The organism is Aminobacter niigataensis, assembly GCF_014200015.1.
In the GTDB taxonomy this organism is placed as follows: Bacteria; Pseudomonadota; Alphaproteobacteria; order Rhizobiales; family Rhizobiaceae; genus Aminobacter; species Aminobacter niigataensis.
Window position 1 is genome coordinate 444744 of record NZ_JACHOT010000002.1, and the last position, 56059, is coordinate 500802.

Consider the following 56059-nt stretch of genomic DNA (forward strand, 5'->3'; position numbering starts at 1 on the left):
CGATGCTTCATTCCTGCAAGCGCCCGACAATGACGCAGCATGTTACGCCCTGCGCATCCTGGTCGCGGTCGCCGGCGGCGTGCCCCACCTGCCCGATGAGGCCCGTACCCAGGACCTACTGGCGCGGCTGGCGAACGGTATTGCAGACGAAAAACCGGCCCGCGCCACATTGTCGCGCGCCCTGGTCGACGCACGCCGAACCGGGATCTTTGTCCTGCGCGAAGGCCGCGGCCTGCCGGCTCCGGCAACGCTGGCTGGCGGTATCTGGGACGGCCGCTACAGGCTCATGCCGGCGGGGCAAGGAACAGGATCGGCCGTCGCACCAGTCGGTCCGCTCGCGGCGAGGACGATATCGATCGAAACAACGGCGCCGGAAAGTCTTGTCAGGAACGCACTTGCGGCCGAGCCTGGGTCGTGGCGCGGGGGAACGTTCGCCGGCTTGCTGTCGGAGGCGGGTGCCACCCCGGTTGCCGCGCCCTGGGCACGGTTCCTGCCGGCCTTCGATCTCGCCCCTGCATGGGCTCTCCAAAAATTGATCGGCACGGCACATGTGCCGGACCCGCCATGCCGTGGCCACATTGGCGTTGGAGCTTAACCGAGACTTAGGGACGCGCTTGGCAATGTGGCAGCCCGTGCCTATGTTAGGGGCAAGCTTACTCACACCATGCGCGTTCCCCGCGAACGCCAACGGGACACTCGATGAATCCGAACTATCGCAACTTCGCGCTGTGGGCGATCATAGCCGTTCTACTCATCGCCTTGTTCAACCTGTTCCAGACCCCGCAGACCCGCGGCGCGTCGAGCGAAGTGGCCTATTCGCAGTTCCTCCAGGACCTGAATTCGGGCCGCGTCAAGACGGTGACGATTGCCGGCGACCGCATCAGCGGCACCTATATCGACAACTCGACCGGCTTCCAGACCTACTCGCCTGGCGACCCGACGCTGGTGTCGCGGCTTGAGGAAAAGAGCGTCACCATCAACGCCCGCCCCGAAAATGACGGCTCCGGCTCGATCTTCTCCGTGCTGTTGTCCTGGCTGCCGATGATCCTGATCCTCGGCGTGTGGATTTTCTTCATGCGCCAGATGCAGTCGGGCTCCGGCCGCGCCATGGGTTTTGGCAAGTCCAAGGCCAAGCTTCTGACCGAAGCGCATGGCCGCGTCACCTTTGGCGACGTCGCCGGTGTCGACGAAGCCAAGGAAGACCTCGAGGAGATCGTCGAATTCCTGCGCGACCCGCAGAAGTTCCAGCGCCTCGGCGGCAAGATCCCGCGCGGCGTGCTGCTCGTTGGCCCTCCCGGCACAGGCAAGACCCTGCTTGCCCGTTCGGTCGCCGGTGAAGCCAACGTGCCGTTCTTCACCATCTCCGGCTCGGACTTCGTCGAAATGTTCGTCGGCGTCGGCGCAAGCCGTGTCCGCGACATGTTCGAGCAGGCCAAGAAGAACGCGCCCTGCATCATCTTCATCGACGAAATCGACGCCGTCGGCCGCCATCGTGGCGCCGGCCTCGGCGGCGGCAACGACGAGCGCGAGCAGACGCTGAACCAGTTGCTGGTCGAGATGGACGGCTTCGAGGCCAACGAGTCGATCATCCTGATCGCCGCGACCAACCGTCCCGACGTTCTCGATCCCGCGCTGCTGCGTCCGGGCCGCTTCGACCGCCAGGTCGTGGTGCCGAACCCCGACATCGTCGGCCGCGAGAAGATCCTCAAGGTCCATGTCCGCAACGTTCCGCTGGCGCCCAACGTCGACCTCAAGGTCGTGGCGCGCGGCACGCCCGGCTTCTCGGGTGCCGACTTGATGAACCTCGTCAACGAATCCGCCCTGATGGCAGCGCGCCGCAACAAGCGCCTCGTCACCATGCAGGAATTCGAGGACGCCAAGGACAAGATCATGATGGGCGCCGAGCGCCGCTCCTCGGCCATGACCCAGGCCGAGAAGGAGCTGACCGCCTATCACGAATCCGGCCACGCCATCCTGGCGCTCAACGTGCCGGCCGCCGACCCACTGCACAAGGCGACCATCATCCCGCGCGGCCGCGCGCTCGGCATGGTCATGCAGCTGCCGGAAGGCGACCGTTACTCGATGAGCTACAAGTACATGATCTCGCGCCTGGCGATCATGATGGGCGGCCGCGTCGCCGAGGAGTTCAAGTTCGGCAAGGAAAACATCACCTCGGGTGCGTCCTCCGACATCGAGCAGGCGACCAAGCTGGCGCGCGCCATGGTGACCCGCTGGGGCTTCTCCGACAAGCTTGGCCATGTCGCTTATGGCGACAACCAGGAAGAGGTCTTCCTCGGTCATTCGGTGGCCCGCACCCAGAACGTCTCGGAAGAGACCGCACAGATCATCGACGCCGAAGTGCGCCGCCTGATCGACGAGGCCTACAACGAAGCCCGCAAGATCCTGACCAAGAAGAAGAAGGACTGGATCGCCCTCGCTGAAGGCCTGCTCGAATACGAGACGCTGTCGGGCGAGGAGATCAAGCAACTGATCGCCGGCAACAAGCCTGCGCGCGACATGGGCGACGACACCCCGACCTCGCGCGGCTCGGCCGTGCCCAAGGCCGGCTCGACCCGCGGCAAGAAGAAGGGCTCCGAGCCCGAAGGCGGCATGGAGCCTCAGCCTTCGAACTGAGGGCTGCTAGGCAGTATGTGAACGAAAGACGCCGCCGAGGAAACTCAGCGGCGTTTTTGCATTTAGGATGTCGAAATGACTGAGTCTGACATCAGTGTGATCACCCGCTTAGGATGCTAGAGATGCCCTATATCAAGGGTCGATTTCTACTGGTGGCAGCGTATGGATCATGTTGAGCGAGAGAAGTTCGAGCTAGCAATAGGCAAGCTGACTGTGGCATGGGCCGTTGCCGAACACGGCCTCGATCAATGCATATCGGTAATTTACCACCTTAAGGGTGGTCATTCGATCTCCAAGAGCTTGCCGCTGAACGCACGTGACAAAATCAAATTCTTCCGCAAGTCAGTGCGTTCACTCCCAGAGCTAAGTAAGGCATCTCACCACGCAGACTATATGGCCGATATGGCTTTTCGCATCCTTGATGATCGGAATTGGTGCGTGCACGGGGTTGCGCTTCAAGTTGGCGCTACATTGATACCTCACCCAATCGAACTGACCCGACTCCAACGCCCTCATATGATCTCGCTTGAGAGAAAGGACGTTACCCTCGATTCAATCAACAAGGTCATGCTCGATTGTATGCCATTGCTATTAGGCTTCGCTTTCTTTCTGCATGATCCCTTGGACATCATCCCTACCGAACATGTTCAGCAAACGCTCGGGCGCTTCAGAGTTGACTGGCCAGTATGACAACGTTCAAAAACCCCAACCCTTTTCTAAGGTTTTGTGACATAAAATCACCAAATGTGATGCGTTGGTCGCCCCAGGTTGTGGCAAAGCAATCGCGGGTGGACTTCACGGGGACAGGCTAATCATGGCTGGACGCTATTTCGGCACCGACGGCATTCGCGGACGGGCCAACAAATTTCCGATGACGGCAGAGATCGCGATGAAGGTCGGCATGGCCGCCGGCCTGTCGTTCCAGCGCGGCAACCACAGGCATCGCGTGGTGCTGGGCAAGGACACGCGCCTGTCGGGCTACATGATCGAGAACGCGCTGGTCGCCGGCCTTTGCGCCGCCGGCATGGACGTCTTCCTGCTCGGCCCGATCCCGACGCCGGCTGTCGCCATGCTGGTGCGCTCGCTGCGCGCCGACATCGGCGTGATGATCTCGGCCTCGCACAATCCCTATTACGACAACGGCATCAAGCTGTTCGGCCCCGACAGCTACAAGCTGTCCGACGAGATCGAGGAACGCATCGAGGCGATGCTCGACCAGGACGTCGAGGCGCTGCTGGCCGATTCCGACGGCCTCGGCCGGGCCAAGCGCGTCGACGGCGTGCATGACCGCTACATCGAATTCGCCAAGCGCACCCTGCCCCGCTCGATGTCGCTGTCGGGCCTGCGCATCGTCGTCGACTGCGCCAACGGCGCGGCCTACAAGGTGGCGCCGGCAGCACTGTGGGAACTCGGGGCGGAAGTGATCGCGATCAATGTCGAGCCCAACGGCTTCAACATCAACCAGGAGTGCGGCTCGACCCATCCGGCCGGCCTGCAGAAGAAGATTCACGAAGTCCGCGCCGACATTGGCATCGCGCTCGACGGCGACGCCGACCGCGTTGTCATCGTCGACGAGAACGGCACCATCGTCGACGGCGACCAGATCATGGCGCTGATCGCGCAATCCTGGCAGCAGAGCGGCCGCCTTGCCGGCGGCGGCGTGGTCGCGACCGTGATGTCGAACCTCGGGCTCGAGCGCTATCTCGGCGACCTCAACCTCGAACTGCACCGCACCAAGGTCGGCGACCGCTATGTCGTCGAGCACATGCGCGCGCACGGCCTCAACATCGGCGGCGAACAGTCCGGCCACATCGTGCTGTCGGATTTCTCGACCACCGGCGACGGGCTGGTGGCAGCCCTCCAGGTGCTGGCCTGCATCAAGCGCTCCAACAAGCCGATGAGCGAGTTGAGCCGTACCTTCGAGCCGGTGCCGCAGCTGCTCAAGAACGTGCGCTTCTCCGGCGGCAAGCCGCTCGAGGAGGCACTCGTCAAGGCGGCGATCGAGGACGGCCGCAGCAGGCTCGGCAAGACCGGCCGCCTGGTGATCCGCCCTTCGGGCACCGAACCGCTGATCCGCGTCATGGCCGAGGGCGACGACCCGCAGCTGGTCGAAACCGTAGTCAACGACATCGTCGGCGTCATTTCCGAGAGCCGCTCGGCCGCCTGATCCTTTCAAGAACTTAGCCGATCAAGCAAAGCCCGCCTCGCGCGGGCTTTTTTGCTTGCAGCAGAAGCCGCTCGCACAGTCCGGCAACCATGAAGCGCAAGAAAACGTGGTTAATCGTCAGGGTTAAGCAGCCCTTAACCTATACCAAGCATTATCCATGGCGGTTAGTCATGGTCGGGCGCGTAGCGGGTCCGCAGGTATGGGGTTTTTATCATGCGCAATTTTGGAAAGAAGGCGTTCGCCGCCGCGCTGCTTGCCAGCGTCACTGCCCCGGCATTCGCCGCGGACATGCCCGAGCCGATCATCGAGGTAGAACAGCCATCTTACGGCGGCTGGTACCTGCGTGGCCACATCGGCATGAGCAACCAGCGTATCAAGCGGCTGGAGTCGGAGCTGTTCGCATTCCCGGATGCTCATGGCTGGTACGACGAGGGCAGCTTCGGCTCCGCCCCGACATTCGGTGCCGGCGTCGGCTACCAGTTCAACGATTTCCTCCGCGGCGACCTGACGGTCGAATACCGCGGCAATTCCGAGTTCAACGCCCTGGACTGGCAGGATAATGGCGGTGTCATCACCACCAATGACTACCGCGGCAAGAAGTCGGAGTGGCTGTTCCTGGCCAACGCCTATGCAGACCTCGGCGACTTCTACGGCGTAACGCCCTATCTCGGCGCCGGTATCGGCGCATCGCGGAACACGATCTCCAGTTTCCGCGACATCAACATCATCAACAATGGCGGCGCCTATGCCGACGACAAGTCGCGCTGGGATCTCGCCTGGGCACTGCACGCCGGTGTCGGCATCAAAGCGACCGAGCGCATGACTATCGACCTCGGCTACAGCTTCCTCTCGCTTGGCGATGGCCAGACCGGGGAACTCAAGAACGACGATCCGGCCGAGCCGTTCCCGCCAGCCGGAAACAGCGGCATCCGCTTCAAGGACATCACCTCGCACGACTTCAAGCTTGGCGTCCGCTATTCGTTGAACTGATCGCCCTGGCGTCATCGCGACGCATGGAGCGCCAATCTGCAAAACCGCCCGGCAAGCCGGGCGGTTTTTCGTTGTCCGGTTGCCGACGGAGCCACCCACGCTAACCAACCGTTATCCTTAACCGCGACTTAACCTCTATGGTTAACAATGACTCGAACGGCTGCTGGATTCTCGGGCAACACCCTGGCGCCATTTCGGGAGAATGCGATCATGACATTGAAGTCTCGCATAGCGCTGGCGCTGACGGCGACCATGCTGTGGCCGCTGGCGGCAAGCGCTGCCGACTACGATCCGCCTGTCGTCATCGAAGAGGCGCCGGAGTATGTGCCCGTCGAGGTCGGCTCGGGCTGGTACCTGCGCGGCGATCTCGGCTACAATTTCAGCGACACGCCCTACCAGTTCACGCTGCTGGGCGAGGAAACGCGCAACATCCACGTCAACGGCAGCATCGGCGCCGGCTACCACTTCAACGACTTCCTGCGCGGCGAACTGAATTTCGGCTTCGTTTCCTATGACAAGCTGGATGCATCGCTCGGGCCCGACACGATGCAGTTTGAGAACAACGTCTGGAACGGCATGGCCAATGTCTATGCCGACCTTGGCACCATCGCCGGCTTCACGCCCTATGTCGGCGCCGGCGTCGGCCTGATCTATTCGAGCACGACGGTCAACTACAACGCGCCCTCGATTCCCGCGACGTTCAACCTCGACGACACTCAGTACAAGGTCGCCTATTCGGTCGGTGCCGGCATCAATTACCAGCTGGCGCAGAACACCTCGGTCGACGTCGGCTACCAGTACCTCACCGCTCCCGACCTCGAATATGTCGACATCGACACGCTGACGGTCAAGAAGGGCGTCGACTACCATCAGGTCAAGGTCGGCCTGCGCTACGATCTCTGGTAGCCGGCCTTTTCGACCAAGCCATTCAAAAGGCGGCGGGTTTTGGCCCGCCGCCTTTGCATTTGGAAAACTGTTCCAGATGCGACGCGCACTTTCCTCTTGACGCCGGAGGCCGCTCCTAATATCGCCGTCCGTGGGCCACCCCTCCCCAACGAGGGGCCAACTATCTGGAAGGATAGAACCACGATGACGATCGTCGCCAAGCCCGGACTCCGTCCGGCAAACCCCAATTTCTCCTCAGGTCCCTGCGCAAAACGTCCCGGCTGGTCGCTCCAGGCCCTCGCCGACGCCCCGCTTGGCCGTTCGCACCGCGCCAAGATCGGCAAGACCAAGCTCGAGCAGGCGATCGAGCTGACGCGCGAAATCCTCAAGGTTCCCGCCGGCTATCGCATCGGCATCGTTCCAGCCTCCGACACGGGCGCTGTCGAGATGGCGCTGTGGTCGCTGCTCGGCGAGCGCGGCGTCGACATGGTCGCCTGGGAGTCGTTCGGCGCCGGCTGGATTACCGACGTAGTCAAGCAGTTGAAGCTTGAGGACGTGCGCAAGTTCGAGGCGCCCTACGGCGAGCTGCCGGACCTGACCAAGGTCGATTTCGACCGCGACGTGGTCTTCACCTGGAACGGCACGACCTCGGGCGTGCGCATCGCCAACGGCGACTTCATCCCGGCCGACCGCAAGGGCCTGACCATCTGCGACGCCACCTCGGCAGCATTCGCCCAGCGCCTCGACTACGCCAAGCTCGATGTCGTCACCTTCTCCTGGCAGAAGGTGCTCGGCGGCGAAGGCGCGCATGGCATGCTGATCCTCAGCCCCCGCGCCGTCGAGCGGCTCGAAACCTACAAGCCGGCCTGGCCGCTGCCCAAGATTTTCCGCATGACCTCGGGTGGCAAGCTGATCGAAGGCATCTTCAAGGGCGAGACCATCAACACACCGTCGATGCTGTGCGTCGAGGACTATGTCGATGCGCTGAACTGGGCCAAGTCGGTCGGTGGGCTTGACGGGCTGGTCGCCCGCGCTGACGCCAATTTCGCCGCCATCGACGCCTTCGTGAACGAAGCCGGCTGGCTCGGCCATCTCGCCGTCGTGCCGGAAACGCGCTCGAACACTTCGGTCTGCTTGTCTATCGTCGATCCTGAGGTGGCAAACCTCGACAAGGACGGCCAGGCGGCATTCGCCAAGGGCATGGTCTCGGCACTCGAAAAGGAAGGCGTCGCCTTCGACATCGGCGCCTATCGCGACGCCCCTCCCGGCCTGCGCATCTGGGCCGGCGCCACCGTCGAGACGTCGGATCTTGTGGCGCTGATGCCGTGGCTCGACTGGGCCTTCGCCAATCAGAAAGCCGCACTCAAGGCCGCGGCCTGAAGGTCTTACCCTCCCCCTCGTGGGGAGGGTCGATCCGCAAAGCGGATCGGGGTGGGGGTGCATCCGTTAGACTTTGCTCCCATCCCTGCGTTCACCCATTTGCCCCCAACCCGGTCGCTGCGCGACCGACCTCCCCACAAGGGGGAGGTAGGCCAATCGCAAGAGGATTTGCCCATGCCCCGCGTTCTCGTTTCCGACAAACTCTCCCCCACCGCCGTCCAGATCTTCAGGGATCGTGGCGTCGAGGTCGACTATCTTCCCGATCTCGGCAAGGACAAGGAAAAGCTGCTCGAAGTCATCGGCCAGTATGACGGCCTTGCCATCCGCTCGGCGACCAAGGTCACCGAAAAGCTGATCGCGGCCGCGACCAATCTCAAGGTCATCGGCCGCGCCGGCATCGGCGTCGACAATGTCGACATTCCCGCCGCCTCGCGGCGCGGCATCATCGTCATGAACACGCCCTTCGGCAACTCGATCACCACCGCCGAGCACGCCATCGCGCTGATGTTCGCGGTTGCGCGCCAGATCCCCGAAGCCAGCGTGTCGACGCATGCCGGCAAGTGGGAGAAGAACCGCTTTATGGGCGTCGAGATCACCGGCAAGACGCTCGGCCTGATCGGCTGCGGCAATATCGGCTCGATCGTCGCCACCCGCGCCGTTGGTCTCAAGATGCATGTCGTCGCCTTCGACCCGTTCCTCTCCGAGCATCGCGCCGAGGAACTGGGCGTCGAGAAGGTCGAGCTCGACGAGTTGCTTGCCCGCGCCGACTTCATCACCCTGCACACGCCGCTGACCGACAAGACGCGCAACATCATCAATGCCGATTCCATCGCCAGGATGAAGACCGGCGTGCGCATCATCAACTGCGCCCGCGGCGGCCTGATCGTCGAGAAGGACCTGATCGCCGGGCTGAAGAGCGGCAAGGTGGCGGGTGCCGGCATCGACGTGTTCGAGGTCGAGCCGGCCGAGCACAACGAGCTGTTCGGCATGGACAACGTGGTCTGCACGCCACATCTCGGCGCCTCGACATCGGAAGCGCAGGAGAACGTGGCACTGCAAGTCGCCGAGCAGATGGCCGATTATCTGGTCAAGGGTGCGGTCACCAACGCCATCAACATGCCCTCGATCACGGCGGAAGAAGCCCCACGGCTGAAGCCCTTCGTCAAGCTCGCCGAAGTTCTGGGCGCCTTTGTCGGCCAGGTGACGGAAGACCCGATCACCGAGGTCGAGATACTGTTCGACGGCCAGACCGCGCAGATGAACACCAAGGCGCTGATCAGCGCTGCCCTTGCCGGCCTGATCCGCCCGCAGCTCTCCGACGTCAACATGGTGTCGGCGCCGATCATGGTGAAGGAGCGCGGCATCATCGTCGCCGAGGTCAAGCGCGACAAGTCGGGCGTCTTCGACGGCTACATCAAGCTGACGGTCAAGACCGAGCACATGACCCGTTCGATCGCCGGCACCTGCTTCTCCGACGGCAAGCCGCGGTTCATCCAGATCAAGGGCATCAATCTCGATGCCGAGGTCGGCCAGCACATGCTCTACACCACCAATGCCGATGCGCCCGGCATCATCGGCCTGCTCGGCACCGTCTGCGGCGAGAACGGCGTCAACATCGCCAACTTCCAGCTTGGCCGCGACCGCCCGGGCGGGGACGCCATCGCGCTGCTCTATCTCGACGCGCCCTTCCCGGAGGACGTGCTTGCCAAGGTGCGCGACCACAAGTCGATCGACTCGGCCAAGCGCCTGCAGTTCGACGTCAACGGCTTCTGATCGGCCGGCTGGACAGCATTGCCTCCCAAGGCTGAAGAGGGCGCGGCTTGGTCCGCGCCTTTTTCTTTTGCCTCTTCCGCAGTAGGATATTTCCTATTTTGGAGACGTTCGCATGAAACTGATTGTGGATGTGCGCTGGGATGACGAAGCCTCGGTCTGGTACGCGATTTCGCGTGGTCATACCGGGCTGGCTACAGAGAGCGAATCCCTCGACGGCTTGCGCGAGCGGATACTGGCGGTTCTGCCTGATTTATTTGAATTGCCGCTGACGCAAATCGACGTGGAACTTGTCGTCCACGACATCTCCGCAAAGCCCAACCCGATTGCCGCTGAATAGACCTGAAAAATCTACACCCAAGCAGCCAAGCTTACACTGGCCCCTGACCCACGGTGACCGGCGACAGATTGATGCAGAATTTTGCCAAGCCTCTGAAGAAGCTGCTCACTGAAGCCGGGTGGCAATTGCTGAGGCAAGGCAAAGGCGATCACGAAGTCTGGCACAACCCGGCTACCGGGCAAAAAGTAACAGTAGTGACCTTCCTGAAGTCGCGCCATCTCGCGAATGCCATTCTGAAAGATGCCGGGCTGCCGAAAACGTTCTAAGCGCTTTCCGAGCCACTTCAGTCAGGCACGTATCTCGGCTCCTCCTGCTCCCTGGCAGCCATCTTGCGTCCGCTGTGCTCGGCCAGCCAGATGCCGCCGAACACCAGGGCGATGGCCAGCGCATGGTAGAGCTGGAAATCCTCGCCGAGGATCAGGACCGAGAGCAGCGTCCCGAAGATAGGGACCATATTGATGAACAAGCCGGCCCGATTGGCGCCGATGAGTTCGACACCGCGGATGTAGAACATCTGCGCCATGATCGACGGGAATACCACGACATAGGCGGTCAGCGCCCAGCCATAGAGATCGGGCGCAATCACCCGATCGGTGGCGATCTCCCACGCCGTGAACGGGATCGAGGTGACGAAGGCCGACGCCGCCAGCATGATCATCAGGCTTTGCCAGTGGATGTCGGGCTTGAAGCGAAGCGCCACCGTATAGGCGCTGTAGACGAGCACAGCGACCAGCATCAGGGCGTCGCCGAAATTCAGGTCCAGCACCACCAGGTTCGAGAGGTTGCCATGGCTCGCCGTCAGCGCGACGCCAAGCAGCGAAAGCAGGAAGCCGAGGATCTGGCCGGGAGCGACGCGCATCCGGAACAGCAGGAAGTTGGCGGCGAAGATCAGCATCGGCATGCCCGCCTGCTCGATGCTGGTGTTGATCGCCGTAGTGAAATTCAGCGCGGTGTAGAGCGCTGCGTTGAACACGGTGAAGCCGAGCGCGCCCAGGCTGGCGAGCACCCAGATATGCTTGCGAACCACGGGCCAGTCGGCACGCAGCCGCGGCCAGCCGATGGCAACGAGCAGGGCGGCAGCGAAGGCCCAGCGCATGGTGGTGAACAGCATCGGCGACACGTGGCCGACCGCGAGCTTGCCCGCCACCGAGTTGCCGCCCCAGAACAGGGTTGTCAGCAACAGCAGGACATAGGCATTTCGGAACATCCGGACGAACTTTCGCGGGCGACAGGCTATACCCCGGGCCTAAGTGGCCGATCCCGGCAAGTAAATGCCTCCAAAGGCAGAATTTGTTGTGCCTGAGGCGGCAAAGAAAGGTCGCGCTTGCAATTGCTTGGCGTTATAGAGGCCTGTCATTTTGCACTGTTCGCGGCCCGGCCCGCGATGTCGGAAGGAAAATATCATGGCCAATGTGGTGGTCGTCGGTTCCCAGTGGGGCGACGAAGGCAAGGGCAAGATCGTGGACTGGCTGTCCGAGCGCGCCGATGTGGTGGTGCGGTTCCAGGGCGGGCATAACGCCGGTCACACGCTGGTGGTCGACGGCGTTGTCTACAAGCTTTCGCTCCTGCCCTCCGGCGTCGTCCGCGAGGGCAAGCTGTCGATCATCGGCAACGGCGTGGTCTTCGATCCGCACGCCTTCGTCGCGGAATTGGAGAAGATCCGCGCCCAGGGCGTCGAGATCGGCCCCGACCGCCTGAAAATAGCCGAAAACACTGCGCTTATCCTGTCCTTGCATCGCGAATTGGACGGCTTCCGCGAGGATGCCGCCTCCAATTCGGGCACGAAGATTGGCACGACCCGTCGCGGCATCGGCCCCGCCTACGAGGACAAGGTGGGACGCCGTGCTGTCAGGGTGATGGACTTGGCGGATTTGGACACACTGCCCCACAAGGTCGACAGGTTGCTCACGCACCACAATGCGCTGCGCCGCGGCCTCGGCCATGCGGAAGTGACGCATGACGCCATCATGGCCGAGCTGACCTCGATCGCCGACCAGATCCTGCCTTACATGGACCGCGTCTGGAAGGTACTCGACGACAAGCGCCGTGCCGGCGAACGCATCCTGTTCGAGGGCGCGCAGGGTACCCTGCTCGACATCGACCACGGCACCTATCCGTTCGTCACCTCGTCGAACACGGTTGCCGGCCAGGCAGCCGCCGGATCGGGTGTCGGCCCGGGCGCGATCAACTATGTCCTCGGCATCACCAAGGCCTATACGACGCGCGTCGGCGAAGGCCCGTTCCCGACCGAGCAACAGAACGAGATCGGCGAATTCCTCGGCACCCGTGGCCACGAGTTCGGCGTGGTGACGGGGCGTAAGCGCCGCTGCGGCTGGTTCGACGCCGTACTCGTGCGCCAGGCGGTTGCCGTCAACGGCATCAAGGGCATCGCGCTGACCAAGCTCGACGTGCTCGACGGCCTCGACGAGATCAAGGTCTGCACCGGCTACATGCTCGACGGCGAGCTGATCGACTACCTGCCCGCGAGCCAGGGCGCGCAGGCGCGCGTCGAGCCGGTCTACGAGACGCTCGAAGGCTGGAAAGGCACCACCGCCGGCGCCCGCAGTTGGAACGCCCTGCCGGCCCAGGCGGTGAAGTACGTGCGTTATATCGAAGAGCTGATCGGCGCACCCGTGGCGATGCTTTCCACCAGCCCGGAGCGGGACGACACGATACTTGTGACCGACCCGTTTGAAGACTAGTTTTGGCAGCTTTCCGGCGGCGCCAGCTGCCGGACGCGGCGCGGCCCAGAAGAAAAGATAGGTCGACGAGAGAATGGCAGACTTCGTAGCGGTCCTGAAGAAGACGCTGGATGGCATGGGCGACACCACGCCGGCAATGCGCGCGCGGGTATATGACAAGGCCCGCAGCACGATCGCTGCCAAGCTTGCCGCCCTCGACCCGCAGCCGCCTGCCGCCGTCGCCGAACGGCAGACGAAGTCGCTCGAGGACGCCATCGCCACCGTCGAGGCGTCGTTCACCGCAAAGCCGGTCGAAGACGACCCGCTGGCCGAGCTCGAAAACGTCTTTACTTCTATCGCCCGCAACAAGGACCAGCCGGCCTACAGCCGGCCCGCGCCCGAGCCGGAGATTCGGCGCCCTGCGACTCCCGTTGCGCCCGTGCCGCCGTCGCCCGCAGCCGTCCCTGCGCCGACCTATGCACCGCAGGCACGTGAGCCACTGCCCGACTTCTCGCCCAGCCACGATTTCGGCAACGGGGCGCCAGAAGCGGAGGGCGACAACCGTTTCGGCGATGAGGCGCCTGAGGACGTCGATCCATTCCAGAACACCCGGCAAAGACCACGCAAGCGCGTCAGCGGCGGCCTGATTGCCGCTGCCCTTGCAGTCGTGGTGATTGGCGGTGGCGGCTATGCACTGTGGTCGAACGGCGACGCGTTCGTCGGCTCCAGCGACGACAAGCCGGCGGCCACCGCGCCCGCGAAGGAAGCGGCGACACCCCCGCCAGCCAATGGCGGCCAGAACGCCCAGGCCCCGGCCGGTGGCGAACCGGGCAAGTTCACCCAGCGCATGACGGCGGACGGCAACGAAGTCGACCCGGGTCCGGCAAGCGGCAGCAACGGCGTCGGCGAAGGCACCTCCGTCGCCGCCTTGACCCAGCAGCCGCCAGCAGCACCGGCGACCACGCCCGAACCGGACCAGCCCGCGCCAGAGACACCGGCGACGACGCCCGCCCAGGGCACGGCTCCGACGCCGCCTGCGGCGAGCGAAAACGCACCCGTCGCCGTCGGACAGAAGGCGATCTTCTACGAAGAACGTACCAACGTAGCGCAGGGGTCGGCCGAGCCCGGTGCAGTCGTCTGGACGGTGGTGCAGGAATCTCCCGGCGGCGACCTGCCGCCCGAACCGGCGATCCGCGCCGAGGCGACGATCCCGGGCAAGGATATCCAACTGCGCATGACCATCCGCCGCAACGCCGACAAGACGCTGCCGGCGAGCCATATCCTCGAAATGATCTTCCTGACGCCTGACGGTTTCGAAGGCGGCGGCATCGAGAATATCCTGCGTGTGGCGATGAAGAGTTCCGAACAGGACGCCGGCAACTCCCTGCTCGGCATTCCGGCCAAGATTGCCGACGGCTTCTTCCTCGTCGCGCTCAACGATACCAAGGCCGAAGTCGACGCCAACCTGAACCTTCTGCGTCGCCAGAGCTGGATCGACGTGCCCGTCGTCTACAAGTCCGGTCGCCGCGCCTTGTTCACGCTGGAAAAGGGCATCCCCGGCGACAAGGTGTTCGAAGACGCGATGAAGGCCTGGCAGGCCAAGGCTGCGGGATAAGGCCGGCGCACCGTAGCGTGCGCATAATTCTGACGCGGGCCGTCCCGCGTCAGAAGCCCTGGAACAGCATATCGAGGGCGTCGGTAATTTTGTCGTGTTGTTTCGATAGATTTTCAACTGCCGCAGGCAACTCGGAAGCCATCACGGCCGATATGAATTGCGTCACCATGACGTAGTCCTTGCCGCCAATCGCGAATATCGGATTCAATCTGTGCGCCGGCTTGGGCGCTATGTTCGGCGGCAAGATTGGAACCACCACGCGGGTGTTTAAGTGCCGGAGTAGATCGGCCTGAACATCGAGAAAATAAACGTCGGCGTCTGCATTACGATACAGATCGAAGCGCGCCATCAGAACATCCGGTACTTGGCTAACGGCAATCCGTTACGTTCCACATACTCGTTCGAGCTTTCGATGGCTTCCCTGTTTTCCTCCAGCCACTGGCGCGATTTCTCCTCGGAAATCGCTTTCGCCAGTCCAGCTTCGGCGGCTTGGGACATATTGATACCAAGCGCCTTGGCCTCCTCGACCAGTCTAGAATCGAGGGACACATTCGTTGGTTTGCGCGTAGGTTTGGCTGCCTTTTGAAGCATGAGAATCTCCGTCGGTCATGCACATACAATATGCGCATGACCGACGGAGAGCAAGAATCGGACTAACCTTCGAGTTCCTCGCGCAGCATCTCCAACTCCAGCCATTCTTCCTCAAGCCCTGCCAGCGTCACCCGTTCCTTGTCGAGGGCGGCGATGGTCTTCTGGAAGCCATGGGGATCGCGCTCGTAGAAGGCCGGATCGGCAATCTGGTTTTCCAGCCGCGAGATCGAAGCGGTCACCGCTTCCATCTTCTTGGGCAGGCTTTCGAGAGCGAATTTCTGCTTGAAGGACAGCTTCTTGGCCGCAGCCTTGGGTGCGTCGGGTTCGCTGCGCGACGCGCTCGACGTCTCGGCATTCGCCTTGCGCGACTTGCGGTCATCGAGCTTGGTGCCGCCGCGCTGGGCCAGCATGTCGGAATAGCCGCCGGCATATTCGACCCATTTGCCATCGTTGTCGGGTGCAATGATGCTGGTTACCGTGCGGTCGAGGAAGTCACGGTCGTGGCTGACCAGGATGACGGTGCCGGCGAAACCGGCGACCAGCTCCTGCAGCAGTTCCAGCGTCTCCATATCGAGATCGTTGGTCGGTTCGTCGAGCACCAGCAAATTGGCCGGGCGCGCCAGAACGCGTGCCAGGATCAGCCGGGCGCGCTCGCCGCCCGAGAGTTCACGCACCGGCGTGCGTGCCTGCTCGGGCTTGAACAGGAAGTCCTTCATGTAGGACACGACGTGGCGCTGCTCGCCGTTGATGACGAGGTTCTCGCCGCGACCGTCGGTCAGGTAACTGGTCAGGGTTTCGTTCGGGTCGACCGCCTCGCGCTTCTGGTCGAGCGTGGCGATCTCCAGGTTGACGCCGAGCCGCACGTTGCCCGCATCGGGCTCCAGCTCGCCGGTCAGCATCTTGAGCAGCGTCGTCTTACCGGCACCGTTGGGACCGACGAGGCCGATGCGGTCACCACGCTGGATGCGGGTCGAGAAGCCCTTCACCACCGTCAGGTCGCCGAAGCTCTTTTCGATGTTCTTGGCCTCGATGACCAGCTTGCCGGATTCTGCGGCATCGCTGGCGACCATCGTCGCCACCCCTTCGGCTCCGCGATGGCCACGGAATTTCTGGCGCATTGTCTGCAGTTCGCCGAGGCGGCGCATGTTGCGCTTGCGCCGCGCCGTCACGCCGTAGCGCAGCCAATGCTCTTCGCGCACGATTTGGCGGCCGAGCTTGTGCTGGTCGCGCTCCTCTTCCTCGAGGATCTGGTCGCGCCATTCCTCGAAGTGGGCAAAGCCACGGTCGAGCCGGCGCGTCTGGCCGCGGTCGAGCCAGACGGTGTTGCGGCTGACGCGTTCGAGGAAGCGGCGATCATGCGAAATCAGGATCAGCGCCGAGGAGGTCCGGATAAGCTCCTCTTCCAGCCACTCGATGACGGAGAGGTCGAGATGGTTGGTCGGCTCGTCGAGCAAAAGGATGTCCGGCTCGGGCGCCATGACGCGGGCAAGCGCTGCACGGCGTGCCTCGCCGCCGGACAGGTCGCCGGGCCGCTCCTCGCCGGTGAGGCCGAGGTGATCGAGCAGGTAGGTGGCGCGATGCGCGTCGTCGGCCGGCCCGAGGCCAGACTCGACATAGGCGCGTACGCTGGCAAAGCCGTCCATGTCGGGCGCCTGCGGCAGATAGCGGATCGTCGCCGAGGGCTGGCGGAAGACCTCGCCGTCCGTCGGCTCCACCATGCCGGCAGCGATCTTGAGCAGCGTCGACTTGCCGGAACCGTTGCGGCCGACAAGCGCGATCTTGTCGCCGGTCGAGGCCGACAGGGCCGCGCCGTCGAGCAGCGGCACGCCGCCAAAGGTCAGGCGAATGCCATCGAGATTGAGAAGCGGAGGGGCCATGTTTCAGAAATCCGAGGCAGGAAAGGGATGGGCAAGGAGCAGCGCACGGCCACTGCCTAGCGAGACGCGCAAACTGCCGCGCACTTCGTTGGAAAGCGTCAGCGACGAGCCGAAAGGCACCTGGACGCTGTCGAGCGGCCATTTGGCACCCTCTTCGGTCAGCCCGGAAAGCTCGGAGAAGGCGAGCACCGAAAACAGCGTGCCGTCTTCATAGTCGAAGCCGGAAGTGCCGGGCAAAAGCGGATGTGCCTCCTGGCGGCCGCTGGTCAACAGAACCTCCGTGCCTGCTTCGGCAAGGCGCAGCGCCAGCGCGAGATGAAGAAAGGCGTGGTCGGCCCGCGCCCCGCCAAAGGCACCGACCAGCACCAGCGACGTCGCCCCGCGGGCGAGCGCAGCCGCGATCGCCAGTTCGCCATCGGTCTTGTCCTTGTCGGAGGGAAATATCTCGCGCGGCAAGGAAGCGAAGCTCGGGTCGATCTCGGCGGGCGCCGAGTCGAAGTCGCCGAGCCAGAGTTCCGGCAGCAGGCCGAGCGTTGCGGCATGACGGATACCGGAATCGGCCGCGATGACGCGGCTGCCCGCGACCTGACGGCCGAGGCGCGGCGTGCGGAGGAGCTCGCCGCCGAGAAGTAGGGTGAACCGGGTCATGGCAAGCGCATTACCAGCCCGGCAGCCGAAACGGAAGGCCGCGAGGCGGCGTGTGGCCGGCAAACTACTGCTTGCGCGGCCTTCCGCGCGGCTCTATTTGTGGGACCGCTCTAACGGGGTGCCTGTCGCGCGCAAGCGGGCCGGCTGAGAGGCATGGAGAGATCCGGCCAACCCGCTGAACCTGATCCGGTTTGTACCGGCGGAGGGATTAGATGCTTCGGACGCCCGGCGCTTCAAATTCCCTTTCAACACCAATGAAGGAGGCGCCGATGCGCTCGCCCGTTCTATCCCTGACTTCCGCCCTGGCGCTCGCCGCTATTGCCTTCCCGGCCGCTGCCGAAGGCAAGCTCACGGTCTACACCTATGAAAGCTTTACCGCCGAGTGGGGCCCCGGCCCGCAGGTCAAGAAGGCGTTCGAGGCCGAATGCGCCTGCGAGGTCGATTTCGTCTCGGTGGCCGACGGCGTCGCCCTGCTCAACCGCGTCAAGCTCGAAGGTGCGGCCACCAAGGCCGACATCGTGCTCGGTCTCGACACCAACCTGACGGCCGAAGCCAAGGCGACCGGCCTGTTTGCGCCGCACGGTTCGGCGGGCGAAAACGTCAAGGTTCCGGGCGACTGGAAGGACGACACCTTCGTGCCTTACGACTACAGCTATTTCGCGGTCGTCTATGACACCGAGAAGCTGAAGACGCCGCCGAAAAGCCTGAAGGAACTGGTCGAAGGCGACCCTGAGCAGAAGATCGCCATCCAGGACCCCCGCACTTCGACGCCCGGCCTCGGCCTGCTCTTGTGGGTCAAGTCGGTCTATGGCGACAAGGCGCCGGAAGCCTGGGCCAAGCTCAAGGGCCGCGTGCTGACCGTCACGCCGGGTTGGAGCGAGGCCTATGGCCTGTTCACCAAGGGCGAAGCGCCAATGGTGCTGTCCTACACCACCTCGCCCGCCTACCACATGGTCGCGGACAAGTCCGAGCGCTACCAGGCAGCGCCCTTCGAGGAAGGCCACTATTTGCAGATCGAAGTCGCCGGCATCACCACAACTGGCGCCAACAACCCGCTGGCCGAGAAGTTCATGGCCTTCATGACCGGCCCCGGCTTCCAGGACGTCATCCCCGAGACCAACTGGATGCTGCCCGCCGGCAAGACCGACAAGCCGCTCAACCCGGCCTTCGACAGGCTGGTCAAGCCGGCCAAGACGCTGATCTTCAGTGCCGATGAAGTCGCCGCCAACCGCAAGGCATGGGTCGACGAGTGGCTTGGCGTCATGAGCAAGTAGGCACGAAAGGCTCCAGCGTGAACGCCCTACGTCGCCCCCCTCTCTCCTGCCGGACATCTCCCCCACAAGGGGGGAGATTGGCAGTGGCTTGGCCTCCGCCAAGTTGGGGTTGCAAAGTAAGAGCGGACGCAGCGACGCAGCTGATCTCCCCCCTTGTGGGGGAGATGTCCGGCAGGACAGAGGGGGGCGACGTAGAGCAGAACGTGGCCGTTCGGCGCCTGCCCCGCTCCAACTGCTTCTAGGGTCGGCATGGGCACTCGCACCTCCGACCCCCGCATCGCCGCCGGCATCGCAGCGCTGGCTGCCATCGGCATCCTGATCGGCGGCGCCTTTGCCGGGCTGGGGCTGGAGGCGTGGCGCAACCCCGAGGGCGCCTATGCCGCCCTCGATCCCTACCTCCTGCGTGTCGCGCGTTTCACGCTGTGGCAAGCGCTGCTGTCGACCTTGCTGTCGGTTGCGCCGGCGATCCTCGTCGCACGTGCCCTGTCGCGGCATCCTGAGTTTCCTGGCCGCAGGCTGATCCTGCGCCTGTTTGCCGTGCCGCTGGCGCTGCCGGCGATCGTCGCGGCCCTCGGCATCCTGTCGCTCTACGGCCGCGCCGGCTATTTCGCCGAACCGCTGACGGCGCTGACCGGCGGAACCTGGCCCGGCATCTATGGCCTGTCGGGCATTCTGGTCGCCCATGTCTTCTTCAACCTGCCGCTGGCGACGCGGCTGATGCTCGAGGCGCTGCAGACGGTGCCGACCGACCAGTGGCGGTTGGCGAGCCAGCTCGGCATGGGCGCGCGGGCGAGCTTCCGCCTCATCGAATGGCCGGCAATGCGCGCAGCCCTGCCCGGCATCGCCGGGCTGGTGTTCATGCTCTGCATCACCTCCTTCACCATCGTCCTGACGCTTGGCGGCGGCCCGGCTGCAACGACGCTGGAAGTGGCGATCTACCAGGCGCTGCGCTTCGATTTCGACCCTGCCCGGGCGGTCGCCCTCACCGTGCTGCAGATCGCACTGACTGCCGTCGTGGTCCTGGCGCTGATGCGGCTCGGCGCCAACACGACAGGCGACGCCAACCTGCCAGTGGCACGACGCAGCTTCATCCAGGCGAAGGCCGGCGAGACCGCATTCAACGTCGCAGCCATCCTTCTTGCCCTCGTCTTCGTCGGTGGGCCGATGCTGGCGACCGTCGCCTCCGGGCTCAAGGCTGATCTTGGCCGGCTTGCCGGCGAAGCCTCCGTCCAGCGCGCAACGCTGACCAGCATCGTGCTGGCCACAATATCGGCGATGCTCGCGGCAATGATCGCGCTGGCGCTGGTCATGGCGCGCCGAGCGCTGGCCGGCAGCAGGCAGAGTGACAAAAAAACACTTCTCGAACGGTTCACCGACACCGGCGCCGGCTTCGTGCTGGTGGTGCCGCCGATCGTCATCGGCGCCGGCTGGTTCGTGCTGGTGCGGCAGTCGGTCGACGTGTTTGCGCTGGCCCCAGTCATGGTGGTCACCGTCAATGCCGTCATGGCGATGCCCTTTGCGGTTCGCGCCATCCGGCCCGCTTACGATGCGGGGAGCGAGCGCCACGAGCGGCTTTGTGCCCAGCTCGGCATTTCCGGCTGGAGCCGGTTGCGGCTGATCGACTGGCCGGTACTCAGGCGCCCGCTGGCCACCGCCTTCGCCTTTGCCATGGCGCTGTCACTTGGCGACCTTGGTGTCATCGCCCTCTTCGGCAGCGACGCCGTGCAGACGCTGCCCTATCTACTGCTCGCCCGCATGGGCAGCTATCGCACCGACGACGCGGCGGGCCTGGCACTGATGCTCGGACTGTTGTGCCTGGCTTTGATGATGTTGGCCGACCGCCTCGGCAAGGAGACTTCCAGATGACCGCGACCAGTGCGGCCGTGCGCTTCGACCAGGTGGTGTTCAGCTATGCCGACACCATGGTGCGTTTCGACGTGACTTTCGCGCCCGGCGAGATCACCGCCATCATGGGACCGAGCGGGGCCGGCAAGTCGACCCTGCTCAATCTCGTTGCCGGCTTCGAGACGCCCCGCGAAGGCCGCGTGCTGATCGGCGAAACGGATGTGACCTCGGCGCCTCCTGCCGACCGGCCGGTGTCGATGGTGTTTCAGGAAAACAACCTCTTCGCCCATCTCGATGTCGCCAGCAATGTCGGGCTCGGGCGCTCGCCAGCCTTGCGCCTGGGCGCGACGGACAAGCAGGATGTAGCCAGCGCCCTTGCGCGCGTCGGGCTGGCCGGCATGGAACATCGCCTGCCGCGCGAACTCTCTGGCGGCGAGCGCCAGCGTGTGGCCTTGGCACGCGTTCTTGTGCGCGACCGCCCGATTCTCCTGCTGGATGAACCCTTTGCCTCGCTTGGACCAGCCTTGCGCGACGACATGCTGGACCTTTTGGCAAGCGTCCAAGCAGAACGCAGCATGACCGTGCTTTTCGTGACACACCAACCCGAAGATGCGCGAAAACTCGCCGAAAACATGGTTTTCGTCGAAGCTGGAAGGGTTACCGCGGCAGGAAAGACTGCGGATTTCTTTACAAGTTCTGGACCTGAAGCCTTCAGACACTATATCGGCAATGAACGGCAGTGACACGATCACGCCAAGTTGCCCGGAAGCGGACATAATTTACGGCCAAATCGCCATGTTCGCGGCGGCGGCCTTATTGTGTCGGCAAGGCGAGTGTGGCTACGTCCACACCATGCGGGCCTGCTTCGTCCGCATGTGTTGAATTTGAAAGGACGAGCTCTGCCCATCTGCCGCGACGGACTGACCAGGACGATAACGACACGCTGCGCGCGACTTGCCGTCGCCGTGGCGCTGTCGGCGCTTGTCGCCGGTTGCCAGGTGCTCAACTCGTCGGACGTTCGCGAATCCGGCTTCCAGCCGTCCAACAATCCGGTGACGGTCGACAACGTCTCGCGCAACGACAAGCTGGCCGAGATCGCCAAGGCCCAGCACCCGCGCATCCTGGCCACTTATGGCGGCGAATACTCCGACCCCAAGCTGGAGCGCATGGTCGCCAAGGTCGTCGGCAGCCTGACCACGGTTTCGGGCAACCCGAACCAGACCTATCGCATCACCATCCTCAACTCGCCCAACGTCAACGCCTTCGCGCTGCCGGGCGGCTATCTCTACGTGACGCGCGGACTTCTCGCGCTGGCCAACGATTCGGCCGAACTGGCCGCCGTCATCTCGCACGAGATGGGCCACGTCACCGCCAACCACGGTATCCAGCGCCAGCAGAAGGAAGCCGAGGAAGTGCTGGCGACCAAGGTTGTCACCGACGTGCTGGGTGAAAGCCCGACAGCCAAGGCAGCGCTGATCCGCGGCAAGCTGAGGCTTGCCCAGTTCTCGCGCAACCAGGAGCTCGAGGCCGACGGCATCGGCATCAAGATGAGCGGCCAGTCCGGCTACGATCCGTTCGCCGCGGGTCGCTTCCTGCAGTCGATGGCCGCCTATAGCGACCTGCGCGCCGTCAGCGGCGCAACGGACGCCAGCCTCGACTTCCTGGCCAGCCATCCCAATGCGCCACAGCGCATCGACCTGGCCCAGCGCCATGCCCGCCAGTTCGGCGCTCCGGGCATCGGCAAGCGCGACCGCGATTCCTTCCTCGCCGGCATCGACGGGCTGCTGTTCGGCGACACGCCCGACGAGGGCTATGTGCGTGGAACTACCTTCCTGCATCCCAAGCTCGGCATCTCGTTCTCGGTGCCGCAGGGCTTCATCATCGACAACACCGCCGCTGCCGTCACCGCGACGGGGCCGGGCAACATGGCCATCCGCTTCGACGGCGTGACCATCGACAGCAAGCTGTCGCTGCCCGACTACGTCAAGAGCGGCTGGGTCGCCGGGCTCGATCCGGCAAGCGTCCGCTCGGAAACGATCAACGGCAACGAGGCGGCGTTTGCCCGCGCCAGCGCCGAAGGCTGGCAATTCGACATCATGGTGATCCGCGCCGGCGCACAGGTCTACCGCCTGCTGACGGCGGCACCGACCGCCAGTCCCAATCTCGACGCGGTCGCCCGCTCGGTGAGTTCCAGCTTCCAGGTCATGACGGCTGCCGAAAAGGCTGCGCTCAAGCCGCTGCGCATCCGCGTCGTCACCGTGCAGCCGGGCCAGAATATGGGGTCGCTCGCCGCCAGCATGGTCGGCGTCGATCGCAAGCTCGATCTGTTCCGGGTGTTGAACGCGCTCGCCCCCGGAGCCACCGTTTCGGCCGGCGACAAGGTCAAGGTCGTCACCGACAGGTAGTCAGCTACGCGGCCAGGAATGCCGAGTTCTGCCGCACTAGGGCCGACTTCAGCTTTTCCATGGCACGGGTTTCGATCTGTCGAACCCGCTCCTTGGAGATGCCGAGCGTAGTGCCCAGCTCTTCCAGCGTCGCGCCCTCCTCGCTCAGCCGGCGCTCCTCGATGATCTGCAATTCGCGCGCGTTAAGCACGCCGAGCGCGTCGTGCAGCCAGCCCGACCGCCGTTCGATGTCGATCGCATCGCCGACGAGTTCATCCGGCAATGGATCGTCGGAGACCAAAAGATCCATGCGCTCGCCGGCATCGCCATCGTCGCTTAGCGGCGCGTTGAGCGAGGTGTCAGGCACCGACAGGCGCATGTCCATCATGGCGACGTCCGCTTCCGACACCCCGAGCGCCAAGGATATTTCCTGATACGCCGAACTGTTGCCGAGCGGACCGCCACCCTGTGCAAGGCGCGCGCGCATGCGGCGCAGGTTGAAGAACAGTGATTTCTGGGCCGAGCTCGTGCCGCCCCTGACGATCGACCAGTTGCGCAGGATATAGTCCTGCATGGAAGCCCGTATCCACCAGCTGGCATAGGTCGAAAAGCGCACTTCCCGCTGCGGGTCGAAGCGCGCGGCAGCCTCGAGCAGTCCGACATGGCCTTCCTGGATGAGATCGCCAATCGGCAGTCCGTAGCGCCGGAACTTGACCGCCATGGCGATGACGAGGCGCATATGGGCGGTGGTGATGCGGTTCAGCGCGTCCTGGTCGTGCTGTTCTTTCCAGCGGATCGCCAGTTCCAGCTCTTCGCCACGTTCCAGATAGGGCGCGCGCGACGCGGCCCGCAGCATCATCTGTTCGCCAGCAAGGCCTGCCCGGTCCATATACATGCTTCGCCCCTTGTTGCGTGAGCAAGCCGGGCGCACCGTGAATGCGGACGCTGCCCCGCAAGGCTATTAACGCAAGATGCCGGACAATGTTCCACAAGGGCCGGGCACAGCGCATGTGCGTAGATTCAGATTCCAACAACGATGCATAATTGAAATTTCATTCCTTATCTTGACCGCCGGCATCTGCGAGATTGCACCCAATCACAACTTCGCCGGCCCTCGTTGCCGGCCCAAAATCGGGATCGCATGAAATGAACTGGTTGAAATCGCTGGCCGTTGCCGCAACGCTCCAGATTGTAACCGTTGGCGCAAGCCACGCAGGCGAGAACCTCAATGAGATCAAGGCTGCCGGCGTGTTCAAGATCGGCACCGAAGGCACCTATGCGCCTTTCACCTATCATGACGCCTCGGGCGCCCTGGTCGGCTTCGACGTCGAGATTGGCCGCGAGATCGCCAAGCGCCTCGGCGTCAAGGCCGAATTCCTCGAAGGCAAGTGGGACGGCCTGATCGCCGGCATCGACGCCAAGCGCTACGACGCCGTCATCAACCAGGTCGGCATCACCGAGGCGCGCCAGGCCAAGTACGACTTCTCCGAGCCCTACATCACATCCAAGGCCGTTCTCATCGTCAGCGGCAAGAACGAGGACATCAAAGGCTTCGCCGATCTCAAGGGCAAGAAGTCGGCCCAGTCGCTGACCAGCAATTTCGGCAAGATTGCCGAAGCCAATGGCGCCGAACTCGTCGGCACCGACGGCTTCGACCAGTCGATCCAGCTGGTGCTCAACGGCCGCGCCGACGCCACCATCAACGACAGCCTGTCCTTCTACGACTTCAAGAAGCACAAGCCCGACGCAGACGTGAAGATCGTCGCCGAGGAAGAAAAGGCCGACTCCTCCGGCGTCATCGTGCGCAAGGGCGAACCGGAGCTGGTCGAGGCGATCAACAAGGCGCTGGCCGAGATCAAGGCCGACGGCACCTACAAGAAGATCTCCGAGACCTACTTCGGCACGGACGTCTCGCAGTAACCGCATTGCCCATCGGGCTGCACTAGCCGGCAGCCGATGGGCATTGATTTTTCCACCTCTCATTTTTCCCATGAACTTGCCCGGAAAATCTGCGATTTTCCGGGCTCGTTTGTTGTGGGGAGGGAGCATTCATCTTGCCACACTGGCTGCAATTGATGCTGGAATCGCTCGGCCCCCTGTTGTGGGCCGCCCTCGTTTTCACCGCACCGCTGACGCTTCTCTCTTTCGCTTTCGGCCTGACGGTTGGGCTGGGCGCAGCGCTTGCCCGGCTGTTCGGGCCGGCCTGGCTATCGGCGATCGTGCGCTTCTATGTCTGGATCATCCGCGGTACGCCGCTTCTGGTGCAGCTGTTCCTGATCTTCTACGGCCTGCCGAGCATGGGCGTCGTGCTCGACGCCTTCCCGGCCGCGCTGATCGGCTTCACGCTCAATGTCGGCGCCTACTCCTCCGAGATCATCCGCGCCGCCATCAGTTCGGTCGCCAAGGGACAATGGGAAGCGGCCTATTCGATCGGCATGACATGGTCGCAGGCGATGCGCCGGACCATCCTGCCGCAGGCGGCGCGCGTAGCGGTGCCGCCGCTGTCCAATACCTTCATCTCGCTGGTCAAGGACACCTCGCTGGCAGCCGCCATCACCGTACCGGAGATGTTCCAGGCAGCACAGCGCATCGTCGCCACCACCTACGAGCCGCTGATCCTCTATGTCGAGGCAGCCCTGCTCTATCTCGCCATGAGTTCGGTGCTGTCGGCCCTGCAGGTCAGGCTGGAGAAGCGGCTCAACCGTTATGGCGGCTTCCTGGAGGCGCGGACATGATCGGGCTTTCCAACATCGTCAAGAGCTTCGGCGACAATACCGTGCTCAAGGGCGTCTCGGTCGAGATCCGGGAAGGCAGCGTCACCGCCCTCGTCGGCCCGTCCGGCGGCGGCAAGAGCACGCTTCTGCGCTGCATCAACCTGCTGGAGATCCCGACCTCCGGCACGGTACGCATCGGCGACGACACGCTCGAGTTTCGCCCGGATGTCAGGGTGCCGACCAGGGCGATCCAGCAGCTGCGCCGCCAGACCGGCATGGTGTTCCAGAACTTCCAGCTGTTCCCGCATCGCACCGCGATCGAGAACGTGATGGAAGGGCTGGTGACCGTGTTGAGATGGCCGGAGGCCAAGGCCCGCGAACGCGCTTTGGCCCTGCTCGAAAAGGTCGGCATGGCGCACAAAATCGATGCCTGGCCGGCAACGCTGTCAGGCGGCCAGCAGCAGCGCGTGGCAATAGCCCGGGCACTGGCGCCGTCACCGAAGGTACTGCTGTGCGACGAACCGACGTCGGCACTGGACCCTGAACTCGCCCAGGAGGTGGTCGACGTGCTCGGCCAGCTGGCGCGCGAGGGCACGACCATGGTGATCGCGACCCACGACCTGCGCCTGGCCTCGAAGATCGCCCACGAGGTGGTGTTCCTCGAAGCGGGAACGGTCGTCGAGAAGGGCCCCGCGAGCGAGGTGTTCGGCAATCCGACGCATCAGCGCACCAAGCGCTTCATCGCGACGATCACGCATCAGCACGACCACGGCAAGGGTGGCGAAGGCTGACGTCGCCACACCTGCCTGAAACAAAAAACCCGGCCATTGGCCGGGTTTTTCGTAATCTATAGAAGCATGCCAGATCAGGCTGCTTCTTCCTGCTCGGCGTCGGCTTCCTCGTTGTCGGCCTTGGCGCCACGCTTCGGACCCTTGTTGAGGTTGGCCTCGATCAGGCGAACGGCCTCGGTCTCCGACAGGCGGTTGACGGCTGCCAGTTCGCGCGCCATGCGGTCGAGCGCGGCTTCATAGAGCTGGCGCTCGGAATAGGACTGCTCCGGCTGGTTGTCGGCACGGTAGAGATCGCGCACGACTTCCGAGATCGAGATCAGGTCGCCCGAATTGATCTTCGCATCGTATTCCTGGGCGCGGCGCGACCACATGGTGCGCTTGACGCGGGCACGGCCCTGCACGACCTTCAGAGCACGTTCGACATAGTCGGTCTCGGACAGCTTGCGCATCCCGATCGAGGTCGCCTTGGCGACCGGCACCTTCAGGCGCATTTTGTCCTTCTGGAAATCGATCACGAACAGCTCAAGCTTGTGTCCCGCCACTTCCTGCTCGTCGATGGATACGATCTGGCCGACGCCATGCGCCGGGTAGACAATGTACTCGCCGGTCTTGAAACCGTGACGCGCTGCGGATTTCTTCTGCGGGATGGAAGTTGCCATACGCCCTGAACTCCTTCTTGTAACACCGGCCCGCCGAGGCCGGCTGAACGAGGATGGTCGGCTAACGCGACCTTGTGCCGCACGACAATCGACCCCCAACCGGGAAGAGCTTGGACCGGTAAACCGCTAAAGCAGCGGCCTCCGGGCCAGATTACTCTGGTCCGAATTGGGGCTGTCACCTTTCAGTGATTTAGGCTTCGCGCCATAGATCGACGTTGTGTCATCGGCATGTTGATCTAGCTCTAACACAAAAAGTCGGAAGAATCAAGGTTTTGCTGCATGCGCGAAGAGCGCACGGCGTCAAGAGCAACCGGCGACGCGCAAAGCCTTGATGCAATGAGCTAGTATGGCGGCTTTCAGTTGCCTTCGCCGGGCGCCTCGGAGAAATACTGTTCGAACTTGCCTTCGACGCCGTCGAATTCCTTGGCTTCGGGCAGTTCGTCCTTCTTGACGGTCAGGTTCGGCCACTTACTGGCGTATTCGGTGTTGATCTTGAGCCATTTATCGAGCCCCGGCTCGGTGTCGGGCTTGATCGCATCCGCCGGGCACTCGGGCTCGCAGACGCCGCAGTCGATGCACTCGTCGGGATGAATGACGAGCATGTTCTCGCCTTCATAGAAACAGTCGACCGGACACACCTCGACGCAGTCGGTGTACTTGCACTTGATGCAATTGTCGGTGACGACGTAGGTCATGAGGCAGGCTCCGGGACTTCCCGTATTTCGTATCTTTCGGTGAGGTATCCCCTTTAAAGGGGTCTTGCAAGGGCGGTCATTCCGCGCAGAAGCCGCTTGGCGGAACGCAATTCTCATCTTGACGGCAGAGCCTTCAACGGCTTTGCGTTACTCGCTGCGCAGCCGGTCTGTGGCTCGCCGTTCCTTCTTGGTCGGACGTCCGCTTCCGGCCTCGCGCAATGGCGGCCGGGCATCGGGCGGCGCCTGGTCCTTCGGTGTCGGAACCGGCGAAACGTCCTCATAGAGCTTGCGCGCCTCTTCGGCGGGCCCGCGCCGCTCGCCAGGAAGCAGAACCTTATAGACCAGGATGCGTCGGTCGAGCGTGATCGTCAGCACATCGCCCGACTTGACCATGTCGGAGGCCTGGCCAAGCTTCTGGCCGTTGCACCTGACGCCGCCTGATTGCGCCAGCTTGGCGCCAAGCGAACGCGATTTGACCGCGCGCGAGAAGAACAGCCACTTGTCGATGCGCTGTCTTCCCTCGCCGGCCAAGGCTGCTACTTCTTGAGCTGGTCGCGCAGCGCGGCGAGCTTGGCAAAGGGCGAATCGGGATCGATGCGCACCGGACGCTCTTCGCGCGGCTTCGGCTGGAACGCGGGCTTGCCCTTGAAGCCGCTGCGGTCGCCGCCATGCTTTTCGCCCTGTGGGCGCTCGCCACGGCCACGGTTATCCGGACGTCCGCCCTCGCCCTGCGGCTTGCCGCCGGGCTTGCGATCGAAGCGCGGACGACCGCCATCGCGACCTTCGCCACCCTCGCGCCCACCGTTGCGGTTGCCCTCGCCCTGCCGGGCTGCGGGCGCACCGGCTGCACGCGGCTCGCGCTGGCCGCCGCGCGGGCGGTTGTCCTGGCGATGGCGCGGACGCTGTTCGAAGCGGCCCTGGCGCCACAGAAGGATCGGCTTGGGCTCTTCCGCGATTTCGGAGGCGTCTGCGGCGGCGGCTTCCACCGAAGGTGCTTCGGCAACAGCGTCCGCGGCGGCAATTACCACTTCCGGCTCGGACGCTGCTTCAGGCTCGGCTTCGACCACCGGCTCAACGGTAACCTCGGCCGCAGGTTCAGCAATGGCTTCGACTTGCTCGACAGCCACCTCGGGCACCTGTTCGGCCTGCTCGCTCTCGGGCACCTGTTCGGCGCCGTCGGAAGCCGCTTGCTCAGTGGTTTCGGCCGTCTCGATGAAGGGTTCGGCGGAGACTTCGTCGCTTTTGGCCACAGCCTCTGCGGCTGCGGCCCTGTCTGCCTGCGCCTTGGCCACTGCTTCACGTGCCGCGGTATCGATCGTTTCGAGCTTTCCCTTGACCTCGGCGGCCGGCTTGGGCTCGGCGCGATAGCCGAGGCCCTTGAGGATCTCTTCCATGTCGTCGCCGGTGGCGCCGAGGATCGACATCATCTGCGGCGTGACGATGAACGAGCTGCCGTCATAAGCGCCTTCCGGACGGGCGCCGGTGCCCTGCTTCCAGGCGAGTGCGGGGCGAATGAGGTCGGCGAGACGCTCGAGGATGTCGACACGCACGGCGCGGCGGCCGAGATTTCGGAATCCGGCGAGCTTGTAGAACGTCTTGTCGAAGGCCGGGTCGATGACCACGGAGGTACGGCCAGCGGCGAGCGCATGGACAACATCGCCGAAGCCCGGCTTGTCCTTGCCGTCATTCTTGAGCGCCCACAGCAGCGTCACCAGACCGGCAGGCGCCGGCTTGATCAAGGCCGGGACAAAGACGTGATAGGCGCCGAAGCGCACGCCGAGGCGACGAAGCGCTGCACGGCCTTCCTGGTCGAGCGACTTCACGTCCTCGGCGATGTCGCGGCGATTGATCAGGCCGAAATTCTCGACCAGCTGGAAAGCGATGCCACGACCGATGCCGGACAGCTGCTCGGCGGCTTTGAGATCGACCAGCGGCTTGAGCAGCGACTCGATCTGGAAATTGACGAAGCGTTCGGCGCGCGCTGCGACCTTGTCGCGTGACGGGCCGGTCAGTTGCTCGTCGGCCAAAAGGACGATGCGCGGCTTGAGCGCATCCTCGCCTTCGACCAACGTGCCGATGGGCGCGCCGATCCAGCGCAGCACACCATCGGAGCCGAGCGCGATGTCGCCATTGGACGACGCCGAGAAACGTTCGGCGCGTGTGTCGAATTCGGTTGCAAGCGCCTTCTGGGCCGCCGTGCGCACCGCCTTGGCGTCTTCTCCGCCCGCGCTCTGGTCGGCGGTGAAACGGAACCCTTGCAGTTCGCCGACATGGTGGCCCTCGACGAGGACGGTTCCGGACGGGCTGATTTCGGCTTCAAGCATAGTGTTTTCTCTAAGGCGGCGCATGAGGACGGAAGTCCTGCGGTCTACAAAGCGTTTCGTCAACCGCTCATGCAGCGCATCCGACAATCTGTCTTCGATGTCGCGCGTTTTTTCTTGCCAGTGTGCCGGATCGGCAAGCCAGCCGGGGCGGTTTGAGACAAATGTCCAGGTCCGGATCTGTGCGATCCGGTGCGAAAGCGTGTCGATGTCGCCTTCGGTGGAATCGGCGCGACGCACCTGCTCGGCCATGTAGGTCTCGTCGACATGGCCGCGCCGGGCGAGGTCGTCATACATCGAGGCGATCAGGTCGGCGTGCTGGGCCGGCGCGATGCGGCGATAGTCGGGCAGCGCGCAGGTTTCCCACAAAAGGGCGACTCGCTCGTGGTTGGTGACGAGCGATCGGATGTTTTCGTCGCGCGAGAGATGTTCGAGCGCCTGGGCGTCGACTGCCGGCAACGCACGTGTCAGGCCCTCGACCGGCGCGACGGTGTCGATCGAGCGCTTGAGCGTGTCGAGGCTGGTGAAATCGAAGTTGGCGGTGCGCCACTGCAGCACCTTCACCGGCTCGAAATCATGGCCCTCGATCTTTTCGATCAGGTCCTCCTCGAACGGGTCGACCTGGCCGGTGACGCCGAAGGTGCCGTCGCGCAGGTGACGGCCGGCACGGCCGGCGATCTGGCCAAGCTCTGCTGCGGTCAACTGGCGATACTGGTAGCCGTCGAACTTCCTGTTCTGGGCAAAGGCGACATGGTCGACGTCGAGATTGAGGCCCATGCCGATGGCATCGGTGGCGATCAGGTAGTCGACGTCGCCGGACTGGTAGAGCTCGACCTGGGCATTGCGGGTGCGCGGGCTGAGTGCGCCGAGCACCACCGCCGCACCGCCCTGCTGGCGGCGGATCAGCTCGGCGATGCCGTAAACCTCGTCGGCGGAGAAGGCGACGATGGCCGAACGGCGCGGCAGCCGCGTCAGCTTCTTGGAACCGGCATAGGCAAGATGCGACAGCCGCGGACGGGTGACCACCGACACGCCCTTCAACAGCTTCTGCAGGATGCCGTGCATGGTGGCTGCGCCGAGCAGCAGCGTCTCTTGCTTGCCGCGCAGATGCAGGATGCGGTCGGTGAAGATGTGGCCGCGCTCGAGGTCGCCGGCAAGCTGGACCTCGTCGATGGCGACGAAGGCGGCATCCGTCTGGCGCGGCATCGCCTCGACGGTGCAGACCGAATATCTGGCGCCGGCCGGCAGTATCTTCTCTTCGCCGGTGACCAGCGCCACCTTGTGGGCCCCGACCTTTTCGCAAAGTCGCCCATAGACTTCGCGTGCGAGCAGCCTGAGCGGCAGGCCGATGATGCCGCTTTCGTGCGCGACCATGCGCTCGATGGCGAGATGGGTCTTGCCGGTATTGGTGGGCCCCAGAACCGCGGTCACATCGCGGCCTGACAGGATCAGCGGGTCGTTGGGCCTGGAGTGAACATTCATACTAGAGAACCGCCCTCGGCGCCGGGGACAGCCCGGCGTTGCGCCGCCTGTCGCGACGAGTGGACACATAGGGATTTGCAAGCCGAAGCGAAAGCGGAATGTTCCAGATTTAAGAGTTGGAACGAGTCTGGAACGAATCAGCGACGAATCACTGACACCGGCAGATTCAGGTTTTGTTCACCCCAACATATAGATGACACTCTTGCAAGCCGCACCACATGCAGAATCTCTAAAGTGGCCCGTTTCGTGCTTCTGCACGCCCGCCGTTAACCTTTGCCGGCCAAGCGAAGAAACCTGCGCGTCAACCGCGTGCAAAATAATGAATTTGTTGACGTTTCCTACCGGCGAGTTAACGGTCGGAGCCGCCGTCCGCGGCATTTAGTTAAGATTTGAACCAAATGCGGAACGAACAGGCGACGAATCACTGTTCGGGCAATTTTCCCGATTTGTTCACCACTAGATGTAGTACCAGGCCGGTTTCTCCACCTATTATCCACAGCCTATGCACCGCGCTGTCCACAGCGGCTCGATCGTCGCATTAACCTTTGCGTGCCATCGCGGCACACCCGTGCTTCAGCAAAAATACCTGTGATTGCATTACGTTAAGGGAACCACACCCGTTGTGCCCGGGATCGGAGCATGTCTCCATTGCGACGTTGAGTCTGCGCGGCGGGGGATGCCCAGGCGGGGCCTCCGGAAAATGCGGCGCACCACGCAGGCGCACGATATTGGAGGGAATATCATGTCCAAACGTCTATTCGCCGAGTTCCTCGGCACATTCTGGCTCGTCTTCGGCGGCTGCGGCAGCGCTGTCCTTGCCGCTGCGTTCCCCGAACTGGGTATCGGTTTTTCCGGCGTTGCGTTAGCGTTCGGCCTCACCGTGCTGACCATGGCCTATGCGGTCGGCGGCATCTCCGGCGGTCATTTCAATCCCGCCGTCTCGGTCGGCCTGATGATGGCCGGGCGTTTCGAGGCCAAGGATCTGGTCCCCTACGTCATCGCCCAGTTGATCGGCGCGGTCGCCGCTTCCACGGTGCTGTACCTCATCGTCAGCGGCAAGGCCGATTTCGCCGGTATCGGCGGCTTTGCCACCAACGGCTATGGCGACGCCTCGCCGGGCAAATTTGGCCTGTCCTCGGCGCTGATCATCGAGGTCGTGCTGACCTTCATGTTCCTGATGATCATCCTCGGCTCGACCAGCGAACGCGTTCCGGCCGGCTTTGCGCCGATCGCCATCGGCCTCGCCTTGACGCTCATCCACCTGATCTCGATTCCGGTGACCAACACTTCGGTCAACCCTGCGCGCTCGACCGGCCCGGCGCTGTTCGTCGGCGGTGTCGCCCTGCAACAGCTCTGGCTGTTCTGGGTCGCCCCGATCGTCGGTGCAGCGCTTGCCGGCATCGCCCACAAGTCGCTGTTCGGTGACAAGTAGCCGAACCACCGCACCAAACGGAAACGGCGCCTCGCGGCGCCGTTTTCTTTATGGAGATGATTGCCTGTTATCAGACGAAATATTGCCCGCCATTGGCCGAAAGGGTCGCGCCGGTAACGAAGCCGGACTCTTCGGAGGCCAGGAACACCACGCAGCGAGCAATCTCTTCCGGTTCGCCAAGCCGGCCGACCGGGATCTGGGCGATGATCGATTCGCGGACCTTTTCCGGCACCGCCATCACCATTTCGGTGGCGATGTAGCCCGGACAGATGACGTTGACGGTGATGCCCGCGCGTGCCCCTTCTTGGGCCAGCGCCTTGGTGAAGCCGATGTCGCCGGCCTTCGACGCCGAGTAGTTGGCCTGACCGGCCTGGCCCTTCTGGCCGTTGATTGAGGAAATGGTGATGACGCGGCCGAACTTGCGGTCGCGCATACCGCTCCACAGCGGATGGGTCATGTTGAAGGCACCGTTCAGGTTGGTGTCGATGACCTCTTTCCACTGCTCGCGCGTCATCTTGTGGAACATCGAGTCGCGCGTGATGCCGGCGTTGTTGACCAGCACCGAGACCGGGCCGAGGTCGGCCTCGACCTGCTTGATGCCGGCCTCGCAGGCATCGTAGTCGGCAACCGACCATTTGTAGACCGGGATGCCCGTCTCGGCCTTGAACTTCTGCGCAGCCTCGTCGTTGCCGGCATAGTTGGCGGCGACCTTGTAGCCTGCGTTCTTCAGCGCGACCGAAATCGCGGCGCCAATGCCGCGGGTTCCGCCAGTGACGAGTGCAACCTTGCTCATGCGCTTCCCCTTTTCTGCTGCTTTATGGCCTGCCTTCGCGACAGACCTTTAGAGGCAAAAAGAGCGGCACATTGGCCGCCCTTTTCTTGTTTCCGAGTTACATCGCCTCGACACACATCGCGACGCCCATGCCGCCGCCGATGCACAGGGTCGCGAGACCCTTCTTGGCGCTGCGTCGCCGCATCTCGTAGACCAGCGTGTTGAAGACGCGGGCACCGGAAGCGCCAACCGGATGGCCGATGGCGATGGCGCCGCCATTGACGTTGACGATCGCCGGATCCCAGCCCATGTCCTTGTTGACCGCGCAGGCCTGCGCCGCGAACGCCTCGTTGGCCTCGACGAGGTCGAGGTCGCCGACCGACCAGCCGGCCTTTTCGAGCGCCTTGCGCGATGCCGGGATCGGGCCGGTGCCCATGATCTGCGGATCGACGCCGGCGGTTGCCCAGGAGACGATGCGGACCAGCGGGGTGAGGCCGCGGCGCACGGCTTCGGCTTCGGTCATCAACACGACCGCCGCAGCCCCGTCATTGATTCCGGAAGCGTTTCCGGCTGTGACAGTGCCTTCCTTGTCGAAGGCCGGGCGCAGCTTGGCCAGTGAATCGAGCGTCGCGCCATGGCGGATATATTCGTCCTGGTCGACAATGGTGTCGCCCTTCTTGCCCTTGATCGTGACGGGAACGATCTCGTCGGCAAAACGGCCGGCCTTCTGCGCGGCCTCGGCCTTGTTCTGCGAGGCGACGGCGAACTGGTCCTGCTCGTCGCGCGTCAACTGCCACTGGCGGGCAACGTTCTCGGCGGTGTTGCCCATGTGGTAGCCGTAGAAGGCGTCGGTCAGGCCATCCTTGATCATCGTGTCGATCATCTTGAAGTCACCCATCTTCACCCCGCCGCGCAGATGCTGGCAGTGCGGCGCCATGGACATCGATTCCTGGCCGCCGGCGACGATGATCTTGGCGTCGCCCGTGGCGATCTGCTGCATGCCGATGGCGATGGTGCGCAGGCCCGAGCCGCAAAGCTGATTGAGACCCCAGGCTGTCGCTTCCTGCGGCACGCCCGCGGCCATCGCGGCCTGGCGGGCCGGGTTCTGGCCGGCGCCAGCGGCGAGGATCTGGCCAAGGATGACCTCGTCGACTTCCTTGGGATCGACACCGGCACGGGCCAGTACTTCCCTGACAGCGATGGCGCCCAGTTCGTGTGCCGGCGTGTTGGCGAAGGCGCCGTTGAACGAGCCTACCGGCGTGCGGGCGGCGCTGGCGACGACGATGGAGGACGAGGCGGACATGTTTCTCTCCAGACTTCGTGAGACGAATGGTTTGTTGCGCGTCGAGGACGTTGGCGCTCATGACTTTTCTTGCCCGTTCCAGGACCCGAGTCAAACCGGAAAATCGCTGGAATGCCTATGCTGCGGCCGCACTGCAGCAAATGCTGCGCAGCATTTTTTTGCCGGCGTTGACCCGCCTTGCCTTCTTGCAGTGCACAAACCGCTTGGATTTGCGGTTGCTTTGCGCTTATCCTGCTTTCCGGCGAAATGTTACCGGCTGCTTACATGGCATACCGGTCTTCCGGGGGAGGATGCTGATGCCTGCTAAAGACACGCCGATCGTCATCAAGAAATACGCCAACCGTCGGCTCTACAATACCGGCACGAGTACTTATGTGACGCTCGAAGACTTGGCCGAGATGGTCAAGAAAGGTGAAGAATTCACCGTACAGGATGCCAAGACCGGCGAAGACATCACCCATCCGGTGCTGACGCAGATCATCTTCGAACTGGAGAACAAGGACGGCCAGAACATGCTGCCGATCCCGTTCCTGCGGCAGTTGATCTCCTTCTACGGCGACCAGATGCAGATGGTGGTGCCGAGCTTCCTCGAACAGTCGATGCTTGCCTTCTCCAAGGAGCAGGAGCGTTTCCGCGAGCAGATGAAGTCGGCCTTCGGCAAGGCGCCGACCGACATGATCAAGGGCGCGACGCCGATGAAGGCGCTCGAGGAACAGACGCGCCGCAACATGGAACTGTTCCAGAACGCGATGCGCATGTTCACCCCCTTCCCGGCGCCCGGCACAGGCACAGCACCCGCCGAACCGGCCAGGAAAGACGCGCCTGAAAAGCCGGACGAGTTGAAGGAACTCAAGGAACAGCTTGCTGCGATGCAGCGGAAGATCGACTCGATGGGGTGAGGCACGGTCGGCCAAAGGCGGCGGAAAGCCAATTGCTTGGCTTTCCGAGCGTCGAGCGCCCGGAGCGATAGCGAAGACCGGGCCGATGTGAAGGTGCGACCAGCGGGACTGCTGCAGCCAGTCAGGTCCGGCAAGGGCACTCTTGGCCAAGGGCCGACAAAATCTCCAAGCTGACTTCTGAAATCCACAGCGAATGCCGTTGGCATCGCATCGCCAGCGCGCGGGTCCCTACCCTTTGGGCGAGAGATTTTCAACCTGACGCAGGGTTTTGCTCGGCCGCCCAAGCGTGTTTGCTAGGCGGCCATCAATCGGAGGACCAACCATGACAGAACTGACGCTGGCCAAGGCCAACGCCATCATCGCCACCGCGTTCGAGCTGGGCGGCAAGAGCAACTTCAAGCCGCTCGGCATCGCCGTGCTCGACGCCGGCGGCCACCTGCTCGCCTTCCAGCGCCAGGACGGCTCTCCGTTCATCCGCGCCGAAGTCGCTTCGGGCAAGGCCTATGGCGCGCTCGCCGTAGGCTCAAGCTCGCGTGCACTCGGAGTTGCCGCGGTCGAACGGCCGCATTTCTTCCAGGGGCTTTCAGCGGTTTCCGGCGGCAAGATCGTGCCGGTTCCGGGCGGCGTGCTCATCCGCAACAAGGATGGCGCAGTGCTCGGCGCAGTCGGCATCTCCGGCGACACGTCGGACAATGACGAACTGGCCGCCATGGCCGGCATCGAATCGGCCGGCTTCGTCGCCAAGGTCTGAACGGCGAGCGCGTTCCCTTGGGGGGACGCGCTCCTACTCGCGTCCGAACGTAACGTCCCGGTTAGCCGAGCGGATCGACACCGAGAAGCCGGCCAGCACGTCGAGCAGCGCGATCACCATCAATATGAAGAAGACCGAGCTGGTGGCGCCGCGCACCAGCAGGAACTCGACCAGGAACGCAACGAAGACGAAGGTCGAGAGCAGGTGATCGACGACCGAGGCGCTGCCCGTGCGGGTCGCCTTGACGATCTCGACGAAGAAAAGCAGCAGCGCCACCACGATCAGCAGGTCGCCGAGAGTGAGCGCAAAACTGCCGCCCGACATCATTCCCAGCGTGAGAATCTTGGTCGCCCAGGGGTTGCCATCGGGGCCGCTGCCGAACAGGCCGGCGACGCCGGCATTGTAGAGAATGAAGGGGATGATCAGTAGGGGAATGCCCGCGAGCATGGACCGGTCTCCGCGTTGCGCCGCACCTTCTAGAATCCCCAGCCGCCTTGGCGTCAAGAGATTTCAGCACCATCCGGACACGCAAAAAGAAAGGACCGGCTTGAGCCGGTCCTTTCTTGATAGGCGTGCTAAGGAAAAGCCAATCAGCTTTCCTTGGAAAAGCTGTCTCAGCTTTCCTTCGGCGTCAGAACCTGGCGACCGCGATACATGCCGGTCTTCAGGTCGATGTGATGCGGACGGCGCATCTCGCCGGAATTCTTGTCCTCGACATAGGTCGGGGCCTTGAGCGCGTCGGCCGAGCGGCGCATGCCGCGCTTGGACGGGGAGGTTTTTCGTTTCGGAACAGCCATGGATATACTCCACCAATCGGTCAAATGACCCTGTCCGCCCTCGTGAAAGGGCCGCGCAAGGGCCGGAAACTGAGAAAGTTGGCGAGCCTATACACGGCGAGACGGAACTTGACCAGCCCGAAGCGACTCTTTTTTCGGTCGCGGCCAGCGTCTTCCTAGTTCAGGCACTGGACATAGGCACCGGCCTTGCCGGCCCGGCGCTCGATGACCGTCGCAAGGCGCCTCAGGCCCGGGCCGGCCTTGGCCGGGTTGCGTGCCGCCGGATTGGGCAATGTCACGGCAAGCAGCGCCGCCTGGCGGCGGGAAAGCTGGCTCGCCGGCTTGCCGAAATAATGCTGCGAGGCGGCCTCGATGCCGTAGATGTTGGGGCCCCATTCGGCGATGTTGAGATAGATTTCCATGATGCGGCGCTTCGGCACCAGGGCATCGAAATAGATCGCCAGCGGCAGCTCGACCACCTTGCGCAGGAAGGAGCGGCCGTTCCAGAGGAACAGGTTCTTAACAGTCTGCATCGGAATGGTCGAAGCGCCGCGGGTCGCCTCGCCGTCCAGGGCATCGCTGATGACGCCCTTGAGTTCGCCCAGGTCGACGCCGCGATGGGTGCAGAACTGCCCGTCCTCCGACATGATGACCGAATGCGCCAGCACCGGAGCGATGTCGTCGAGCGCCACCCATTGCCGGTCATAGCCCTGCAGGGTGACGAGGTCCTTGATCATCAAGGTCGAGATCGGGCGAACGACGGGCGGTATGTAGAGGACGGTCAGCACGACCGGCAGCGCGGCCATGATGGCGACAGTCAGCACGCCGAGCCGCACCCAGCGGCGCAGACCCCCACGCGAGAACATCCCGCGTCGTGCAGCTGCCATGTCCAGCCTTTCGGTTTCCGGCTCTATGATCGGTTCCGCCAACCCGTCCGCCCTTGCCTCTCAACCTCTCGGCATAAAGGCGCTTGGCTTCTTGCGCAACGTCTGACTGTCGGCTACCGCTCGCCGCCATGACGAACGACAGCCATATCCTGTTCGAAACCGCCCTTCGCATGCGCGCCGACACCGTCGAGACCGAGCTCCGGCTTTTGCTCGACGACCGCATCCTGCCCGGCGAGATTGTGCGGCCCGCCCACCTGATGGCCGCCATGCGCCACGGCGCGCTCAACGGTGGCAAGCGGCTGCGGCCATTCCTGGTGCTCGAAAGTGCTGCGCTGTTCGACGCCGACGGCGACGCAGCCCTTCGTGTCGCCACGGCGCTCGAATGCGTGCACTGCTATTCGCTGATCCATGACGACCTGCCGGCGATGGACGACGACGACCTGCGTCGCGGCCAGCCCACCGTGCACAAGGCCTTCGACGAGGCGACCGCGATCCTGGCCGGTGACGGCCTCTTGACCCACGCCTTCGACATCATCGCCGACGAGACCACGCCGCTGCCGGCGGAACGGCGGGCGGCGCTAGTGCTCGCCCTGGCCCGTGCTGCGGGTCCCGGCGGCATGGTCGGCGGCCAGGCCCTCGACCTCGACGCCGAACGCAACAAGCCCGAAGAGGCCGGCATCATTCGCCTGCAGGCGATGAAGACCGGTGCGCTGATCCGCTTCGCCTGCGAGGCCGGTGCCATCATTGGCGGCGCATCCACGGCGGACCGCGAAAGGCTGGCCGAGTTCGGGTCGGCGATCGGCCTTGCCTTCCAGCTCGCCGACGACCTGCTCGACCTCACCGCCGATGCCGAAACCATGGGCAAGGCAACCGGCAAGGATGCCGCCGCCGGCAAGGCGACGCTGGTTTCGCTGCACGGTGCCGACTGGGCCCGGTCGCAGCTGTCCGGGCTGGTCAGCCAGGCCCATGCCCTGCTTGAACCCTATGGCGAGCGCGCAATCATGCTCAAGGCGGCCGCAAGTTTCATCGCCGAACGCAACAGCTGATCCGGAAGCGGATCTTCAGGCACTACTTTGGCGACCAGTTTAGCGGGTCAGAAACTCTTAATGTTAATGGTGTCTATTCCGGCTCTGTAAAATTGTGCGTATGTGTTGGGGTTGCGCATGCCGGAGCACTCGTCGTTCATCCGTTCGATACGGATCAGATACCTTTCGGGTCTGCTGATCTTCGCGCTTACCTCGATGGCCGTGATGATGGCCTTCAGCCAGGGCAACGCCTACCGCCGCGATGTCGATGCCATCGCCAGCGAACTCCTGTCGTTCACCCGCGACCTGCGCAACGCCACCAACTTCGCCGAGACGACGACCACCGCCTGGCGCCCCGAAACCCGCGATGCCTTGATGGCTGCCGGACGCAACCATGCGGCACGGCTCGAAGCCGGCATCGACAACCTGACCGGTGCCATCAACTCGGTACGGCCCAAGCTGGCGCAAAGCTCGTTGCGCGAGATCGACAGCGCCTCGGTCAACGGCGACCTGTTCTGGTCGGCGCGCGATATCGCCCGCAATCTCGGTGCCCTGGCCACGGCCCAGAGCCCGGACGAATGGAGCTATCGCGAGATCCGCAACCAGAACGACCTGTTTGCCCAACCCATGCTGTTGCGTGCCAGTGCGGCAATGGAAAAAGAGCGCCGCTTTGCCGAGGCCCGCAGCGACAGGCTGCTGATGGCAGCGGCCGCCCTGCTGGTGCTGGTGATAGGCGGTGTCGCGATCTGGGTCTTCCGGCCGATGGAGCACGCCATCCGCAAGGCGTTTTCCGAAAGCGCCGAGTCGCTGTCGAAGGCGGAGGCCGCCGACCGCGCCAAGTCGGAATTCCTCGCCAACATGAGCCACGAGATCCGCACGCCGATGAACGGCGTACTCGGCATGGCGGAGCTGCTGGCCCGCACCGAACTGACCCCGCGCCAGAAGACCTTTACCGATGTCATCGTCAAGTCGGGCAATGCGCTGCTCACCATCATCAACGACGTGCTCGACTTCTCCAAGATCAACGCCGGCCAGCTGACGCTCGACCCCGCCCCTTTCCATCTTGGCGAGGCCGTCGAGGACGTCGCGACGCTGATCTCTGCGCGTGTCGCCGAAAAGAACCTCGAACTCATCGTCCGCATCGATCCGCGCCTGCCGACGCATGTGATGGGCGATGTCGGTCGTTTCCGCCAGATCATCACCAACATGGTCGGTAACGCCGTGAAGTTCACCGAGCGCGGTCATGTCCTGGTCGACGTCTCGGGCGAACTGGTCGGCGATACGGTGGCGCTGAAGGTGCGCGTCGAGGACACAGGCATCGGCATTCCCGCAGACAAGCTGCAGAGCGTGTTCGAAAAGTTCGCCCAAGTCGACGGCAGCTCGACCCGCCGCCACGAGGGCACTGGCCTCGGTCTTGCCATCGCCGCCCGCCTCGTTGACCTGATGAGCGGCCATATCGGCGTGGAAAGCGAGCTCGGCAAGGGCTCGGTGTTCTGGTTCACCGCCTTGCTGCCGCTGTACGAGGCGCAGCAGGCGAGCAGCGCGGTGCCGGTCGATGTCACCGGCGCGCGCGTGCTGGTCATCGACGACAACCCGGTCAACCGCGAGATCCTGCTCGAACAGCTGAAGAGCTGGGGCTTCGACTGCGCCGCCGCCGAAAGCGGCGCCATCGGCCTCGCATTCCTCGACCGCGCCGCCCAGCTCGGCGCCAGCGTCGACTGCGTCATCCTCGACTACCAGATGCCGGGCATGAACGGCGCCGACGTCGCCAAGGCGATCGCCGCCGACAGCCGCACAGCCTCCATACCCGTGGTGCTGCTGACTTCGGTCGACCAGGTCGATTTCGGCCGCATGGTGCTCGATTTCGGCATCGCCGCGCATTTGACCAAGCCGGCGCGCTCCGCCGTGCTGCTCGGCACGGTGATCGCAGCGGTGCAGAAGGCGCGGTCGCAGGCAGGCCGCACCGAGTTCGTGCGCGAGCCGGTCCGCCAAGCCTCGCCGGCCTTCACCGTCATCCGTGGCCCGGCGCCGGCGCCGCTCGCCCAGCCGGAACCGGCACCGCTGCAAAGCGGTGGGCTCGACGTGCTGGTAGCCGAGGACAACGAGGTCAACCAGTTGGTCTTCGGCCAGATCCTCTCCGGCCTGGGTCTCAGCCACCGCATCGCCGGCAACGGTCGCACCGCAGTCGAGATGTACCGCACCTTCAAGCCGAAGCTGATCCTGATGGATGTCTCGATGCCGGAGCTGAACGGCTACGAGGCGACGCGCGCCATCCGTGCCGAGGAAGCGGCTAATGGCAGCCGCACGCCGATCATCGGCGTGACCGCCCATGCGCTGAAGGGCGACCGCGAGAAGTGCCTTGACGCCGGCATGGACGACTACCTGCCCAAGCCGGTGTCGCCGGACAAGCTCGGCGCCAAGATCGGCACCTGGCTGAGCGAGAGCGCCGAACTGGTGCGGTCGGCCTGACGAGCGAGATCGATCGGCGCGGGATCCCGCGCCTTTATGACTTTCCTATTTCTTGGGGCGTTCGCCTCTCTCGAATCCTGATGTCGCAGCTTCTAGCTTCCCGAGCGTGCCGGACGGCGGCAATTCCTGCCGATCCGGCAAGCAACAAGGAAGACCGAGATGCTTCGCACCCACATTCCGGACCGGTTCGTCAGCTCTGAAGTCGCTGACACGGTCGGGCAGCAGGACAGGCCCGTTACGGGCCATACCGAGCCCTTCATGTTCACGCGGCTGTTCTTCGTCACGGGCGTCCTGCTCGCCAGCCTGGCGCTTGCCGCCATGCTTTCCAGTTGACGGCCGCCGGCCATGAACATCTCCGACGTCCTGCAGCCCGACGATGTCATCCTTGGCCTTCAGGTCGAAGGCAAGACGAGGCTTCTCAAGGAAATGGCACGGCACGCCGCAGCGCGCACCGGCGCCAGCGCCGCCGAAATCACGACGGCGCTGGCGTCACGCGAAAAGCTCGGCTCCACCGGGTTGGGACAAGGCATTGCCATCCCACACGCAAAGCTGAGCGGCCTGCAGAGACCGTTCGGCGCCTTCGTCCGGCTGGTAACGCCCTGCCCTTTCGAGGCCATCGATGACCAGAATGTCGATATCGTCGTGCTGTTGCTTTTGCCGGAAGCCGCGCCGCGGGAATATCTCAATCTGCTGTCCAAAGTCGCCCAGACGCTGCGCGAGCCTGGGCTGGTGGCAAAACTGCGCCAGGAAAACGATGCCGCAATCGTCCATCGTCGCCTGCTCGCCGCCGAGCGAGCGCCATCGGCCGCCTGAAGGGGCTTCAGCGGTTCCTGACGACGAGGCAGGAACCGCCGACGCTGCGCAGCTTCTGGCAGACGACCGCAGCCTCGCCGCGATCGTCGGCGCCGATGCGAACGGCATAGATGCCGCGGCGGCCGATCGGCGTCCGCACCCGGCTGACGACGGGGTCATGCGATGAAAGCAGCGCCGGGAAGCGCCTTTCGAGGCGCTGCCATTGCTTGATGGCCGCCGAGCGGCGGAAATTGCCCGCGACCTGGATGCCCCAGGGCTTCACATGCACGCTCGCCATGGCGACCGTCGACGACATGATGACCGGCAAATTGCGGCAGGCGACGATGAACGCCATCTTCGGATCGAGCGGCCGGTTGGTGCCGGCATAGGTCTTGTCGGAAAAGTTGTCGGCCGGCTCGCCCATGATGTCGAGCACGTAGTCCTCGGTTTCGAGCGGCAGGAAACCGCCCGACGACAGCCAGCGTGCGACGCGGTTTTCGCCGGCATTGTAGGCCGCGGCCGCCAGTCCGAGATTGCCGAAGCCCGATCTGAGTTCGCCGAGATAGCGCGCCGAGGCGGGGATCGCCTGATCCATGTCGAAGGGATTGGCGAGGCCGCGCATGCGGGCGGTACCGGGCATGAACTGGGCTATGCCTTCGGCGCCCGCCGGGCTGACCGCGTTCGGGTCGAAGCGGCTTTCCTTCCAGATCAGCCGGGCGAAGAACTCGCTGGGCAGGCCATGGCGCCTGGCATGGGTGTCGATCAGGTCGCAGACGCGGGCGACATGATCCTTCTTGCGCGGGCGCGGCGGATCGGCGAGCGATGGCACACACAGGGCCAGGGTGACGAGGAAAGCCAGCGCTGTCCCCGCCAGGCTGCGCATCTTTATTCGGCCGCCGCCCTGCCGCCGCCGAAGCGCCGCTCAATATAGTCGGCAACCATCTTCTCGAAATCGGCGGCGATGGCGGGGCCACGCAGGGTGGCGGCCTTCTTGCCGTCGATGAAGACGGGCGCGGACGGCGTTTCGCCGGTACCGGGCAGCGAGATGCCGATGTCGGCGTGCTTGGATTCGCCCGGCCCGTTGACGATGCAGCCCATCACCGCGACCTTGAGCTCCTCGACGCCGGGATATTTCTCGCGCCAGACCGGCATGTTCTTGCGCAGGTCTTCCTGGATGGTCTGGGCCAGCTCCTGGAACACCGTCGAGGTGGTGCGGCCGCAGCCCGGGCAGGCCGCGACGATCGGCACGAACTGGCGGAAGCCCATGGTCTGGAGCAGTTCCTGCGACACCTGCACCTCGCGGGTGCGGTCGCCATTCGGCTCCGGTGTCAGCGAGATGCGGATGGTGTCGCCGATGCCTTGCTGCAAAAGGATGCCCATGGCCGCCGACGAGGCGACGATGCCCTTGGAGCCCATGCCAGCCTCGGTCAGGCCGAGATGCAGCGCGTGGTCGGAGCGGGCGGCAAGCATGGTGTAGACGGCGATCAGGTCCTGTACCTGGCTGACCTTGGCCGACAGGATGATCTTGTCGCGCGAAAGCCCGATCTCCTCGGCAAGGTCGGCCGAGATCAGCGCCGACTGCACGATCGCCTCGCGCATCACCTGGTTGGCGGTGAGCGGCGAGCCCTTCTCCTGGTTCTCGTCCATCAGCCTGGTCAAAAGGTCCTGGTCGAGCGAACCCCAGTTGACGCCGATGCGGACCGGCTTGTCGTGGCGGATCGCCATCTCGACGATGTCGGCGAACTGCTTGTCCTTCTTGTCCTTGAAGCCGACATTGCCCGGATTGATGCGGTATTTCGCCAGCGCCTCTGCGCAGGCCGGATGGTCGGCCAGCAGCTTGTGGCCGATGTAGTGGAAGTCGCCGACCAAGGGCACGTCGATGCCGAGGCGGGCCAGCCGGTCGCGGATATGCGGGACGGCGGCAGCGCTCTCGTCGCGGTCGACCGTGATGCGTACGATCTCCGAGCCGGCCCGATGCAGCGCCGCCACCTGGGCCACCGTCTTGTCGATGTCGGCGGTGTCGGTGTTGGTCATCGACTGCACGACGACCGGCGCCTCGCCACCGACGATCACGCCGCCGACGCTGACGCCGACCGATTGGCGGCGAGGAAAGGGAGAAGAAAAGTAGCCGGTCATCGGACGGCCTTCTTAAGCTCGAGATATCAGCGCCTGAGGTGGCGCGCACTGGTTGCGATGTCAATATCGCAGGAGGTCGCGCCCGCCAAGGGCGGCCGTCACTAGCCCGCAATCACGATGATTTCAGGGCTGTCAGGACGTGCGGGCGAACGATCCCAGTCGCCATACCACTCGACCTCGGCGAAACCGGCCCGGGCGAGCGCTTCTGCCAGTTGGTCACGCTCGATGAAGCGCAGCTCGCTCGGCGTCACCACCTTGTCGCCATCGGCAAATCCGAAATGCGTCTCGAAGCGAACGAACTGGCCTTCGGCCGAGGTCACGTCATAGTGGACATCGACCGGGCCGACCCCATCGACCTCCACACGCGTGGACGTATCTGCAGCCGTCCATTCTTCCCATTCGCGCACCGCCGGGTTGCGCGTCTCGAAGACCAGTCGGCCGTTCGGCGCGAGATGACGGCGCAGATTGCCCAGCGCGGCAGCGATGGCTTCATCGGTGAGGAACACCTGAAAGACATGGCCGGTCATGACGATCAGGTCGAAGCGCGTTTCCGTTGCAAGGCTTGCCGCATCGCAATCGATCCACGTCACCAGACTTCCACCGGTCCTTGCGCGGGCGATCGACATCATGCCGGCGGCGGGATCGGCACCTGTTACCCTGTGGCCGCGGCGGGCAAACTCGACAGCGAGCAGGCCGGTGCCGCAGCCCATGTCGAGGATCGTCCTGGGACTGTCGCCAGCGACATCGAGATAGAAATCCGTGTCCTTGCCGGCAGGATTGAGGGCGTCATAGACGGAGGCAAGGCGCAGGTCGCTGTAGCTCTGGTCGGTCATGGCGCGATGAGTGGCCAACGGGACCAAGCTTGTCAACGACATGAGGAGCCGTTCCACCCGGCGCGCCGGCTTAACAGCAACGGCGATTGGGCTATGATGGGGCCATTCCATGGGGGGATGCCATGCCGATGATGCTTCGCGGACCCGCACTGTCGCTCGCCCTTGCGTTCGGCCTGTTTGTCGCCGGACAGGCTTTTGCCCAGGCCATCGAGCCCGGCAAGGAAGGCGAACTTGCCAATTTCATTCCGCCGCAGGCAGGGGCACGCGCCTGCTTCGGCCGCGCCTACGATGCCGCGCATCTAAAGAACCACCCGAAGCAGCAGGTGACGGAAATGCAGTTCCGCATCGCCTACTACATCCACGATCCGGACGAGTTCGCGCCCAAGGGCCAGCGCAACTACTATTTCCAGATCCTGGCCAGGCTGCGCGATACTCAACAAGGCAAGCCACTGACCGCCATGGGCGAGTGCAGCGTGGCGGACAACGGCAAGTCTATCTTTTGCGGCGTCGACTGCGACGGCGGCGGCGTGATCGTCAAACGAAACGGCGCCGACAAGGTGCTCGTCGATCTCGAGGCGCTCGGGCGGCTGCGCATGACGCTCGATTGCGGCGAGGACGAAGCCGATGCGTTCGACCTGACACCGGGCGCGGACGACAAGCGTTTCCTGTTGACGAAAATGCCTCAAGCCGAGTGCCCGGTCTACGACGACTGGTAGGGTTCGACGGGCCGCTCGCCCCGCAATTTCACGAAACCGTGCGGCGGCGGTGCTTTTATTGCGCCGCACAGCACGTATATGTTGCATCGCAATATAGGCATTCCGGAAGGACCCACTCGTCATGACCACGACCAGAACCGCCATCGTCACCGGCTCGACGTCCGGCATCGGCCTCGCCATTGCCGAGGCATTCGCCAGGGACGGTTTGAACGTCGTCCTCAATTCCTTCTCGGATACGCCGGCCGACCACGCGCTGGCGGAAAAACTCGCCAAGGAGCACGGGGCAAGAGTGGTCTATATCAAGGCCGACATGTCCAAGGGTGCGGAGTGCCGCGACCTCGTCGCCAAGGCCGCGCAGCGGTTCGGCTCGGTCGACGTTCTGGTCAACAATGCCGGCATCCAGCATGTCGCGCCGGTCGAGGAATTCCCGACCGAGAAGTGGGATGCCATCATCGCCATCAACCTGACCTCGGCGTTCCATACGACAGCAGCCGCGATTCCCCTGATGAAGAAGGCCGGTGGCGGCCGCATCATCAACATCGCCTCCGCCCACGGCCTGGTCGCCTCGGCCTACAAGTCGGCCTACGTTTCGGCCAAGCACGGCATCATGGGCCTGACCAAGACCGTCGCGCTCGAAGTGGCGAAGGAGAAGATCACCTGCAACGCCATCTGCCCCGGCTATGTGCTGACCCCGCTGGTCGAGGCGCAGATCCCGGACCAGATGAAGGCGCACAACATGGACCGCGAGACGGTGATCCGCGAGGTCATGCTCGACCGCCAGCCGACCAAGGAATTCGTCACCGTGGAGGAGATCGCGGCGACCGCAGTCTTCCTTGCCTCGCCGGCAGCCGCACAGATAAACGGCACGCACATCTCGGTCGACGGTGGCTGGACCGCCCAGTGACCGCCCAAAAGGAACAACACGCCATGACTGGAAACGGCAAGGCGGAGGAGACAAAGCCGATCAACATCGCGCTGCAGGGCGGCGGCTCGCACGGCGCCTTCTCCTGGGGCGTGCTCGATCGCCTGCTGGAAGACGGGCGCCTCGACATCAAGGCGATGTCAGGCACCAGCGCAGGCGCGATGAACGCGGTCGCGCTTGCTGACGGCTGGGTCCGCGGCGGTGCCGACGGCGCCCGCGCCAAGCTCGCTGACTTCTGGCGCGCGGTCGCCCGCAAGGGCCGCTTCAGCCCGGTGCAGCGCTCGCCTTGGGATATGTTGTGGGGCAACTGGTCGATCGAGAACACGCCCGGCTACATCTGGTTCGACACCATGTCGCGGGTGTTCTCGCCCTATGTCGCCAACCCGATGAACCTCAACCCGCTGCGCGACGTCGTTGCCGAGGAGATCGACTTCCGCAACGTGCGGGCGTGCAAGGAAATCGATCTGTTCATCTCGGCCACCAACGTCGAGACCGGTCAGCTGCGCGTCTTCAGCGACGGCGAGATCGACCTCGACACGGTCATGGCCTCGGCCTGCTTGCCGCAGATCTTCCAGGCCGTCGAGATCAAGGGCGTGCCTTACTGGGATGGCGGCTACGGCGGCAATCCGGCGATCTATCCGTTCTTCAAGGCCAACGACAGCGACGACGTGCTGCTTGTCCAGATCAACCCCGTGATCCGCGAGCAGACGCCGAAGACGGCCAACGAAATCCAGAACCGCATTGACGAGATTACCTTCAACGCCGGACTCCTGCGCGAATTCCGCGCCATTGCCTTCATCAAGGAACTGATCGCTGCAGGGCGCTTGCCGGAAGGTGAGTTCCGCGACATCCGCATGCATCGCATCGATGCCGACGAGGCCTTCAAGGATCTTTCGGCGTCCTCGAAGGTCAATGCCGAATGGGCATTCCTCGAATACTTGCGCGACCTTGGCCGCACATCGGCTAGCGACTGGCTGGAAGACAATTTTGATTCGGTCGGCAAGCGTGCCACGCTCGACCTGTCCGGGCAGCTCGACGACGGTTTCAAGCCGTTGCGCGGACCTTCCGTCGGCCGCCGCGTACGTGAATTCCTGGCCACCAGAACGAGGCCGGCTGCCGTGCGGCAACACAACTAGGCCGGGAAACCGGGGCTTTCCGCGGCAGCAACCGCAGCGTGCTGACAGCTCCTGCCAGTTTTGTCAGGATGATATTTCCATTACTTTTTATCACTATTTTGCGATGCACATTTGATGTAGAAGACGCCCTTCCGCCCCTTTGCCCCCGCGGCGGATTGAATGCGGCATTGCGCGCCACCATATCGGGACGACGCGCCAGGCAAGATCGCGGTGAGCCGCAACCGTCCTTAATGGATATAGCGACAATGTCGAAGATTAGGTTCCATAAGCTTGCAGCCTTGGTCGTGCTCGTCGGTTTCGCCGCCTGGATGGGCTCCGGCAAATTCTCGTCGGTGGGCAGTGCACAGCCATCTCCTGATGAAAAGCCTGTTCAGGCCGAACAGCCCAAGGCGCCGCTGCGCACCGTGATGGTCGTGGCGCCACCGCGACTGGACCATGCCCGTGCGATACGTATCTCGGGCCAGACCGAGGCCAACAAGCGTGCGACACTGGCAACGCGTGCCGCCGGCATAATTGCCGAACTGCCGGTCAAACAAGGCGACCACATCAAGCAAGGCGACCTTGTACTGATGCTCGACGCCGAGGAAAAGACTGCCGCGGTCGACACGGCCAAGGCCGTGCTCGTCCAGCGCAAGGCTGAGTGGGAAGCCACCGAAAAGCTGATGAAGGCCGGCTCGGTCGCGAAATTGCAGGCCGATGGCGCATGGTCCAACTACCAGACCGCGCTGTCGCAGCTGCAGGCGGCGGAGTCCGAACTGTCGCGCAACCAGGTCAAGGCGCCTTTCGACGGCGTCGTCGACCGCGTTGCGGTCGAGCTTGGCTCTTCCGTCATCCAGGGCGGCGAAGTGGCGACGATCCTGAACCTCGATCCGATCCTGGGCAAAGGCGAGATCAGCGAGCGCGACCTGCGCTACGTCAAGATCGGCGACGAAGCGGAAGTGAAGCTGGTCAATGGCGAGGTCGTGACAGGCAAGGTGCGCTACATCAGCCGTGACGCCACGTCCCAGACCCGCACCTTCCCGGTGGAGATCGCCATCCCGAACGCCGATGGCGCGATCCCCGCCGGCATGACTGCCGAGATTACGGTGCGCGCCAAGCCGGTGGATGCCGTGATGCTCCCACGTTCGGTGGTGACGCTGGGCGAAAATGGCGACCTCGGCATCCGCGCCGTCGATGGCGCCTCGAAGGTGGTCTTCTACCCGATCGACCTTGTCGACGACACGCAGAACGGGCTGGTGCTCGGCGGCATTCCTGCCACAGCACAGATCATCATCGCCGGCCAGGACCTGGTCAAGGAAGGCGACGAGGTGAAGGCCGAACCGGCCAACGAGGCCGTACTTAAGAAGCTCGCCGAAGATGCGACCGGGACGCAGTAAAAAATGGATATCGTCAAGCTTGCGATCCGCAATGCGCGACTGACCCTTTCGGTCCTGCTTTTCCTCGTTATCGCCGGTACGCTCGCGTACCGCGCCGTGCCGAAGGAAGCCGAGCCGGACGTCGCCATTCCGATTATGTATGTCAGCCTCGTCTATCAGGGTATCTCGCCTGAGGACGCCGAGCGCCTGCTGCTGAGACCGGTCGAGTCACAGCTCAAGAACCTCAAGGGGCTCAAGGAGATGAAGTCGAACGCCTATCAGGGCGGCGCCAACGTCATCGTCGAGTTCGACCCGTCGGTGGATCTGGGTGATGCCCTGATCGACACCCGCAACAAGGTGCAGGACGCCAAGCGCGACCTGCCGGCCGGCGTCGAGGAGCCGACGGTCAACGAAGTGAACCTGTCGGAGTTTCCGGTCCTGGTCGTCACCCTGTCGGGCGACGTGCCCGAGCGGGCGCTGACCGCTGCCGCCAAGGTATTGCGCGACCAGATCGAGGAAGTGCCCGGCGTGCTCGAAGGCACGCTGCAGGGGTCGCGCGACGAACTCGTCGAGGCGATCATCGATCCGGTCAAGCTGTCGTCCTATGGCCTGCAGCTCGACCAGATGATCCAGGGCATCGGCCAGTCCAACAGCCTTGTCGCCGCCGGTGCCATCGAAGGCTCGGAAGGCAAATACGCCGTCAAGGTGCCAGCACTGATCGAAACGCCGGAGGACGTGGCGCGCCTGCCCGTGGTGGCGACGCCGAATGCCGTCGTGCGCGTCCAGGATCTGGCCACGGTCCGCTCGACCTTCAAGGATGCCGAGACGATCACCCGTCTCGACGGCAAGCCGGCAATCGCCATCGAGGTCAAGAAGCGCATCGGCGCCAACATCGTCGAGACGATCGACGGTGCAAAGGCCGTCGCCGACGCGTTCGTCAAGACTGCGCCGGAAGGCATGAAGGTTACCTACACCCAGGACAAGTCGGTCTTCGTCAACCAGCTGCTGAACGACCTGCAGAACCACGTGCTGATTGCCGTCATCCTGGTCTTCATCGTCATCCTTTATGCGCTGTCGGGCCGGGCTTCGCTGCTGATTGGCCTCGCCATCCCGTCGTCGTTCCTGATGGGCATCCTGGCGCTGGCACTGATGGGCTACACGATCAACATGATCGTGCTCTTCAGCCTGATCCTGGCAGTCGGCATGCTGGTCGACGATGCGATCATCGTCACCGAATTCGCCGAACGGCGCATGTCGGAAGGCATGCCCAAGGAAGAGGCGTTCGAACTGGCCGCCAAGCGCATGGCAGGTCCCGTCATTGCCGCCACCATGACCCGTATCGCAGCGTTCTCGCCGCTGCTGTTCTGGCCCGGCATCATCGGCGACTTCATGAAGTATCTGCCGATCACGCTGATCGTCACGCTGGCAGCGTCGATGGCCTATGCGCTTATCTTCGCGCCGACCATCGGCGCCCTGTTCGCCAAGGCACCGAAGCATCATGAGGACGACCTCAAGGACGGCGTCTACATGGGCGTCGTCAAGAAGGCAGTCACCTATCCGATCACCGCGCTGGTGCTGACGGTGGCCTTGCTCACCGGCGGCACCTATGCCTATGTCAAGTTCGGCAACGGTGTAGAGTTCTTCCCGACGGTCGAGCCCGACTATGGCCTGCTCTACGTCCATGCACGCGGCAACCTCTCGCTCGCGGAGATGGACGCAGCCACGCTCGAGGCCGAAAAGCGGATCCTCGGCTGGCCAGGCATCAAGTCGGTGTACACCCGCTCCGGCAAGAGCCGCGGCGGCCAGGACATCCCCGAAGACGTCGTCGGCGTGATCCAGTACGAATTCGTCGACTGGCGCGAACGCAAGTCGGCGCACGTCATCCTCGACGAACTGCGCGCCACGATGGCCGGCATCCCGGGTGTGGACGTTGAAGTCCGCGTTCCTGATGCGGGACCGCCGACCGGCAAGGCGATCCAGGTGCAGCTCGCGGCCGTCGACCCGACGGGCCTCAACGACTACGCCAAGGACGTCGCGGCGGCGGTCGCCAAGGTACCCGGTGTCATCGACATCTCCGACGGCCTGCCTCCGCCGGGTATCGACTGGGCGCTGGAAGTCGACCGTTCCAAGGCGGCCCAATATGGCGTCAGCCCGACGGCGGTCGGTACCGTCGTGCAGCTCGTGACCACCGGTCTCAAGCTCACCGACTATCGCCCGGCCGGGGCCGACGATGCCGTCGACATCCGGCTGCGCCTGCCGGAGGACCGCCGCACGCTTGCCGCACTCGACCAGTTGCGCATCGTCACCCCGCAAGGCTCGGTGCCGATCTCGAACTTCGTCTCGCGCAAGCCCGAGCCGACCGTCGGTGTCCTGAACCGCATCGACGCCAAGCGTACGATCACCATCCAGGGCAACGTTGCCTCCGGCTACCAGGTTGCCGCGGTACAGGCTGAGGTCACCAAGGTGGTCGAACAGATGGCCCAGCCGGGCATCGACTGGAAGCTGGCCGGCTCCAACGAGGACAGCGCCGAGGCCAGTGCGTTCCTCGGCAATGCCTTCGGCGCGGCGATCTTCCTGATCTTCATCGTGCTCCTGGCGCAGTTCAACAAGTTCACCAGCGTCATCCTGGTGCTGACCTGCGTTGTCATGGCGACGGTGGGTGCGCTGCTCGGCATGCTGTTGACCGGCCAGTCCTTCGTCATCGTCATGTCGGGCATCGGCATGATCGCGCTGGCGGGCGTGGTGGTGAACAACAACATCGTGCTGATCGACACCTACGACAGGCTGCGCGACGAAGGCTGGAACAAGCTCGACGCCGTGCTCCAGACGTGCCGCGAGCGAGCCCGTCCGGTGGTTCTGACGGCGTTGTCTGCGATCCTCGGCGTGCTGCCCATCGCGTTCGGGCTTGGCCTCGAGATCTTCCACCATGAGACGACGATCAATGCGCCATCGACCCAGTGGTGGATCGCGCTGTCGTCGGCAATTGTCTTCGGCCTGTCCTTCGCCACCGTGCTGACGTTGGTGGTGACGCCGGCGATGCTGATGGTGTTCACCCGCGAGAAACGCAAGCCCGGCCAGCGCGGCTGGTTCGGCAGGCTGTTCAGCTGGGGCAGGGATCGTATCTCCAAGGGAACCGCCACGCCGGCGGAAACCAAGGATGCCGAACCTGAGGTCGCCTTCCCCAAGGCCGCCGAATAAACATTCTGCAATCAGGTTGAAAAAGGCCGCCCGGAACGACCGGGCGGCCTTTTGCGTTGCTGCCTTGATGCAACACGAAATTGCGAGGCACCCACAATGACCATCTCCACGCTGCTTTTGATCATCCTGATCCTGATCCTGCTCGGCGCAGTGCCCGCATGGCCCCATTCCCGCGGCTGGGGCTACGGCCCTTCCGGCATCGTCGGCGTGTTGCTCGTCGTGCTTCTGGTGCTGATGCTGATGGGCCGCATCTGACCGCACTGGCCGGCGGCCTTGCTGCGATCGAAGCGGCGCAGGCTCAAAGCTGCGCGCGTTGATGCTGGACCAGGGGGCGGCCGAAAAGCGAGCCTCCTCGGGCCGTAACGCTAGAGTGAGAGGGCCTGCTATTCTGCCGGCGCAGTCTGAGGCATGGCCCTGAAATCGGCGTGACGGGCCAGCCCCGCCATCAGGCAGACGACCACCAGGAACCCCGACAACGTCACGAAGACCGGCGCGAAGCCGACTTGCCCGGCGACGAAACCTATCCCCGACGGGGCAACCAATATGCCGGAATAACCCATGGTCGTGACGACGCTCATGCCGATGTTTGACGGCACGCCCGGCTGGTTGCCGGCGGCGGAAAAGGCGATCGGCACCATGTTGGCGACGCCCAGCCCGCAGAAGGCGAATGCCGCGATCGCGACCCATGGGTTCGGCGCAAGACCCGCCGCGAGCATGCCGCACGCCGCGATGAGCGCCGAGACGCGCAGCGTCGTCACCGCGCCGAAGCGGTTGCGCACGCCGTCACCGAGAAACCGCATCAGTGCCATGATGCCGGAGAAGGCGGCGAAGGCGAAGCCGGCGGTGGCGATGTCGGCGCCGAGTTCCTGCTTGAGATAGAGCGCTGCCCAATCGAGCACGGCGCCTTCCGGGATCATCGAAAACAGCGCCATGATGCCGACCAGGTAGATGGTGGGAAGTCGCGGCAAGCGGAAGTGATGGTGCTCATGCGCCTCCGGCTTGTCCTCGCCGATCAGGTGAGGCAGGGCGAATGCCGTCATCGCCGCAGCCGCGACGGTGACGAACACCGCATGCGGCAGATGACCGAAACTGAGGATGAAGATGCCGCCAAGCCCTCCGCCGGCAAAGCCGCCAAGGCTCCAGAAACCATGCGACGACGACATGATCGCGCGCGACAGCTTCCTTTCGACGGCCACCGCATTGGCGTTCATCGCCACGTCCATGGCGCCGATCGACCCGCCGAAGATGAACATCGTGACGGCCGCCACCCAGACATTTGGCGAGAGCACCACCAAGAGCAGGGCAAAGACCACGATCCAGGCAAAGCCGATCACCACCGGCCGCGAACCCCGCTTGGTCATCAGGTAGCCGGAGAAGGGCATTGCCGTCAGCGCACCGAGACCGAACACCAGGATCAGCAGGCCGAGCACGAACTCGCTGATCTCGAGCCGCGTCAGCAGCAGCGGGATCTGCGGCGCCCAGCTTCCGGTGATGAAACCGTTGATGAAGAAGGCAGCAGCTACGGCCCAGCGGGCCCGGCTGGCAGGGGCGGTTGTGTCGGTGGCGTCCATCGCCGCGTCTCCTAGCACATGGGTCCGACACCTGAAATCGATTTCAGATCAGCGTGAGCGGCTGATTCAAAATGTTACCGCGCTTGCACCGGGCGGTGTGCGCAGATGTCGGGTCACCATGAATTTAAATCGATTTAACATAGGCTCAAGCTGTAAGTGGAGGCAATCATTGGGCCAGACGGTTAACCAAGGTTAATTTTTGCCCGAATTCCGTCCAATAGCCGTTGTACGCGAACTTTCGAGGAATGGCGGCGGACAGGCAACACTCTCCGCTCGCGCGCTTGGTTCCGCTCTATGCATGCTTGCGCGGGTTGGGGGTCGATGCCGGCTGGACGCCGGGTCGCACCGTTGTGGAGTGTTGTACCATGAATACCCTAGCTTTCCGGCGCGCCGGAATACCAAGTCGCCTGGCCGAGCAACTGCGCCAGTCGGGCGCCAGCCTGCCCTCCAGACCAGGCATCGCGCTCGTGGTGGGCGCAGCCGCCGTGGCGGTCGCGCTGGCCGGTTTCCTGATCATCGGCACTTCGGAGCCGGACCCGACCCAGACGGCTGCCGTGCCGCCCCGCATGACGCAGCCACAGCCGGTCAGCCCCGTGCCTGTAGCGCAAGATGAGAAGCCGGCCGCCACAGTCCAGCCCAGCCAACCCGCATCGTCGAAACTGGCGGCAGCCCCGCTGATTTCAGGGGAGACGCCGAAGGCCCAATTCAGCCCTTCACCGCCCATCGCGTCCAACGTGCCGGACAGCGCGACGGGACCGGACGAGCGCAGTCCTGACACCGTCGCCCTGGCCGATACAAGCGTGCCGGCGACCGCTGAGGCTCCCGATACCTCCGACACGGCGTCGATTGTCCCTGACGGCCTGCGCGGAACGCTGGACGTGCAGGTTGCCGAAACCGAGGCGGAAATAGCGATGCTCGAAGCATCGACCGGAATGATCGACGCGACCGCAGCCGTCGAAGGGCCCCTGCCCGACCTGAGCCCGGCCAAGGCCGCGAAATATGCCAACCTGCGCGACGGCCCAGCCGATGAAGCCAAGGTGATCGTGGTGGTGCCGGCAAATGCCGCCATAGAAGCCGAGACCGGCTGCAACTGGTGCACGGTCGTCTACAACGGCCAGCGCGGCTACATGTTCAAGAGCCTGATCCGCCGCAGCGTCAAGGAAGAGGCCGCCGCCGGCCAGGGCTTGTTCTAGACCGGAAGCAGGACAGGCCGGGCGACGTCGAACGTACCCGGCCTGCACTTGTCAGCCGTAGACGACGAGCAGGTCCTTGGCGTCGATCTGGTCGCCGGCGCGCACCAGCACTTCGGCGATCGTGCCGTCGCGCTCGGCGTGCAGTGCGGT

At 63.9% G+C, this 56059-nt stretch carries 53 protein-coding genes and 1 riboswitch (2 of these 54 only partly in view); of the genes, 33 read left to right on the forward strand and 20 right to left on the reverse strand.

Annotation, left to right across the window (positions count from 1 at the left end):
* The 10 genes from tilS to GGQ99_RS12105 form a co-directional block, all read left to right on the forward strand.
* Positions 1–595, forward strand: partial view of a tRNA lysidine(34) synthetase TilS gene (gene tilS / locus GGQ99_RS12060; protein ID WP_343061716.1) — the 3' portion only. Its footprint begins 761 nt before the window's first position; only the last 595 of its 1356 coding nucleotides appear in the window; its start codon lies off the left edge, out of view; it ends in the stop codon at positions 593–595.
* A 104-nt stretch (positions 596–699) separates the two neighbouring features.
* Positions 700–2634 carry an ATP-dependent zinc metalloprotease FtsH gene (gene ftsH, locus GGQ99_RS12065; RefSeq protein ID WP_108606514.1) on the forward strand — a complete coding sequence of 645 codons (1935 nt, stop codon included), beginning with the start codon at positions 700–702 and terminating at the stop codon, positions 2632–2634.
* 162 nt (positions 2635–2796) lie between these two features.
* Entirely contained in the window at positions 2797–3324 is a 528-nt protein-coding gene (locus GGQ99_RS12070; protein WP_183262724.1) for a hypothetical protein, read from the forward strand.
* Between the two features lie 124 nt (positions 3325–3448).
* Positions 3449–4801: a phosphoglucosamine mutase gene (gene glmM, locus GGQ99_RS12075; RefSeq protein ID WP_108606511.1), complete on the forward strand. Its 1353-nt coding sequence runs from the start codon at positions 3449–3451 to the stop codon at positions 4799–4801.
* Positions 4802–5014: 213 nt separating this feature from the next.
* Positions 5015–5791, forward strand: a complete 777-nt coding sequence (locus GGQ99_RS12080) for an outer membrane protein (RefSeq protein ID WP_108606510.1) — start codon at positions 5015–5017, stop codon at positions 5789–5791.
* A 210-nt stretch (positions 5792–6001) separates the two neighbouring features.
* Complete coding sequence (locus tag GGQ99_RS12085; protein WP_183262725.1) at positions 6002–6697, forward strand: outer membrane protein; 696 nt, start codon at positions 6002–6004, stop codon at positions 6695–6697.
* 183 nt (positions 6698–6880) lie between these two features.
* Positions 6881–8056 carry a phosphoserine transaminase gene (locus GGQ99_RS12090; protein WP_183262726.1) on the forward strand — a complete coding sequence of 392 codons (1176 nt, stop codon included), beginning with the start codon at positions 6881–6883 and terminating at the stop codon, positions 8054–8056.
* Positions 8057–8230: 174 nt separating this feature from the next.
* Entirely contained in the window at positions 8231–9829 is a 1599-nt protein-coding gene (gene serA / locus GGQ99_RS12095; protein ID WP_183262727.1) for a phosphoglycerate dehydrogenase, read from the forward strand.
* 112 nt (positions 9830–9941) lie between these two features.
* Positions 9942–10166 (forward strand): DUF1902 domain-containing protein, encoded by a 225-nt coding sequence (locus GGQ99_RS12100; RefSeq protein WP_183262728.1) that lies wholly within the window; start codon positions 9942–9944, stop codon positions 10164–10166.
* Between the two features lie 71 nt (positions 10167–10237).
* Complete coding sequence (locus GGQ99_RS12105; RefSeq protein WP_183262729.1) at positions 10238–10432, forward strand: type II toxin-antitoxin system HicA family toxin; 195 nt, start codon at positions 10238–10240, stop codon at positions 10430–10432.
* Between the two features lie 17 nt (positions 10433–10449).
* Here GGQ99_RS12105 and GGQ99_RS12110 read toward each other — a convergent pair whose 3' ends face one another.
* Positions 10450–11373: a DMT family transporter gene (locus GGQ99_RS12110; RefSeq protein WP_183262730.1), complete on the reverse strand. Its 924-nt coding sequence runs from the start codon at positions 11371–11373 to the stop codon at positions 10450–10452.
* Positions 11374–11569: 196 nt separating this feature from the next.
* On the opposite strand from GGQ99_RS12110, the gene GGQ99_RS12115 reads away from it, so the two are divergent.
* Entirely contained in the window at positions 11570–12868 is a 1299-nt protein-coding gene (locus GGQ99_RS12115; protein WP_183262731.1) for an adenylosuccinate synthase, read from the forward strand.
* A gap of 73 nt (positions 12869–12941) precedes the next feature.
* Positions 12942–14462, forward strand: coding sequence for a hypothetical protein (locus GGQ99_RS12120; RefSeq protein ID WP_183262732.1), 1521 nt, complete (start codon positions 12942–12944; stop codon positions 14460–14462).
* Between the two features lie 49 nt (positions 14463–14511).
* Here GGQ99_RS12120 and GGQ99_RS12125 read toward each other — a convergent pair whose 3' ends face one another.
* The 4 genes from GGQ99_RS12125 to GGQ99_RS12140 all read right to left on the reverse strand — a co-directional run bounded on the left by GGQ99_RS12125 (position 14512) and on the right by GGQ99_RS12140 (position 17578).
* On the reverse strand, positions 14512–14811 hold the full coding sequence (locus GGQ99_RS12125) for a CcdB family protein (protein WP_183262733.1): 300 nt from the start codon (positions 14809–14811) through the stop codon (positions 14512–14514).
* Complete coding sequence (locus tag GGQ99_RS12130; protein WP_108606502.1) at positions 14811–15053, reverse strand: type II toxin-antitoxin system CcdA family antitoxin; 243 nt, start codon at positions 15051–15053, stop codon at positions 14811–14813. The genes GGQ99_RS12125 and GGQ99_RS12130 overlap by 1 nt, the downstream gene beginning before the upstream one ends.
* Before the next feature lie 62 nt (positions 15054–15115).
* Positions 15116–16930 carry an ABC-F family ATP-binding cassette domain-containing protein gene (locus tag GGQ99_RS12135; protein ID WP_183262734.1) on the reverse strand — a complete coding sequence of 605 codons (1815 nt, stop codon included), beginning with the start codon at positions 16928–16930 and terminating at the stop codon, positions 15116–15118.
* A 3-nt stretch (positions 16931–16933) separates the two neighbouring features.
* Positions 16934–17578: a thiamine diphosphokinase gene (locus tag GGQ99_RS12140; protein WP_183262735.1), complete on the reverse strand. Its 645-nt coding sequence runs from the start codon at positions 17576–17578 to the stop codon at positions 16934–16936.
* 104 nt (positions 17579–17682) lie between these two features.
* A riboswitch (TPP riboswitch) is annotated at positions 17683–17803 on the forward strand.
* 44 nt (positions 17804–17847) lie between these two features.
* On the opposite strand from GGQ99_RS12140, the gene thiB reads away from it, so the two are divergent.
* From thiB to GGQ99_RS12160, 4 genes are all read left to right on the forward strand, one after another.
* Complete coding sequence (thiB, locus tag GGQ99_RS12145) at positions 17848–18852, forward strand: thiamine ABC transporter substrate binding subunit (RefSeq protein ID WP_183262736.1); 1005 nt, start codon at positions 17848–17850, stop codon at positions 18850–18852.
* A gap of 249 nt (positions 18853–19101) precedes the next feature.
* Positions 19102–20718 (forward strand): thiamine/thiamine pyrophosphate ABC transporter permease, encoded by a 1617-nt coding sequence (gene thiP / locus GGQ99_RS12150; RefSeq protein ID WP_183262737.1) that lies wholly within the window; start codon positions 19102–19104, stop codon positions 20716–20718.
* A complete protein-coding gene (gene thiQ / locus GGQ99_RS12155) occupies positions 20715–21440 on the forward strand; it encodes a thiamine ABC transporter ATP-binding protein (protein ID WP_183262738.1) in 726 nt (241 codons plus the stop codon). Before thiP ends, thiQ begins: the two co-directional genes overlap by 4 nt.
* A 222-nt stretch (positions 21441–21662) precedes the next feature.
* Positions 21663–23102 (forward strand): M48 family metalloprotease, encoded by a 1440-nt coding sequence (locus GGQ99_RS12160; RefSeq protein WP_183262858.1) that lies wholly within the window; start codon positions 21663–21665, stop codon positions 23100–23102.
* A 4-nt stretch (positions 23103–23106) separates the two neighbouring features.
* Here the strand turns inward: GGQ99_RS12160 and GGQ99_RS12165 are convergent, their stop codons facing one another.
* Positions 23107–23976 (reverse strand): RNA polymerase factor sigma-32, encoded by an 870-nt coding sequence (locus GGQ99_RS12165; RefSeq protein ID WP_108606496.1) that lies wholly within the window; start codon positions 23974–23976, stop codon positions 23107–23109.
* Between the two features lie 251 nt (positions 23977–24227).
* Here GGQ99_RS12165 and GGQ99_RS12170 point away from each other — a divergent pair, with 251 nt between their 5' ends.
* The 3 genes from GGQ99_RS12170 to GGQ99_RS12180 all read left to right on the forward strand — a co-directional run bounded on the left by GGQ99_RS12170 (position 24228) and on the right by GGQ99_RS12180 (position 26586).
* Positions 24228–25001 carry an amino acid ABC transporter substrate-binding protein gene (locus GGQ99_RS12170; protein ID WP_183262739.1) on the forward strand — a complete coding sequence of 258 codons (774 nt, stop codon included), beginning with the start codon at positions 24228–24230 and terminating at the stop codon, positions 24999–25001.
* A 134-nt stretch (positions 25002–25135) separates the two neighbouring features.
* Positions 25136–25816, forward strand: coding sequence for an amino acid ABC transporter permease (locus tag GGQ99_RS12175; RefSeq protein WP_183262740.1), 681 nt, complete (start codon positions 25136–25138; stop codon positions 25814–25816).
* On the forward strand, positions 25813–26586 hold the full coding sequence (locus GGQ99_RS12180) for an amino acid ABC transporter ATP-binding protein (protein ID WP_108606493.1): 774 nt from the start codon (positions 25813–25815) through the stop codon (positions 26584–26586). Before GGQ99_RS12175 ends, GGQ99_RS12180 begins: the two co-directional genes overlap by 4 nt.
* 74 nt (positions 26587–26660) lie before the next feature.
* Here GGQ99_RS12180 and GGQ99_RS12185 read toward each other — a convergent pair whose 3' ends face one another.
* From GGQ99_RS12185 to GGQ99_RS12200, 4 genes are all read right to left on the reverse strand, one after another.
* Positions 26661–27245 (reverse strand): CarD family transcriptional regulator, encoded by a 585-nt coding sequence (locus GGQ99_RS12185; protein ID WP_055974645.1) that lies wholly within the window; start codon positions 27243–27245, stop codon positions 26661–26663.
* Positions 27246–27601: 356 nt separating this feature from the next.
* Positions 27602–27940 (reverse strand): ferredoxin FdxA, encoded by a 339-nt coding sequence (fdxA, locus tag GGQ99_RS12190; RefSeq protein ID WP_055974648.1) that lies wholly within the window; start codon positions 27938–27940, stop codon positions 27602–27604.
* A gap of 147 nt (positions 27941–28087) precedes the next feature.
* The gene (locus tag GGQ99_RS12195) at positions 28088–28471 is read right to left on the reverse strand and encodes an RNA-binding S4 domain-containing protein (RefSeq protein WP_183262741.1); all 384 of its coding nucleotides are present in this window, start codon (positions 28469–28471) and stop codon (positions 28088–28090) included.
* A gap of 5 nt (positions 28472–28476) precedes the next feature.
* A complete protein-coding gene (locus GGQ99_RS12200; protein WP_183262742.1) occupies positions 28477–31743 on the reverse strand; it encodes a helicase-related protein in 3267 nt (1088 codons plus the stop codon).
* Positions 31744–32485: 742 nt separating this feature from the next.
* Here GGQ99_RS12200 and aqpZ point away from each other — a divergent pair.
* Positions 32486–33175, forward strand: a complete 690-nt coding sequence (gene aqpZ / locus GGQ99_RS12205; protein ID WP_108606490.1) for an aquaporin Z — start codon at positions 32486–32488, stop codon at positions 33173–33175.
* Positions 33176–33245: 70 nt separating this feature from the next.
* On the opposite strand, the gene phbB is transcribed toward aqpZ, so the two are convergent.
* Entirely contained in the window at positions 33246–33968 is a 723-nt protein-coding gene (gene phbB / locus GGQ99_RS12210; protein ID WP_183262743.1) for a beta-ketoacyl-ACP reductase, read from the reverse strand.
* 97 nt (positions 33969–34065) lie between these two features.
* The gene (locus tag GGQ99_RS12215) at positions 34066–35250 is read right to left on the reverse strand and encodes an acetyl-CoA C-acetyltransferase (RefSeq protein WP_108606488.1); all 1185 of its coding nucleotides are present in this window, start codon (positions 35248–35250) and stop codon (positions 34066–34068) included.
* Positions 35251–35546: 296 nt separating this feature from the next.
* On the opposite strand from GGQ99_RS12215, the gene phaR reads away from it, so the two are divergent.
* The gene (gene phaR, locus GGQ99_RS12220; protein WP_183262744.1) at positions 35547–36149 is read left to right on the forward strand and encodes a polyhydroxyalkanoate synthesis repressor PhaR; all 603 of its coding nucleotides are present in this window, start codon (positions 35547–35549) and stop codon (positions 36147–36149) included.
* Between the two features lie 322 nt (positions 36150–36471).
* Positions 36472–36900: a GlcG/HbpS family heme-binding protein gene (locus tag GGQ99_RS12225; RefSeq protein WP_108606487.1), complete on the forward strand. Its 429-nt coding sequence runs from the start codon at positions 36472–36474 to the stop codon at positions 36898–36900.
* Positions 36901–36933: 33 nt separating this feature from the next.
* Here the strand turns inward: GGQ99_RS12225 and GGQ99_RS12230 are convergent, their stop codons facing one another.
* From GGQ99_RS12230 to mtgA, 3 genes are all read right to left on the reverse strand, one after another.
* Positions 36934–37347, reverse strand: a complete 414-nt coding sequence (locus GGQ99_RS12230; protein WP_183262745.1) for a hypothetical protein — start codon at positions 37345–37347, stop codon at positions 36934–36936.
* 167 nt (positions 37348–37514) lie between these two features.
* Complete coding sequence (gene rpmF / locus GGQ99_RS12235) at positions 37515–37697, reverse strand: 50S ribosomal protein L32 (RefSeq protein ID WP_008834724.1); 183 nt, start codon at positions 37695–37697, stop codon at positions 37515–37517.
* Between the two features lie 155 nt (positions 37698–37852).
* A complete protein-coding gene (mtgA, locus tag GGQ99_RS12240) occupies positions 37853–38563 on the reverse strand; it encodes a monofunctional biosynthetic peptidoglycan transglycosylase (protein WP_183262746.1) in 711 nt (236 codons plus the stop codon).
* A gap of 128 nt (positions 38564–38691) precedes the next feature.
* Here mtgA and GGQ99_RS12245 point away from each other — a divergent pair, with 128 nt between their 5' ends.
* The 4 genes from GGQ99_RS12245 to GGQ99_RS12260 all read left to right on the forward strand — a co-directional run bounded on the left by GGQ99_RS12245 (position 38692) and on the right by GGQ99_RS12260 (position 42870).
* Entirely contained in the window at positions 38692–39609 is a 918-nt protein-coding gene (locus tag GGQ99_RS12245; RefSeq protein WP_183262747.1) for a polyprenyl synthetase family protein, read from the forward strand.
* Between the two features lie 117 nt (positions 39610–39726).
* A complete protein-coding gene (locus tag GGQ99_RS12250; RefSeq protein ID WP_183262748.1) occupies positions 39727–42057 on the forward strand; it encodes a response regulator in 2331 nt (776 codons plus the stop codon).
* A 159-nt stretch (positions 42058–42216) separates the two neighbouring features.
* Positions 42217–42390: a hypothetical protein gene (locus GGQ99_RS12255; RefSeq protein ID WP_159091578.1), complete on the forward strand. Its 174-nt coding sequence runs from the start codon at positions 42217–42219 to the stop codon at positions 42388–42390.
* 12 nt (positions 42391–42402) lie between these two features.
* The gene (locus GGQ99_RS12260) at positions 42403–42870 is read left to right on the forward strand and encodes a PTS sugar transporter subunit IIA (RefSeq protein WP_183262749.1); all 468 of its coding nucleotides are present in this window, start codon (positions 42403–42405) and stop codon (positions 42868–42870) included.
* A gap of 7 nt (positions 42871–42877) precedes the next feature.
* Here GGQ99_RS12260 and GGQ99_RS12265 read toward each other — a convergent pair whose 3' ends face one another.
* The 3 genes from GGQ99_RS12265 to GGQ99_RS12275 all read right to left on the reverse strand — a co-directional run bounded on the left by GGQ99_RS12265 (position 42878) and on the right by GGQ99_RS12275 (position 45860).
* On the reverse strand, positions 42878–43732 hold the full coding sequence (locus tag GGQ99_RS12265) for a lytic transglycosylase domain-containing protein (protein WP_183262750.1): 855 nt from the start codon (positions 43730–43732) through the stop codon (positions 42878–42880).
* A gap of 2 nt (positions 43733–43734) precedes the next feature.
* Entirely contained in the window at positions 43735–44985 is a 1251-nt protein-coding gene (gene ispG / locus GGQ99_RS12270; RefSeq protein ID WP_183262751.1) for a flavodoxin-dependent (E)-4-hydroxy-3-methylbut-2-enyl-diphosphate synthase, read from the reverse strand.
* Between the two features lie 101 nt (positions 44986–45086).
* Entirely contained in the window at positions 45087–45860 is a 774-nt protein-coding gene (locus GGQ99_RS12275) for a class I SAM-dependent methyltransferase (protein ID WP_183262752.1), read from the reverse strand.
* Positions 45861–45940: 80 nt separating this feature from the next.
* Here GGQ99_RS12275 and GGQ99_RS12280 point away from each other — a divergent pair, with 80 nt between their 5' ends.
* The 6 genes from GGQ99_RS12280 (at position 45941) to GGQ99_RS12305 (ending at position 53400) form a co-directional block, all read left to right on the forward strand.
* A complete protein-coding gene (locus GGQ99_RS12280; protein WP_183262753.1) occupies positions 45941–46534 on the forward strand; it encodes a hypothetical protein in 594 nt (197 codons plus the stop codon).
* Positions 46535–46655: 121 nt separating this feature from the next.
* Positions 46656–47438: a 3-hydroxybutyrate dehydrogenase gene (locus tag GGQ99_RS12285; RefSeq protein WP_183262754.1), complete on the forward strand. Its 783-nt coding sequence runs from the start codon at positions 46656–46658 to the stop codon at positions 47436–47438.
* 23 nt (positions 47439–47461) lie between these two features.
* The gene (locus GGQ99_RS12290) at positions 47462–48592 is read left to right on the forward strand and encodes a patatin-like phospholipase family protein (RefSeq protein ID WP_183262755.1); all 1131 of its coding nucleotides are present in this window, start codon (positions 47462–47464) and stop codon (positions 48590–48592) included.
* Between the two features lie 245 nt (positions 48593–48837).
* Positions 48838–49968 carry an efflux RND transporter periplasmic adaptor subunit gene (locus GGQ99_RS12295; RefSeq protein ID WP_183262756.1) on the forward strand — a complete coding sequence of 377 codons (1131 nt, stop codon included), beginning with the start codon at positions 48838–48840 and terminating at the stop codon, positions 49966–49968.
* 3 nt (positions 49969–49971) lie between these two features.
* Complete coding sequence (locus GGQ99_RS12300; protein ID WP_183262757.1) at positions 49972–53145, forward strand: efflux RND transporter permease subunit; 3174 nt, start codon at positions 49972–49974, stop codon at positions 53143–53145.
* A gap of 96 nt (positions 53146–53241) precedes the next feature.
* Positions 53242–53400 (forward strand): DUF3309 family protein, encoded by a 159-nt coding sequence (locus GGQ99_RS12305; RefSeq protein ID WP_108606475.1) that lies wholly within the window; start codon positions 53242–53244, stop codon positions 53398–53400.
* A gap of 128 nt (positions 53401–53528) precedes the next feature.
* On the opposite strand, the gene GGQ99_RS12310 is transcribed toward GGQ99_RS12305, so the two are convergent.
* Positions 53529–54716 carry an MFS transporter gene (locus tag GGQ99_RS12310; RefSeq protein WP_183262758.1) on the reverse strand — a complete coding sequence of 396 codons (1188 nt, stop codon included), beginning with the start codon at positions 54714–54716 and terminating at the stop codon, positions 53529–53531.
* Positions 54717–55081: 365 nt separating this feature from the next.
* On the opposite strand from GGQ99_RS12310, the gene GGQ99_RS12315 reads away from it, so the two are divergent.
* Positions 55082–55909: an SH3 domain-containing protein gene (locus GGQ99_RS12315; RefSeq protein ID WP_183262759.1), complete on the forward strand. Its 828-nt coding sequence runs from the start codon at positions 55082–55084 to the stop codon at positions 55907–55909.
* 51 nt (positions 55910–55960) lie between these two features.
* On the opposite strand, the gene pyc is transcribed toward GGQ99_RS12315, so the two are convergent.
* Positions 55961–56059, reverse strand: partial view of a pyruvate carboxylase gene (gene pyc / locus GGQ99_RS12320; protein WP_108606472.1) — the final stretch only. Its footprint extends 3360 nt past the window's final position; only the last 99 of its 3459 coding nucleotides appear in the window; its start codon lies beyond the right edge, outside the window; it ends in the stop codon at positions 55961–55963.

What these genes read in the sequence shown, in the direction of transcription:
- GGQ99_RS12080 (WP_108606510.1), top strand. Translation starts at nt 5,015, where the DNA reads ATGCGCAATTTTGGAAAGAAGGCGTTCGCCGCCGCGCTGCTTGCCAGC.
- GGQ99_RS12225 (WP_108606487.1), top strand. Translation starts at nt 36,472, where the DNA reads ATGACAGAACTGACGCTGGCCAAGGCCAACGCCATCATCGCCACCGCG.
- GGQ99_RS12265 (WP_183262750.1), bottom strand. Translation starts at nt 43,732, where the DNA reads ATGCGCAGCCTGGCGGGGACAGCGCTGGCTTTCCTCGTCACCCTGGCC.
- GGQ99_RS12285 (WP_183262754.1), top strand. Translation starts at nt 46,656, where the DNA reads ATGACCACGACCAGAACCGCCATCGTCACCGGCTCGACGTCCGGCATC.
- GGQ99_RS12255 (WP_159091578.1), top strand. Translation starts at nt 42,217, where the DNA reads ATGCTTCGCACCCACATTCCGGACCGGTTCGTCAGCTCTGAAGTCGCT.
- GGQ99_RS12215 (WP_108606488.1), bottom strand. Translation starts at nt 35,250, where the DNA reads ATGTCCGCCTCGTCCTCCATCGTCGTCGCCAGCGCCGCCCGCACGCCG.
- mtgA (WP_183262746.1), bottom strand. Translation starts at nt 38,563, where the DNA reads ATGGCAGCTGCACGACGCGGGATGTTCTCGCGTGGGGGTCTGCGCCGC.
- thiP (WP_183262737.1), top strand. Translation starts at nt 19,102, where the DNA reads ATGGGCACTCGCACCTCCGACCCCCGCATCGCCGCCGGCATCGCAGCG.
- GGQ99_RS12245 (WP_183262747.1), top strand. Translation starts at nt 38,692, where the DNA reads ATGACGAACGACAGCCATATCCTGTTCGAAACCGCCCTTCGCATGCGC.
- GGQ99_RS12315 (WP_183262759.1), top strand. Translation starts at nt 55,082, where the DNA reads ATGAATACCCTAGCTTTCCGGCGCGCCGGAATACCAAGTCGCCTGGCC.
- GGQ99_RS12300 (WP_183262757.1), top strand. Translation starts at nt 49,972, where the DNA reads ATGGATATCGTCAAGCTTGCGATCCGCAATGCGCGACTGACCCTTTCG.
- GGQ99_RS12200 (WP_183262742.1), bottom strand. Translation starts at nt 31,743, where the DNA reads ATGAATGTTCACTCCAGGCCCAACGACCCGCTGATCCTGTCAGGCCGC.
- GGQ99_RS12070 (WP_183262724.1), top strand. Translation starts at nt 2,797, where the DNA reads ATGGATCATGTTGAGCGAGAGAAGTTCGAGCTAGCAATAGGCAAGCTG.
- GGQ99_RS12130 (WP_108606502.1), bottom strand. Translation starts at nt 15,053, where the DNA reads ATGCTTCAAAAGGCAGCCAAACCTACGCGCAAACCAACGAATGTGTCC.
- thiQ (WP_183262738.1), top strand. Translation starts at nt 20,715, where the DNA reads ATGACCGCGACCAGTGCGGCCGTGCGCTTCGACCAGGTGGTGTTCAGC.
- phbB (WP_183262743.1), bottom strand. Translation starts at nt 33,968, where the DNA reads ATGAGCAAGGTTGCACTCGTCACTGGCGGAACCCGCGGCATTGGCGCC.
- GGQ99_RS12185 (WP_055974645.1), bottom strand. Translation starts at nt 27,245, where the DNA reads ATGGCAACTTCCATCCCGCAGAAGAAATCCGCAGCGCGTCACGGTTTC.
- aqpZ (WP_108606490.1), top strand. Translation starts at nt 32,486, where the DNA reads ATGTCCAAACGTCTATTCGCCGAGTTCCTCGGCACATTCTGGCTCGTC.
- serA (WP_183262727.1), top strand. Translation starts at nt 8,231, where the DNA reads ATGCCCCGCGTTCTCGTTTCCGACAAACTCTCCCCCACCGCCGTCCAG.
- GGQ99_RS12170 (WP_183262739.1), top strand. Translation starts at nt 24,228, where the DNA reads ATGAACTGGTTGAAATCGCTGGCCGTTGCCGCAACGCTCCAGATTGTA.
- GGQ99_RS12165 (WP_108606496.1), bottom strand. Translation starts at nt 23,976, where the DNA reads ATGTATATGGACCGGGCAGGCCTTGCTGGCGAACAGATGATGCTGCGG.
- GGQ99_RS12260 (WP_183262749.1), top strand. Translation starts at nt 42,403, where the DNA reads ATGAACATCTCCGACGTCCTGCAGCCCGACGATGTCATCCTTGGCCTT.
- GGQ99_RS12125 (WP_183262733.1), bottom strand. Translation starts at nt 14,811, where the DNA reads ATGGCGCGCTTCGATCTGTATCGTAATGCAGACGCCGACGTTTATTTT.
- GGQ99_RS12280 (WP_183262753.1), top strand. Translation starts at nt 45,941, where the DNA reads ATGCCGATGATGCTTCGCGGACCCGCACTGTCGCTCGCCCTTGCGTTC.
- GGQ99_RS12180 (WP_108606493.1), top strand. Translation starts at nt 25,813, where the DNA reads ATGATCGGGCTTTCCAACATCGTCAAGAGCTTCGGCGACAATACCGTG.
- phaR (WP_183262744.1), top strand. Translation starts at nt 35,547, where the DNA reads ATGCCTGCTAAAGACACGCCGATCGTCATCAAGAAATACGCCAACCGT.
- GGQ99_RS12290 (WP_183262755.1), top strand. Translation starts at nt 47,462, where the DNA reads ATGACTGGAAACGGCAAGGCGGAGGAGACAAAGCCGATCAACATCGCG.
- GGQ99_RS12310 (WP_183262758.1), bottom strand. Translation starts at nt 54,716, where the DNA reads ATGGACGCCACCGACACAACCGCCCCTGCCAGCCGGGCCCGCTGGGCC.
- GGQ99_RS12295 (WP_183262756.1), top strand. Translation starts at nt 48,838, where the DNA reads ATGTCGAAGATTAGGTTCCATAAGCTTGCAGCCTTGGTCGTGCTCGTC.
- thiB (WP_183262736.1), top strand. Translation starts at nt 17,848, where the DNA reads ATGCGCTCGCCCGTTCTATCCCTGACTTCCGCCCTGGCGCTCGCCGCT.
- GGQ99_RS12305 (WP_108606475.1), top strand. Translation starts at nt 53,242, where the DNA reads ATGACCATCTCCACGCTGCTTTTGATCATCCTGATCCTGATCCTGCTC.
- GGQ99_RS12135 (WP_183262734.1), bottom strand. Translation starts at nt 16,930, where the DNA reads ATGGCCCCTCCGCTTCTCAATCTCGATGGCATTCGCCTGACCTTTGGC.
- GGQ99_RS12275 (WP_183262752.1), bottom strand. Translation starts at nt 45,860, where the DNA reads ATGTCGTTGACAAGCTTGGTCCCGTTGGCCACTCATCGCGCCATGACC.
- GGQ99_RS12115 (WP_183262731.1), top strand. Translation starts at nt 11,570, where the DNA reads ATGGCCAATGTGGTGGTCGTCGGTTCCCAGTGGGGCGACGAAGGCAAG.
- GGQ99_RS12230 (WP_183262745.1), bottom strand. Translation starts at nt 37,347, where the DNA reads ATGCTCGCGGGCATTCCCCTACTGATCATCCCCTTCATTCTCTACAAT.
- ftsH (WP_108606514.1), top strand. Translation starts at nt 700, where the DNA reads ATGAATCCGAACTATCGCAACTTCGCGCTGTGGGCGATCATAGCCGTT.
- GGQ99_RS12250 (WP_183262748.1), top strand. Translation starts at nt 39,727, where the DNA reads ATGCCGGAGCACTCGTCGTTCATCCGTTCGATACGGATCAGATACCTT.
- GGQ99_RS12140 (WP_183262735.1), bottom strand. Translation starts at nt 17,578, where the DNA reads ATGACCCGGTTCACCCTACTTCTCGGCGGCGAGCTCCTCCGCACGCCG.
- GGQ99_RS12105 (WP_183262729.1), top strand. Translation starts at nt 10,238, where the DNA reads ATGCAGAATTTTGCCAAGCCTCTGAAGAAGCTGCTCACTGAAGCCGGG.
- glmM (WP_108606511.1), top strand. Translation starts at nt 3,449, where the DNA reads ATGGCTGGACGCTATTTCGGCACCGACGGCATTCGCGGACGGGCCAAC.
- rpmF (WP_008834724.1), bottom strand. Translation starts at nt 37,697, where the DNA reads ATGGCTGTTCCGAAACGAAAAACCTCCCCGTCCAAGCGCGGCATGCGC.
- fdxA (WP_055974648.1), bottom strand. Translation starts at nt 27,940, where the DNA reads ATGACCTACGTCGTCACCGACAATTGCATCAAGTGCAAGTACACCGAC.
- GGQ99_RS12100 (WP_183262728.1), top strand. Translation starts at nt 9,942, where the DNA reads ATGAAACTGATTGTGGATGTGCGCTGGGATGACGAAGCCTCGGTCTGG.
- GGQ99_RS12085 (WP_183262725.1), top strand. Translation starts at nt 6,002, where the DNA reads ATGACATTGAAGTCTCGCATAGCGCTGGCGCTGACGGCGACCATGCTG.
- GGQ99_RS12090 (WP_183262726.1), top strand. Translation starts at nt 6,881, where the DNA reads ATGACGATCGTCGCCAAGCCCGGACTCCGTCCGGCAAACCCCAATTTC.
- GGQ99_RS12120 (WP_183262732.1), top strand. Translation starts at nt 12,942, where the DNA reads ATGGCAGACTTCGTAGCGGTCCTGAAGAAGACGCTGGATGGCATGGGC.
- ispG (WP_183262751.1), bottom strand. Translation starts at nt 44,985, where the DNA reads ATGACCGGCTACTTTTCTTCTCCCTTTCCTCGCCGCCAATCGGTCGGC.
- GGQ99_RS12110 (WP_183262730.1), bottom strand. Translation starts at nt 11,373, where the DNA reads ATGTTCCGAAATGCCTATGTCCTGCTGTTGCTGACAACCCTGTTCTGG.